Here is a 45,594-nt window from a genome sequence, read left to right as displayed (position 1 = left end):
GTACCAGTCTTTAGACGACAATGGCTTTGCGGTGTTTCAGATCAAATAGATCAGATGAAATAGCTGAGTTGCAATAACGGCTATTGAAATAGAACGAAGCGCCTAAATGAAAAACGCCTGCTAATATCTAGCAGGCGTTTTTTTATGGGCTTTTTTGCTTTGTTATTAACGCTGTTTCGTTTCAAACTCTGGGTGAATCCAAACGGGTGCATCTAGGCTTGGTAACGCTGCTTTGCCAAGAATCATGTCGGCGGCTTTTTCCGCTACCATGATAGTTGGTGCATTCAAGTTGCCGTTGGTGATGGTCGGGAAGATAGACGAATCCACCACGCGTAGGCTTTCGATGCCGCGCACTTGGCATTGCTCGTTCAGCACGGCCATTGGGTCGTTGTCGTCGCCCATCTTACAGGTACAAGAAGGGTGGTAAGCACTTTCCACGTTTTCTTTTACCCATTGGTCGATTTCTTCATCGCTTTGGATGTTCATGCCTGGCTGAATTTCATCGCCACGGTAATCGTCCAGTGCCGACTGTTGCAGTACTTCACGAGTTAGGCGAATCGTATCGCGCCAGTCTTGCTTGTCTTGCTCGGTCGAAATGTAGTTGAACAAGATACGCGGTTTGGCCGCTGGGTCAGCAGACTCGATCCATAACTTACCGCGACTTTCTGGTTTATTAGGGCCAACGTGCACTTGAAAACCATGGCCTTCCACCGCGGCTTGACCATCGTAACGCATCGCTGCTGGTAAGAAGTGGTATTGGATGTTTGGCCATTTAAGACCCGCACGAGAGCGAATAAAACCGCAAGATTCAAAGTGGTTCGTCGCGCCAAGGCCTGTTTTAAACAGCATCCAACGCGTACCGATTAGGCCTTTGCTGATCAAGCCAAGTTTGCTGTTTAGCGTCACAGGCTGTTTACAGTAGTACTGGAAGTAGACTTCCAAATGGTCTTGCAGGTTTTCACCCACCCCAGGTAGTTCGTGAACTAGAGGAACGTCCGCTTTTTCCAAGACGTCTTTTGGACCGACTCCAGACAGTTGTAATAACTGTGGCGACCCCACCGAACCCGCTGACAAGATAACTTCTTTGCTGGCGGTAGCTTGCTGAGTTTGACCGTTTTTGCTGAACTCAATGCCTGTGGCGGTTTTGCCATCGGTCTTTCCATTTTCAAAGAGGACTTTATGGCTTAACACGCCAGTTTTAAGCGTTAGGTTAGGGCGTTGCATGGCACGACGTAAATAGGCGTTAGACGTAGAAGCACGCACGCCATTTTTTACCGTCATGTGCATTGCGCCAAAGCCTTCTTGGCGATGACCGTTATAATCGTCGGTTTTGCTGTAGCCGGCTTCTTCACCCGCATCAATAAAGGCTTGGTAAAGCGGGTTGTAGGTCATGTCGTTGCCGTTATTGGTCGACAATGGGCCATCGCCACCACGGTATAAATCCGCACCACCTTTCCATGTTTCGGCTTTTTTGAAGTAGGGCAGGCAAGTTTGGTAGTTCCAACCTTTGGCGCCGTTTTCTTCCCACTGGTCGAAATCACAGGCGTGACCACGCACATAAACCATGCCGTTGATAGACGATGAACCGCCTAATACTTTGCCACGTGGACAATGCATTTCACGGCCATCAAGACCAGGCTCTTTGTCCGTGTGAAATTGCCACGCGTATTTTTCAGTGTTCATTGGATAAGACAAAGCGGTTGGCATTTGGATAAAGACGCTCTTATCCGAGCCGCCCATTTCCAGTAACAATACCTTGTGTTCGCCGCTTTCTGTCAGTCGGTCTGCCAGCACACACCCTGCGGAGCCAGCACCGACGATGATGTAATCGTACGTTTCGTTTGCCATGACTGTTCTCATCTATTAAGAGTTAAGCGTCCCGCTTAGTAAGGGCTTTGAATGTCGTTTAGGTCGACAAAAACACTCTTGGTTTGTGTGTAGTGGTATAAGGTTTCGATGCCGTTTTCACGACCAATGCCAGATTCTTTGTAACCGCCCACTGGCATTTCAGCAGGAGAAGACCCCCATGCGTTGATCCAGCAAATCCCTGCCTGCATTTGACCAATAACGCGGTGTGCGCGGGCGAAGTCTTTGGTAAATACGCCCGCGGCTAAACCAAGCTTGGTGTCATTAGCGCGCGCAATGACTTCGTCTTCGTCGGTGAAGCTAAGCACAGACATCACAGGGCCGAAGATTTCATCACGCACTTGAGGCATGTCGTCGGTGCAATCAGTGAAGACAGTCGGAGCAACGAATGCGCCTTTGTCTAAGCCGTTTTCAGTGACTTGGTAACCGCCACACAATAAGGTTGCGCCAGCGTCTTTGGCCGCTTGAATGTAGCCCAAGACTTTTTTCATATGGTCTTTTGAAATCAGAGCGCCAACTTGAGTGCTCATGTCCATTGGATCGCCAATGATCATGGCTTCAGTGCGTTCTTTCAATTCTTTAGTGAAGGCGTCCAGCATGTCAGCGTGCACGAATACACGAGTGCCGTTGGTGCACACTTCACCTTGGGTGTAGAAATTGGCGAGCATGGCGGCCGAAACGGCTTGATCCACTGGCATATCAGGGAAGATGATCATGGGCGATTTACCACCCAGTTCCATGGTTACCTGTTTCAAAGATTGCGCTGAAGCGGCCATGACTTTTTTGCCTGTGCCCACTTCGCCAGTGAACGAGACTTTGTCGATCTCTGGGTGTGCGGTGATCATTTGGCCTGTTCTGGCATCGCCTTGGATGACGTTGAATACGCCATCTGGCAAGCCTGCTTGGGTAAAGATTTCGGCCAGTTTAAGGGCGGTAAGCGGTGTTTCTTCCGAAGGCTTGAAGATCATTGCGTTACCAGCGGCTAGGGCTGGGCCAGATTTCCACATGGCGATTTGAATAGGGTAGTTCCATGCGCCGATGCCTGCGCAAATGCCTAGCGGCTCACGACGAGTGTAGAAGAAGTTGCCATTGCCAAGGTCTTGGTAATCACCTTGGATTTTATCGGTTAGACCTGCGTAATATTCGATTACGTCAGCGCCCGTTTGAATGTCTACGCAAATGGCCTCTTGAAGTGGCTTGCCAGTGTCCAGTACTTCGAGACGAGCAAGCTCTTCGTTATTTTCACGTAATAAATCGGCGGCTTTTTTAAGAATGCGCCCGCGTTCAACGGCGCTCATTGCCGCCCATACTTTTTGACCTTGCTTTGCGGATTCAATAGCAGCATCGAGTTCAGCTTGTCCTGCGTGCTCTATTGTTGCAATCACTTCGCCTGTCGCTGGGTTGATTGTTTCAAAATGTTCACCGCTGGTGGATGCATGGTAGCGGCCATGAATGTATTGCTGCTGATGTGCCATGATGTGCCTCTTTAAGTCTGTTTCAATGAGCCGTTTGAGGACATTGAGATAGGTAGATTTTTTATTAAACGCGCGTTTAATAAAAACAATTGTACAGATTTTGACTTTAAATTGCAGCTCGAATCCAAGAATTAGTGATTTTGGGGCAAAAAGATGACGTTATAGAGCCGATAAAATGAGGGCTTATGGGTGGCTAAGATGGGTGAAAAAATGGCAATAAGAATGAGCCGCCTCTACAGGAAAGCAGAGGCGAAATAAGACACTTTAAAACAGAAAATTAAAGGCTAATGACACCGTTGGTGTCGTAACTGATCGGGCTTGGCACGTAATCGTCTGCCATTTCGTCGTTTAGCCATTCTGTGCCGTCAATGACGTATCTGAACTGATAAGCCGTATCGATATCCAGATTAAGCGTTGAAGCATAAACACCGGACTTCTGTTTCTTCATCAGATTAGCGGTGCAATCCCAATTATTGAAGTCGCCCACCAAGGCAACGTTTTTCGCGTCACCTACTGCCTCTACAGGAATCGCGAACTTTACTTTGCATTCTGGCTTGGTTTTCAAATAGGTTTTTTCAATCATTTCCAGCTCCATGGTCTAGCGATAGACAAATAATAGTTAGGCTACTGCAAAAGCCTGAGGGACGATGAAATAGCTTCTTGGTAGAGCATAAGCAAGGCTTACGCCAAACTTTCTAACCGCTTAATTTTCAATCAGAAAAACAATGTGAGAGCGTGTGCTGTCGAATTTATGAGCCAAATTTGCCTTAAAACCGTGTACGGGTGCGCCATTTTTGGGCTTACCAAAGGGTACAATTTAAAGACGTAAATTCACAATTCGCTTGCTCTAAATGTCCTACACTCAAATGACAACAAAAATAATGAGGTGTTTGTATGGACATTCAAATGGGCGTTCTCATTGTGTTAAGTGTGATGCTTGTTATTAAGATCATCTATTTGGCGTTTTTTAAACGACCAGAACAACAAGACCATCACCATGCGCATCATTCAAATCACCATCACGACTCATAGTTGTCAGGCGTCGTGTTATTGGTTGTGACCACGGTAGCGTTTGTTTTTCGCTTCTTTGACTGTATTTAGGTCTACTAGGACTAATCCGTCCACACAGTAGCCAAAGTCGGCATCGACACCAAAGTCTAAGAAGCGAACCCCGCCCGGCTCACACAATTCACTGTATTGCTTGAACAACGTAGGCACACTCGCTCCAAAATGGCTGAGTTGTTCTTTTAGCACTCTAAAATCTTCTTCGTAATCGTCACCGCTGAACATGTTTGCAATAATGTCATTGTGTTCGGCGTTTACCTGATACGGCGTGAAAGAGCGCGCTAGGTGTTCTTTGTCGGCAAAGTAAAGCGTGTAAAAAGACACAATGAAGTCTTTGGCCACTTGAGGGTAGCTGTTGCTTAGGCTGACAGGGCCAAACATGTAACGAATGTCAGGGTGCTTATCTAAGTAAGCCCCAATGCCGTACCACAAATAATCTAAGCTGCGTTTGCCCCAGTATTTTGGTTGGATGAAGCTGCGGCCTAGCTCGATGCCTTGTTCAAAATACGGTTCCATGTCGCAGGAGTATTTGAACAGTTCGGCGCTGTAAATGCGGTTTGGTTTGTCTTCTTTCATGTAGCGAGCGACTTCGCCGATGCGATAAGCGCCCACAATTTCCAGTTCTTCTTCATCCCATAAAATCAAATGGCGGTAATATTGGTCGAACTTATCTAAGTCCGAACGCTCGCCAGTGCCTTCGCCGACTTTGCGGAAGGCAATCTCACGCAAACGCCCGATCTCTTTCATGGTCACGGACATTGGGTCGTAGTCAAATAGGTAAATTTGCTTGTTGTCTTTGGTGCTGCCAAGGTGCTCTGAGACTTTCAGCTCTTGTTTGATCATCTGTCTGTTTTGCGGGTGTTCTACCGTTTTCTCGGTTTTAAGAAGCGGTTTTTTGCCCTTAGCGATCCGGTACAAATGACGTTTTACTAATTTGTTTTTTTCTTTGTCGCTCAATGGCAGTTTGGCTAATTCTTGAATTGGAATCGCTTGACCAACCTGCATGGGGATCTTGCGATTGCGTTGGCGAAACATTTCATTTGCAAGCTGAATCGTCGACAACGGACGGTATAAAATGGAGCTTGTGTAAAACAACATAGAGTTACGGCCACCAATGTGAACCGGCAATAACGGACTGTTGGTCTTTTGTGCCAGCTTCAGATAGTTCTGATTCCACTGCTGGTCTTTTACGCCACTAGGTGACATACGAGACACTTCCCCCGCTGGGAAAATGATAATCGCTTCTTCATTGTGTAAGCAGCTCATGATGGCTTTGAGTTGTTGGCGTCCGGTTTTTCCACCAAGATTATCAACGGGAAGAACCAGCTGTTTTAATCCATCAAAGCCCATCAACAAGTCGTTTGCTACTATCTTAACGTCAGGGCGAATTTCACCGATTAGTCGCAGCAAAGCGAGACCATCCAAGGCGCCAAGAGGGTGGTTGGCGATGATCATTACACGTCCGCTTGCGGGAATATTGCGACGATCAACTTGGCTGACTTGATAGCTGAAATTGAAGTGATCAAGCACTCGATCAATAAATTCGAAGCCGACACAGCCGTGGTTTTTTCCAGGAATTGGTTTACTTCACTTTCGTGGAATAAGCGCTTTAACACGCTTAACGTCGGGCGAGTGATAAGAGGGCTTTTGTCGAAAAACTGAGGAGATTTACTGGCAATCATTTGCTCGACTTGTATCACAGTGGTGCTCCGCTTTAATAATTTTTTAGATGTCTTATTAATCAGAGTAGAGTGTCAATATGACAAAGATGTGACGTTTATGTGGCGGAGATATGATCATTCCAATAGTCAAAATACGACACAAAAAAAAGCCCACCAAACGGTGGGCCAAAAAGCCGCTGACTAGAGAGTTAGACAATAAACAATCTGCGACTGAGCTAGGGTTTTCCCATTACTAGACGGTATATAGGGAAAGAATCTGTTACTTCATCGTTGGCATTGAAAACTCTGCGCCAGCGCGAAGTCCTGTTGGCCAGCGTGCAGTGATGGTTTTCATCCGAGTGTAGAAACGTACGCCGTCTGGACCGTGCATGTGCAATGGACCGAACAAAGAGCGTTTCCAGCCACCAAAGCTGTGAAATGCCATTGGTACAGGGATAGGCACGTTTACACCCACCATGCCCACTTGCACGTCTTCACAGAATTGACGAGCGGTATCACCATCACGAGTGAAAATTGAAGTGCCGTTGCCGTATTCATGTTCGTTGATCATTTGCAGCGCTTCTTGATAGCTATTTGCGCGCACAACACATAATACAGGGCCGAAAATTTCTTCGTTGTAAACACGCATGCCTTGTTTCACATTGTCGAACAAAGTGGGTCCGACGAAGTAACCATTTTCGTTGCCTGGATAGACAAAATCACGCCCATTACGCACCAAGGTTGCGCCTTCTTCCACACCAATGCTGATGTAGTCTTTGATTTTTGCGCAATGTTCTTTGGAAATAACTGGGCCCATATGAGCCTCTTCTGGTAGTCCAACACCTGGGCCGACGCGCATTCCGTCGATTTCGATACTTAAGCTGTCGATGAGGTTATCAGCAACGTCATCGCCCACACAGACCGCAACAGAAATCGCCATGCAACGCTCGCCCGCTGAACCGTATGCTGCTCCCATTAGAGAACCAACCACTTGGCTTGGATCCGCATCTGGCATGACGATCATGTGATTTTTGGCCCCGCCAAGTGCTTGAACGCGTTTACCGTGAGCAGAGGCCGTTGCATAAATGTATTCAGCAATCGGTGTGGAACCGACAAAACTAACCGCTTGAACTCGTTCATCCGCTAGCAATACGTCGACGGCTTCTTTATCACCATTAACGATGTTAAATACGCCATCTGGCAAGCCGGCCTCCGTAAGCAACTCAGCCAAGCGAAGCGGCACAGAAGGGTCTTTTTCTGATGGTTTCATCACAAAAGTGTTACCGCTGGCAATGGCAACAGGGAACATCCACATAGGAACCATAGCTGGGAAGTTGAACGGCGAAATACCCGCGCACACACCAAGAGGTTGCATCAAAGACATGCTGTCTACGCCGCGACCGACATTTAGGCTGTGTTCGCCTTTTTGAAGGTGTGGGATGCCGCAAGCAAACTCAACCACTTCGATGCCGCGAGTTAATTCACCTTTTGCGTCGGAAAATACTTTGCCATGCTCGCTGGTGATCATTTCTGCGATTTCGTCGGCGTGTTGTTCTAGTAGGGCTTTAAATTTAAACATGACACGAGCGCGGTTAAGTGGCGTGACCTTGCTCCATGTTTTGAACGCTTCTTGTGCTGATTCAATCGCAGTGCGAGTTTCGTCTGCGCTCGAAAGCGCAACACTAAGACTTTGTGCGCCAGTGGCTGGGTTATAGACTGGACCTGTGCGACCGCTTTGGCTGGCAATTTGCTGACCGTTAATGTAGTTACCTAAAGTTTTCATGAGAGTACCTAGCGTTTGTATGTGTTTGTTGAGGCGAACACTGTTTATCTAGTGTCTAGCGTTGGCCTCATAGAAAAAGAGCGCTTATTGGACGATGTCTAACCCTGATTCAGCGCAGAGCGCCTTTAAGTTGTTGGCCCCAAGAGTTGCGTAGGTTAACGGGTGCGCAACGGCAGGATCTTGTTCTGCTTCTACCACTAACCAGCCTGAATAGTTACTGGCTTTCAGTTGTTTGAATAAACTGCTGTAATCGATAAAACCGTCACCAGGCACGGTAAACACACCGTTTAACATCGCATTTAAAAAGCTGATGTCGCGGTTCTTGGCGTCTTTTAAAATCTCAGGGCGAAGATCTTTACAGTGAACGTGAATGATACGGTCCGCGTGTTTTGCTTGAACTTCTAATGGATTTCCGCCTGCAAACGTCATATGACCTGTGTCTAGCAATAGTCCGACAGAAGGTCCTGTGTGTTTCATTAGTAAGTCAACTTCGTGTTGGCTTTCAATGACGGTTCCCATGTGATGGTGGTAAGCAATTTGAACACCTTCAGATAAGCAGTAGTCTGCGACTTGAGTCAGCTTCTTACTCATTTCAGCGATCTTTTCTTCGCTGATAATAGGGCGGTGCGACAATGGTGTCTCGATTTGTCCATGGATGCAGCCAGTGACTTCGCAATACACCATGGCTTTTGCGCCAAGGGATTTTAACAAGTGAAGATGAGGTTTAATGGCTTCTATTTCTTCTTCTACACTACGAGTCAATAATTCGCCACTGAACCATCCAGACACCAAATTAAGACCATGGTTTTCTAAAATTGGACCGAGTACTTCAGGTGTACGTGGAAATTTTTGACCCAATTCAAAGCCACTAAATCCAGCCTGCTTACCTTCTGTTAAGCAAGTTTCAAGCGAGGTTTCTGCTCCCAGTGTTGGTAGGTCGTCGTTTGTCCATGTTAATGGGTTAATGCCGATTCTGACGCTCATATTATTATTCTCCGATCAGTAAATGGTAAAAAATGGATAGTTATAAATTTTTAAACTGGCGTTCTTTATGAGCGTCGTAGTTTTTTCTTGCTTGGCGAACTTGTTCGCGCTCAGATACTTCTGGCACCGCCACATCCCACCAATGACCGCCACCTTCAGTGACAATGGCAGGGTCTGTGTCGAGTGTAATTAAGTAGCTGATTGGTGACGCTTTTGCGCGCTCCAATGCGGCTTCTAATTCGGTAATGTTGCTAACTTTTTCAGAGTTTGCTCCGAGCGCTTTAGCGTGAGCAGCAAAGTTGGTTTTTGGTGCGCCTTCTGGTGTAGTGAGGCAGTCGTCCAGCATATTGTTAAAACCAGGGCCACCGCAGAATTGCTGCAAGCGATGGATGCAACCAAAACCTCGGTTATCCAGTACGACCATAATAATTTTTTGGCCGAGCATGACCGACGTGGCAATTTCAGAGTTCAGCATTAAGTAAGAACCGTCACCGACCATGACAAAGACCTCGGACTCTGGGCTGGCCATTTTGGCACCCAAACCGCCCGCTAATTCATAGCCCATGCAGGAATAGCCGTACTCCATGTGATAACCACGGTGATAACGAGTACGCCACAGTTTTTGGAGCTCACCTGGTAACCCGCCAGCAGCACAAACCACCATGTCTTTTTCGCCAGCAGCGCGGTTTACAGCGCCCACGACTTCCGCATCACTGGGCAAATCTGTACCTCGATCCGTGGTCACTTTGTCGACAACTTGTTGCCACTTGACGCGTTCTGTTTCGGCTTTTTTGATCCAAGAAGGTTCTATTTTCCAGCCTTGTAGAGCTTTGCTTAGCAGTGGCAGAGTGAGTTTCGCGTCGCCGACTAATGCTTGGCTCTTGTGCTTGATTGCGTCAAAGGACGCCACGTTTAGACTGACGATTTTTGCGTCAGGGTTTATCAGAGAACGAGAGCCAGAGGCGAAGTCGCCAAGACGTGTGCCAACAGCAATAATAAGGTCTGATTCAGCGCATAAGGTGTTTGTTGATGCTGCGCCTGTCACCCCAATAGTGCCCATATTTTGTTGATGATCCCAAGGGAGTGCGCCTTTGCCAGCTTGCGTTTCGCCCACAGGTAATTGAAATTGACTGACAAAGGCGTCAAATTCTTTTAATGCGCCAGAATAATGAAGACCACCGCCAGCAATGACGACAGGCTTTTTCGCTTGCCTGATAAGTTTAAGTGCATCATTAAGCTCATAAAAGTCCGGCGTTTGACGACGTAGGCGGTGAATTTTTTCATCGAAAAAGCTCACTGGATAATCAAATGCCATGGTTTGCACGTCTTGCGGTAAGGCTAAGGTGGCAGGTCCACATTCGATGGGGTCGGTCAAAATACGCATGGCTTGAGGCAATGCTGTGAGCAGTTGTTCTGGACGCGTAATACGGTCGAAGAATCGACTGACAGGGCGAAAACAATCATTTGATGTGATGGTCATATCTTGAAAGTTTTCTACTTGCTGCAATACCGGGTCGGGCATACGAGTCGCAAAGGTATCACCAGGAAGAAACAAAACAGGGATTCGGTTAACATGTGCGACGGCCGCTGCGGTTACCATATTCACCGCACCTGGACCTGCAGACGCAGTGCAGGCCATCATCTGTTGGCGGTTTTTGGTTTTTGCGTAGGCAATAGCAGCGTGTGCCATGCCTTGTTCATTGTGTGCACGATAAGTCGGAAGTTTGTCTTTTACGTGGTAAAGCGCTTCGCCAAGACCGGCCACGTTACCGTGCCCAAAAATCCCCCAGACACCGGCAAACATAGGTTGAACGCCATTATCTGTTTCTATTTTCTGCGCCATCATGAATCGGACGACGGCTTGCGCCATAGTGAGTTTTATTGTTTTCATCTTGGTTTCCTTTAAGCCTGCTTCTGCTGTGGCTGATGGTTGTGGCGTTCTTTCCAGTAGGATACTAATTCCAAGTAGTTCGATACGATGGCGTCGATCAGCTGCTGGTCATTAAAACGATTTCCTAACCACGCGCGGCTTGGCTCGCTGAAAATGGAGCGACCAACGGCAAAACCTTTACAAATATCGAATCCTGCACTATTGGCAAAACCTTCTTTTAGTTCATTCATCGGCGCATCCAACCCGAGCATCACGACACCGCGGCAGTGCTTATCGTGGTGCTCTACTATGTCGGTAATGGCCTGCCAGTTGGCTTTGGACTGAGGCGGTAACTTCCACCAATCTGGGCGCACATCTAGATGATAGAAGCGTTTGATTGAGTCTGTGAATAGGCTGTCATCAAAGTCCTTGTCGCGTGGTGGAATGATTTCTAGAAGAAGCTCATGCCCTGAGGCGCAACATGCTTTATAAAGCTCGATCACCTGACGTTCTTGTGCTGCTCGCATTTCTATTTCGTCTTTAGAGTGATAGAAAACAAGGCATTTCACGATGTGTTCTTTTGGCCAATTTTTTAGGCGTGAACCGATGCTGCGCCCACCTTCTAGTTCAATAGGACGAGAGCTTGGTAACTCGACAGGGCGGCCAATCCAAAGGCCGCGTCCGGTAACAGCGTTTAGTGCATCTTGACCATATGTGTCGTCGATCAATACACCGTATTGGCTGCCGTTTAATTCGCGAGCACCGACATCTAATGCATCAACCAACAAGCGTTTTAGTCTTTTAATGCGTGAAGGGTCTGCGCCTTCTTCACGAGCCATATCAAAGAGTTGTTTACGATGATCAAAAGCAAAAATACATAGGTCTTGCCAGTCGTACGGCAATCTTTCTGTGGTGACTCGATGTAAATGATTCAGTTCACGATCTAAGTCTGGACGCTTAATTTGTTCAGCACGAGCAATGTAATTATCTAATTCTTCGGCACTTGGAATCGCTGGAGCACAACCATGTCGAGAGACAACCAACGCGCCACATGCATTGGCATAAGTGCAAGATTGTTCTGCTGACTCGCCTCGAATCCAGCCGCGCAAGAAACCACTCATGAAAGCATCGCCAGCACCAAGAACGTTGAGTACATCTACACGAACGCCAACATGTAGCTCAAACGCATCCATAGAGTCAGGGATCGCGCCTTCAAGCACCGTACAGCCCTGAGAGCCAAGTTTCAGAACGATAGTGGCGTTACTGAGTTCACGGATTTTTTTCAGGGCGGTAATCGTGTCTGTGCTGCCACCGGCAATATGCACTTCTTCTTCTGTCCCAACGATAAGATCAAAATCAGCCAAAATACTTTGCATGTGTGCCGATACTTTTTCATTGGAAATAAAACGTGTTTCACCGTCACCAGGGTTTGTTAAACCCCAAAGAACAGGGCGGTAGTCGATGTCCAAAGCGCATTTTGTGCCTGCTTGTTTAGCGTAGGCAATAGCTTGTTTACTGGTTTCGTAAGTGCTTTCTGTAGAGAAGTGAGTGCCAGTAATAACAAGCGCTTTTGCTGAACCAATAAACTCAGCGTCAAAATCGTCTTTACTTACCGCCATGTCGGCGCAATCGTTGCGGTAGAAAATCAGTGGAAAAGTGTCTTGGTCTTTGATGCCGAGAACGACTAAAGCGGTTAGACGTTCTGGGTCTGTGATGACATGGCTGGTATCGACACCAGCACGGGCTAATTCTTCTTTGACGAAACGCCCCATGTGCTCATTACCAACACGCGTCAACATGGCGCTTTTTAGACCAAGTCGTGCAGTGCCAAATGCCATGTTGCCAGAAGAGCCGCCAAGGTATTTAGCAAAACTGCTAACGTCTTCTAAGCGACTACCTATTTGTTCTGAATACATATCGACAGCGGCGCGTCCAAGACAAATGAGATCTAACGTTTTATCTTTGTGCATGGTTCTACATCTCCCGTATCAGCCGATATGACAACAAGGTGAATCCGTACTTTGTCGAAAATGAGATGGCTGTTTTTTTTATTGTTAAATATATCTAAAACGATATTAGAATATATGTTCTACATTTTCAATACTTTGGAATAAAATATTCCATATAGATTTGTAAGTATAAAAATTATTTAAAAACAAATGCTTGGGTGTTTTCTTTGGTGTTTTTCTCGCGTTTTCATGCCAGAAAAATGAAACAAATATTTTAATTTTTCAAAAAACGTTTTTTTATGTTTTAAGCGGAAAATCTATAACTTGTTAGGTGTGTGAGCTCGGTTGCTTCTAATAATATGTATAACGACCAAATGAACGCTGCTGATCATCTATTCATTGGGAAATAATGAAAAAATCCCGCCTTAATCTAAGTTAAGGCGGGATTTGTGTTTTACGTTTAGTCATAAAACGCTGGACGATCTGGTAAGTTGATTGGCTCAATCAAGCCACTTTCTTGTGCTTTCACACAGGCATCGCCAGATACCGCAGCCGCTAGGCCATTCCATGAGGATGGACCTGTCAATTTGCCTGCTTGCACGCCATTGATGAAGTCTTGCAGTTCAACATCATAGGATTCTATAAAACGGTCTTTCCAATCCGTTAGGATAGATTGTCCTAAGTTGGCGTTTTTACGCATGCTAAGAGCTTGAGGCTCAGGCAAGTTCGCGACACCTTCTTCACCCACGACAGAACATTGGATGTCGTAGCCGTATTGGCAGTTTACGAATACTTCTACGTCTATGCGAGTGCCTTTCTTCGTTTCCAGCATGACGATTTGTGGGTCAGCAACTTTACTGTGAGCGTATTTTGATTTGCGTGGGAACACGACTTGGGCAGACACATATTCGTCATCTAGTAGCCAGCGGAATACATCCAATTCGTGGATAAGCGTGTCATGAATGGCCATTGGTGTGATGTACATTTCTGGCACGCTTGGGTTGCGGTGTGCTGCGTGAATCATTAATGGTTCGCCGATAGCTCCAGAGTCAATGGCTTGTTTTAGCATTTTGTAACCAGAGTCGTACGGGCGCATGAAGCCAACTTGCACAAGACGTTTTCCTGCGGCCATTTCGGCGTCTACGATGTTCTGACAGCCTTGGGCTGTGGTTGCTAGTGGTTTTTCGCAGAAGACGTATTTGCCGGCTTTGATGGCTGCTAGAACATATTCTTCATGAGTGCCGCCCCATGATGTAACCAACACGGCATCTACGCGGCCTTTTTCGATAAGTTCATGACCGTCTTTATATATGGTCGCATTTAGTCCTAGAGACTGTTTTACTTTTTCTGCTTGCTCTTGGTTTACGTCTGTCAGAGCAATGACTTCTGCACCGGTTAGTGCATTAGTGATGCGTCGAGTGTGGTCTGCGCCGATGGCGCCCGTGCCAATTACGCCAATTTTAAGTGTCATGCTGTTTTCCTTTATCATTATTTTAATCGCGGTGGTTGTTTATAACGGTTGATTATTTCCAATACTTGTCGACATAACGCTGGATTTCATCGCGCATAAAGCGTGACGATTGCTCCGCTCTTTCATCCCATGCAAAGACACAGCTTGACAGCACACCATCAAAACCAATGTCATGCAGAGTCTTAAAGAAGGTATCCCAATCGACTTCGCCTTCGCCTAGGTCTAGATGCTGGTGGACGCGAGTATTAGAGCCAGGTGGGTTGACGATATAACGTAGCTGTGACGACCCTTTATGGTTGTAGGTATCGGCCACTCGCGCATGTTGCAAGAGGCCTTTTGTTGATCGAATCGTCTCGGCTAAATCCTCCCCATAGTAGAAAGAATGCGGAGCGATATAAGAGCATTGAACCGCAGGAGAATTGATGGTTTTGATGATGTCGACCGCAGGAGCCATCTCTTCTATCCAATCTTCCGGATGAGGCTCCACACACAAGGTTAAGCCTTCTTTTTCTAGCAGAGGGACAAGCACATCCATTGAACGCCAAAAGGCATTTTCACAAGCTTCTGGTGTGTGAATGCCCTGACGGTCTGCATTGGAACGTTCAGGAGAACCGCCTCGACCAAACTCAGAAATCAGCAATGGGTTATCCAACTCAACGGCGATTTCAATGGTACGTTTCCAATTGTCCATGGCCATTTTCCATTCATCTTCGTATGGGCTTGACCAACGATACATAGGCTGGAGAGTGGACAGTGAAACGTCGTGATCTTTCATGGCTTTTTTAAAGCTTTGCAAGCGCTCTGGGTAAACGCGAGGACGAGTCCACCATTGCAAAAAATCAGCCCGAGGGGACAATTCAATGTGGTCGTAGCCCATGTCTTTCGTGGCTCGGCACAGCGCTTCCAAAGAAAGGTGGCGGTGCATGTAAGGATCGAGTGCAATTTTCATAATAATAAAAACCTATTTTATGTATTTTTAAAAAATGAATTCGGTCAGCAATTACTGAGCTAAAGATTGGTTAACAAAATCAATACTGTCTTGAACCGCTTGCTTTGGGTTTGAAAGATCCCACACTTTTTTAGAGAAAGGTTCGAATGACACGGGCCCCGAATATCCTGCCGCCAATAAAGTACGAAGCTGCTCCACATTGTCCAAGCGGTCTTCAGGGCCTACGAGGACGCGATCACCATCTAGCATGTCATTAAAGGTAATGTCGTCTTCTAGACCTGAGATATGTATGAGTCCTGTGCGTTCAGGGAAGAATTCATCTTCGCCAGCGCCCTTATGGTGGAAGGTGTCGTGAACAAGAGAGAATCTATCTTGCTGGCCAACCGCATCTATGGCGTCTAAAGCGACACGTTTGGAGCGAAGTGAAGAAATCGGGAAACCTAATGGTTCTACAAAACCTTTTAAATCGAACTCTTCGAGTATTTTTGCCAGTTCAGAAAGCGCGAATTTGAGGTCTTCGAAACTTACCTCATTGCCATCATTTAAAGGGCAAACAACCAAGCCTTCCGCCTTTGCGGCTTTCGCTAGTGTCGCCATTTCACGAGCTTGTTGGGCACGTTCTTCATTCCATACGTTGAAAGGATATAGGGCATTTATAGACAATACTTTGATGTTTAATTCGTTTGCGAGTTGACCTGCCATTTGAGCAGAAGCCAAATCGGTTAGGCTGTTATCACCAACATCATTACGAAATTCAACGGTTTGCGCACCGAGTTGTGACGAGAGAGTGAGAAATTCTTTGATAGAATAAGAAGGACAGACCATATGGTTCAAACCGAATTTCGGTAACATAGACATGCTTTTATACCTTTCTGTAGAGTCTCGTACTTTCTCTTTAGTAATTCAAAGAGCAGAATGAGAACGTGATTTTTAGAGTTATTTTTAGTGCTTGCATAGTAGCGCTGAGAAAAAAAATCGTCAATCAAGATTGTTGTAAATCACTCATTAACTATCAAAAAACATCATTTATAGGGATAATCGTAAATCCTAATGAAATTAAAACTTTGGACTTGACAAAATAAGCCACATGAATCAAATTGGAACGTATATTCCATATTTAAGTTTTATGGAATATATATATTCGAATTAATTATGCGAACGGAATGCGATGATTGATCCGATAGTTTAGAGGGAAAGAGCTTTGTTGAGTCTGTCGAGCCCCTTGCTTCTAGACGCGCTTTACCGGAAAAAATAAAAACAACTAGAGCGTATAAACGCTTATTTTCGAGGAAATCGCACAATGAAAAAATTACTGCTTACCGCTATAGCTTCTTCAGTTATTGCAACGTCTGTTTCTGCCGCTGATTTAAAAATTGGCGTGTCTATGGCTCTTTTTGATGACAACTTTCTAACCACTTTGCGTAATGGTATTCAATCCGCTGCTAAAGAGCAGGGCGTTGATGTCCAAATCGAAGATGCCAAAAATGGCGTTGGTAATCAGTTGAATCAAGTGCAGAACTTTATTGCTTCTGGGGTGGACGCCATCATCGTTAACCCTGTTGATACTGATGCAACGGTCTCTATTTCTGATGATGCCCAAGCCGCTGGCATCCCACTCATTTATGTTAATCGCCAACCAATTAATGTGGATTTGCTCCCTGATGATCAGGCTTTTGTGGCTTCTGATGAGAAAGTGTCAGGTACGCTTCAAACACAAGAAGTTTGTCGCTTACTAAATGGCAAAGGTAGCGTTGTTGTGATGATGGGCGAACTAACGAATCAGGCCGCATTGCAACGTACTCAAGATATTCATGATGTGATTGCAACGCCTGAGTGTTCAGGGCTGAAAATTGTTCAGCAGCAAACAGCTGAATGGTCTCGTACGAAAGGCAGTGACTTGATGACTAACTGGATCGCTGCTGGTATTCAGTTTGACGCGGTTATTGCCAACAATGACGAAATGGCGATAGGTGCGGTTCAAGCGCTTAAAGCGTCCGGTCGTTCAATGGATGATGTCGTGATCGCTGGGATTGATGCGACGACAGATGCGTTGGCTGCCATGAAAGCGGGTGAGCTTGATGTGACGGTATTCCAAAGCGCTGATGGCCAAGGTCGTGGTGCTGTTAATACGGCAGTCAAATTGATTAATGGTCAGAGCGTCGATCGTAAAGTGTGGGTGCCATTTGAATTGGTGACCCCTAAAAATCTTCATAATTATATGAAGTAAGTGTTTCAAAGCAAAAAGTTAACCCTGTTAAATTAAAATAAAAATTGGAGGGATTGCGTTATGAATAGCGCAGCAGTTGAGGAAGCAGTGCCTGTAAATGGCGCAATTCCCCGAGATCAATCGTTTGAATATGTATTGGAAGTTGTCAATGTTCGTAAGGAGTTTCCTGGCGTGTTGGCATTGGACAATGTGGAGTTAAAAATTCGCCCCGGCACGGTGCATGCACTGATGGGGGAGAATGGAGCGGGTAAATCAACGCTAATGAAAGTGATTGCGGGGATTTACCAGCCCGATAGTGGTGAGGTTAAGCTGAGAGGCGAAACCATTACCTTAGAAAATCCTCTTAAAGCTCAAGAATCTGGTATTGCCATGATCCATCAAGAGTTACTGTTGATGAATCAAATGACAGTGGCTGAGAATATTTGGATTCGCCGTGAGCCTAAAAATACCTTTGGTTTAATCGATCACTCTGAAATGCATAAGATGACAGAGGATCTGTTTGATCGTCTAAATATTCATCTTGATCCAGACGCTGAAATCAGCACATTGTCCGTTGCAAATAGGCAGATGGTGGAAATTGCAAAGGCGGTTTCTTTTAACTCCGATGTTCTGATCATGGACGAACCGACCTCCGCGATTACCGAGACGGAGGTGGCTCACCTTTTTGATATTATCCGCAGCCTCCGTAAACAAGGCATCGGTATCGTTTATATCACCCATAAAATGAATGAATTGTTTGAAATCGCGGATGAATTTTCTGTTTTTCGTGATGGGAAGTACATTGGAACGCACGCGTCCAGTGATGTCACTCGTGATGACATTATTCAAATGATGGTTGGTCGAAGTGTTGACCAAATGTTTCCTAAAGAAGACGTCGAATTGGGTGACGTGTTGCTCTCTGTAAAAAATCTGACTCTAGAAGGTGTTTTTCAAGATGTATCGTTTGACGTGAGAGCGGGTGAAATTTTGGGGTTTGCTGGATTGGTTGGCTCTGGTCGTTCAAATGTGGCTGAAGCCATTTTTGGCGTTACGCCGGCGGATTCTGGCAGCGTTTGGATTGAGGGGGAAGAAGTTCATATCAAGACCCCAAATGACGCGATCATGCAAGGCATGGCATTTTTAACGGAAGACCGCAAAGAGACTGGCTGCTTTTTGTCTTTGGATATTCAAGAAAATATTCAGTCGGCGGTATTGCATGAAAACTTCGTCAATGGTGGTGGCTTTGTTGACCAAGTTAAGCTGAATGAAGAATCCGAAGCACTGTGTCAAAAGCTTCGTGTTAAGACGCCGAATATGGAAGAGGCGATTGAAAATCTTTCTGGGGGCAATCAGCAAAAAGTGCTGATAGCTCGTTGGTTGTTGACTCACCCTCGTATTTTGATCTTGGATGAACCCACTCGAGGAATTGATGTTGGCGCTAAATCCGAGATCCATTCTTTGGTCACGCAGCTCGCTCATAAAGGAGTGGCGGTGATTATGATTTCGTCCGAATTGCCAGAAGTGTTAGGCATGAGTGACAGGGTGTTGGTGATGCATGAAGGGCATGTAACAGGAATATTGGATCGTTCCGAAGCTGACCAAGTATCGGTAATGAATTTGGCCGCTCAATAGAATAAGAATTAGAAAAAAATAAGAGGTTTTTATGACTACGTTAAATGACACCATGAACTTGGAAAAAGAAAGTCAGGGTATTAAGAAAAAAAGAAAGATTCCTTCTGAGATCAGTATATTACTGGTCTTGATTGGTATTTCTATCATGTTCGAAATACTGGGTTGGATTTTTGTTGGCCAAAGCTTTTTGATGAACATGAGTCGCCTTCAGATCATAGTTTTGCAGGTTTCTGTTATTGGCATTATTGCCATCGGGGTCACCATGGTCATTATAACGGGAGGCATCGATTTATCGTCCGGTTCCGTTGTGGCCATGTCAGCCATGATTGCAGCGACGTTTGCTCAATCAAGTAGCTGGCCAAAAGTATTGTTTCCGACTTTGACAGATTTGCCATTTGTGGTGCCATTAATTGTTGGTTTGGCCGTTGGTGCATTGGCGGGTTTTGTGAATGGCTGGTTGATTACTAAAACTAAGATTCCGCCGTTTATCGCCACTTTAGGTATGATGGTGTCAGCGCGTGGTGTGGCTCGTTGGTATACTGATGGTAGCCCTGTGTCAGGTTTCACAAAAGAATTTGCGATGTTGGGTAATGCGTTGGATCGTTGGATGCCTGTGGTTATCTTCATCGTTGTCGCGATCATTTTCCACGTAGTGATGCGCTATACACGCTTTGGTAAATTTACCTATGCCATTGGTGCTAACCCTCAGGCGGCACGCGTTTCTGGCATTAACATTGATCGCCACCTTATCAAGGTCTACACCATTGCCGGTTTACTGGTTGGTTTAGCGGCTATGGTTGCGATTGCTCGTATTAAAACAGCGCAGGCGGGCATGGGGCTCATGTATGAGCTGGACGCGATTGCTGCAGCGGTTATCGGTGGTGTGTCCTTGTCTGGTGGTCGTGGTCGTATTGCTGGTACGGTGATCGGAGCACTGATTTTAGGTGTCATGTTATCTGGTTTTACCTTCCTGCGAATTGATGCTTATTATCAAGACATCATTAAAGGCGCGATTATTGTCGTAGCAGTGGTGATTGATCAGCAGCGTCAGAATAAGCGTAAGAAAACCACTTAAGGTATTTATCGTCTCTGTCGGGTATCTGAACGCCCAGTTGCAGCTCTTTGTTTATTAACATTGGGCTGCTTTTTTATGCGTGGCGTTAATGGGTGTTTAAGTGTTTTTGCTTAAGGGGGAGGTTTAGGATAAGTGCTCAAGTGAATGCGTTAAGCGCGCTAAATGTTCAAGCGGATTGAATAAAGTAATGAATAGATAACCTATAAAGCCCTGTTGTTGGATTTATAGGTTTTCTGCTACATGGAGGTCGACGCTTAATTGAACAGGAGCAAGAGGGTGGCATTTTTTACTGCTAAAGGACTCTGCAAATAACTCAGCTAAACGGGAGGCGAGTTTTTGTACGGGGGTGGCGATGATCATGTCGATCGTACCATCGCTCAAGGCAAGACGAGTATAGGAGGTTAATTCATTGCAAATTAGCGTGGTTTGCTGGTTTTTCCCAGCCTCTTTTAGGGCTTTAATAATGCCTTTCACACCGCCGCCAGCGCTATAAATGGCGGTTAAATCATCAGGGTGGTTATTCAGCAATGTCTTCGTTGCTTGATAAGCCAATGTATCATCATCCAGATTCGTTAGTGGAGAAAGTAGCTCATACGAGTGTTTAATTTCTCGAAAATAAGAGATGAAGCTAATTTCTGCAATGTCTTGATTCAGGTAGCGGTGGCTGCCTAACAGTATGCCCACTTTCCCTGCCTTTTTTGTCAACCTGGAAATGGCCCAAGCTGCCGTTCGTCCAGCTTTTCTGTTGTCCACGCCAATGTGGCCAGTACAGGTATTCGTCGACAGGGGGGATAAAATGGTAAAAACAGGTGTGTTGTTTGCGGTGAGCTGCTCAATATGTCGATTAAGTATATGATCATCAAGCGCGACCAAGGCAATACCGTCGGCGTGTTTGCTCTCTTTGATTATTTGCTCTGTGATGTATTCTGGCGTCACTTCGTCCATGAAAACCACATTCACTTCAAATTGAAATTGAGTCTCTTGAGAGCAAGCAGAGCGAATAGCGGCACCTAACCCTTCGTAAAACTCATCGTTGCTGCGTTGCAATAAAATAGATAAGCGTTTGAATGGCTTAGATTCCCGTACACGCTTTTTCAGTAATCCTGTGGCATGGTAGCCAATGTCTTCCGCCGCGATAAGCACCCGTTGTGAGGTGGATTCACGAACTTTGGAGCGCTTATTCAATACTCTATCCACAGTGGCGATACTGACGCCCGCCGCTTCTGCTAAATCATGAATAGTGGGTCTTTTTGACATAGAAAATAGCCTGATACTCTGGGGTATATTATTGTTATTTGAGTCGGTTGTTTACGATGGCTCTTTATTCTGCTGAGTCATTCTTCTCGTCAAATTGATAGAAAAAATTCCATAAACAGTAGAAACTGATGCCTGCAGCAATGATTCCCCAGAAGGGTTCACCAGATAGCCATTCTACTAATGTCCAAGCAAAACAAAAGAGAGTAGCGGCGACACGACGCCATTTAGGTTGAAAAAACTTGCGGTCTGTCTCGTTCAAGGGAAATATCCTATTTGATAATTTTTTGTATAAAGTTGTGTTCTTAAAGCGTCGGATTACTAGACATGTTAGTAATCACTAAGTTAGAATTTTTATTCCAAAATTGCAATAATTTCTTCTCTCACGATAAACCTACAGACCTTTCGGTATGGTTGATATTCGCTGTTTTAGAGAGAACTTTGATACAGAGAATATGTCATGATTGATACGGCACCAGAATCCCTCTCCGATTTGAAAGAAACCATAAAATTGCATTACCCAAAATTAAGCAAGCGCTTGCGTCAAGTGGCTGAGTTTGTTCTTGATGCTCCGAGTGATGTGGCGTTTGGTACGGTGGCCGTGCTATCTAAAGACGCAGGTGTTCATCCGTCTACTTGGGTACGTTTTGCGAACGCGTTTGGCTTTAGTGGCTTTAGTGAAATGCAAAAACTGTTTCAACAGAAATTGATGGAAGAGGCGCCGAATTACCAAGATCGAATTCGTATGGCACGAGAAGTGTTTGGTGATGAAGGAAGTGATCAGTCACCAGCGCAATTGTTGAGTCGTTTTTCTCACGCTAATGCGATTGCGTTAGGGCATTTGGGGGAGACAACCGCTCCAGAGGATCTGGACAAGGCCATCCAGATTTTATCGCAAGCTCATGCTGCTCATATTGTGGGCGTAAGGCGCGCTTTTGTTGTGGCGAGTTATTTTGCTTATGCGTTACGTCATATTAATCAAAAAGCGTATTTGGTGGATGGCGTGGGTGGCATGTTCAAAGAACAAGGCAGTTCTTTGGATCAGAATGATGTGCTGATCGCTGTAAGTTTTTATCCATACGCAGAAGAAACGCAAAGTGTCGCCAAAGCCGCAGCAGAGAAAAATGTACCTTTAATTGTCATTACAGATAATCAAATCAGCCCGTTAGCATCCATTGCGTCTGTGTGTTTTGTGGTGAAAGAAGCCGAAATCGATTCGTTCCGTTCTTTGTCTTCGTCGTTGTGTTTGGCGCAGGCGCTGTCGATTGGATTGGCTTATGAATTAGAAAGGAAGAACGCTTAGACTGGCTCCGGGCTTAGTTTCAGAAGCCAAGTCTGCGTTATCTGTTGTGTACCTACCGAACTTGGTCCGATAAAAAACGAAGGCTTATTGTGCTTTCGTTTTGCTATTTCCTAGGGAAATATGACGTGATCCTGTTAGCTGTGATTGACCGCTAACCCCTGAATCGATTTTATCTATCTGTCCACCGCGAGCAAGAAACTCTTGCATTTGCTTTTCTATGGATTCCGAAGTTTCCGAAGCTGCCGGCTGTTTCTTCTTAGTTGCCATGATAAATAGTCCTTGTTTTTAGATTGAGCAAGGACTATACCAGAATTTCATAAAATTTGCTTGTTATTGGCTAACGTCTGCAATCGTGTGTCTATCGTTTACGCTGCAGACGGTGGCCATGGGCTTTTTCTCAGTGTGAATGAGGGTGATATCGACGAATGATTGGGTTGAGCAATCGTGCTAACCAGCCAGTAAACTCAATCGGAGCGTCTAGTACGGTTAAGCAAATGCATTCGGCGTCTTTGGTGACAATGGGCTTATGTTTGTGACTCGCATCACGGTTAATAAAATCGCCTTGTCGATACACTCCCGATTCGTCAGAGAACGCACCTTCAAGTACCAAGGTGATTTCGTCACCAGTATGAGTGTGCGTGGGCATGTGTGCTCCCGCTTTAACTCGGGTCAGCGCAACCTGTGCTCCGCCTTCTTCGTTATAAAGCGTGGCAATTTTAAACGACGGTGACAAACGCATCCAATTCAGTTCGTCATAGCCTTGTTTAATAAACTGACGTAGGCTGTTTGGTACGGCGTATTGTTCTTCCCAGCTGGTGTTTTTTGATTCTTTCTGTAACGCCATTTCCATAATTTCCTGAACGGGCTGTTCGGCTAATTGCTCAAAGAATCGGTCTTTTAAACGGTTAAGGCGACGGCTTTCTACTTTTGTTTGGTCAAACAAATGCGATCCGAGCATTTCTAGCTTGCGGATTTGTTGTTGGCATTCGTGACAATGCTCGATGTGCGTAGACACACACAGAGCATGAGTCAGTGGTAAGGAACCGGCTGCGTAGTCGGTTAGTGTTTCAATCGATGGATGGTAGTGAATCATCGATACTACCTCTTAACGTAAATAGTGAGTTTGTGCAAAGCTAAGCGGACTCTTGACTTTATTGTGCCAAGAGGAAGAGAGAGCTCTTCCGCCGCTTCTTTGTGCGTTTTGCCTTCCAAATAGACTTTTGCCAACACCTGCTTTTGGTCCGCGGGCAGTTTGTCTAAACCTTGTTGAATCCGCTCTTGATCGCGCTTTTGTTGAGCGTCTTTAAATGGATCCGCGTTTTCGTCGACCACGTTTTGCCATAGGAATTCCGGATCGATATCCGATTGGTGTCGGCTGTTTTTACGCAAATAATCAATACGAGCATTTCGAGCCAAAGTGAACACCCACGTATTAAGTGACGCTGACTCTGGCTTGTATGTGTGTGCTTTGTTCCAAATGCGGATCATCACTTCTTGGGCAATGTCGTCGGCCATTAAGTTGGCACCCGGCTGAGCCGCTAAGCAAAATGACCTTACCTTGGGGACGTAATAGTCAAATAGGCGAGCAAGAGCCGCTTGGTCTCTCGCTTGAGCGACAGCGAACATGTCTGCTACTCGTGTTTCGTCATAATCTAATGGGGTTGCGCGTTCCATTTAAGGCTCCAGAACTGACGGCTGTGTCGACGCTGTATTGGCGTAATATTTTATTTACGCAGGCAATGTTAGTGTGGATCACTTTAAAGGATTAAAAAAGAATGATCCGAAATACTTTTGTGTGCGTTTAATTCACATAACGAATCGCCTGAAAAGGTAACAGCCAAGGTAAGTGATGAATATGGTGGACGCTACGATGGATCCCAGTTCTTTGTTAATAGAGCGCTTTAAAGCATTCTATCTCGATGTGAAGCATCCTCAGCTGGACAAAATTGACGATGTGTACACGGAGGATGTTTTGTTTAAAGATCCCGTCCATGAGCTGCGTGGCAGTGAAGCGCTGCATGCGTATTTATCAGAAATGTGCGTAAACGTTCACAGCGGTCGTTTTGAATATTTAGATCAGACTGTGTCCGAAAACACGGCGTACATTAAATGGAACATGCACTTTAAACACCCTAAATTAGGCAATGAAACCATCACAGTGCGTGGGATTAGCCAGGTGCAATTCAACGAGCGTATCTACTTCCACGAGGATGTGTATGATTTAGGGCAGCTAATATACGAACATGTTCCTTTGTTGGGGTTCTTCGTAAAGGGATTAAAAAAGCGTCTAGCGAAGTAACGTAAGGAGACTCTGATGAATCGTACAAAGAATCAAGGCGTGGTGTGGATTACGGGAGCCAGCTCAGGCATTGGCTTGGCACTCACCAAGCAATTTTTGGATGCCGGCTGGAAGGTGTTGGCCAGTGCAAGAGGGCAAGGTGGCCTGACGCCTTTGCTCAGTCAACATGAACAACTTCATTTCATTCCTTTTGATATCGCCGATGCAAGCCAAGTCAGCGAAGTGCAAGCGGCGCTGATGGCGCATACTGATGTGTTGGATTGTGCGTTGCTTAACGCTGGAACGTGTGAGTATTTAGACATGTCGGACACGGATCCAGATTGGAAAATGATGGATCGCATCATGTCGGTGAATTTTATTGGTTTGGTAAACAGCGTGGAAACGTGCATGCCTTTGTTGAAAAAAGCGCCGCGTCCGCATTTGGTCGGTGTCAGCTCGCAGGCAGTGCAAGCGGCGTTTCCTCAGGCGGAAGCCTATGGCGCCAGCAAAGCGGCCGTGCGGTATTTCTTATCGTCCTTAAGGATGGATTTAAAACCCTTCAATATTGATGTGACCTGCTTAATGCCGGGTTTTGTGGATACGCCTCTTACTCAGAAAAACACCTTTGATATGCCGTTTCTTATGTCTGCTGATGAGGCCGCAAAGCGGATGTTTTCGGCCCTAGATTCTCGACCATTTGAGTACGCTTTTCCAAAACGCTTGTCCGCCATTTTGTGGGCTGGACGACATTTTCCTAAATGGTGGCTTGCCAAACTTGCCCCTAAGCCAAACGGCCAATAATTATTTTTTAAGGAGTCAGTAAGTGAAGATAGCCATCATAGGGTCTGGGATTTCTGGTTTGACCAGTGCGTATTTATTGCAGAAAGAACATGATGTGACCGTGTTTGAGTCGGCTAAACGAATCGGCGGTCATACGGCGACGGTGGAGGTTCCTGAAGCGGGCAGTGTGAGAGCGATCGACACTGGCTTTATTGTTTTTAATGACTGGACTTACCCGAACTTCATTCGTCTGATGGACGAATTGGGCGTGAAATCCAAAGCGACAGAAATGAGCTTTAGTGTGAGTTGTCAGCGTACAGGGTTGGAATACGGTGGAAATAACCTAAACACCTTGTTTGCACAACGTCGTAATTTGTTAAATGTCTCATTCATAGGAATGTTAAAAGACATTCTACGTTTCAATAAAGAAGCCATCCAAGACCTAGAAAGCGGAGAGTTAAAAGAAGGCGTCACATTGGGCGAATACCTAAAAGAAAAGGGCTATGGAAGCCGTTTCGCCAGCCATTATTTGATCCCGATGGGCAGCGCGATTTGGTCGTCGACACTGGATGAAATGATGGAATTCCCCTTGGTGTTTTTTGTCCGATTCTTTAAAAATCATGGGTTATTGAGTGTGAATGATCGCCCTCAATGGCGAGTCATCGAGGGCGGTTCATCGGCTTATTTATCCCCTTTGGTGGCGAAGTTTAATGACAGAATTCAGCTTGGTGCGGATATAGCGAAAGTGCATCGTTTGGACAGCGAAGTGTTGATTGACTTTGCGGACGGTTCACAGCAAACATTTGATCAGGTGGTCTTTGCTTGCCATAGCGACGAGGCGTTGGCTTTGTTAGCGGACCCTTCAGCTGAAGAACACGCAATTTTGTCCGCCATTCCGTATCGTAATAACGACGTGGTGTTGCACACCGATACTCGACTTTTACCAAAGAAAAAGTTGGCGTGGTCGAGCTGGAATTATCACCTTGGCGAAGACCGAACAAAGCCGGCAACGTTGAGCTACAACATGAATATTCTGCAACACTTCGACAGTGAGACCACTTACGTTGTGACGTTGAATCAAACAGACATGATTGCGGAAGACAAAATAGTTGGGCGCTTTCAGTATGCTCATCCTACTTTTACCTTAGATGGCATAAAGGCTCAGGACCGTTGGGCAGAGATTAATGGCGTCAACAAAACTTGGTTTTGTGGTGCGTACTGGCGCAATGGTTTTCATGAAGATGGTTGTTGGAGTGGTGTACGTGTGGCAAATGGACTTGGTGTCTCATGGTAGGTTTCGAGCCCAAACACAGCGCTGTTTATCATGGCATGGTACGTCATCGTCGGTTTTCACCGCGGTCTCATGCCTTTCGATACCGTGTTTTCATGATGTATTTTGATTTGGATGAATTGGACGACGTGTTGGCAATGAGCCCTTGGTGGTCAATGAAGCCTTGGGCGCTTGCGCGATTTTCCCGTCAGGATTACTTCGGTGATGACGCTTTGCCGATCAAGCAGGCAGTATTGTCCGAGGTGAATGATCGCTTGGGATTAACGCTGTCTGGGTCGGTGCGCATGCTGACCAATTGTCGTTATTTCGGCTTTATCATTAATCCCATCACGATTTATTACTGCTTTGATGACAACGAGCAATTGCAGGCCATGCTTTTGGAAGTCACGAACACACCTTGGAAAGAAAAAGTGGCCTATGTTTTAAAGTGTGATCCAAGCCAAGCAATGCAACGTATCCAATTTAATAAGGACATGCATGTGTCGCCGTTTCATCCTATGACGCACTTTTACGATTGGCGGAGTAATGCTCCGGATCAAAAACTGGCAGTGCACATGCAGAATAGAGAAATTGAGGGTGAGCAATGCGTGTTCGACGCCACCTTGTCACTGACTCGAATGCCATTAACGTCGCGTTCGATGGCGAGCGTGTTGTTTCGTTATCCAGTAATGACAATGAAAGTGGCGTTCGGAATTTATTGGCAAGCTCTTAAACTTTGGATGAAGAAAGTGCCTTTTTATTCTCACCCGAATTCATCAAGCGCGACCACAAAATAAGACGACTTTGTAAATCAGTCATATAACACATTAGGAGACCAACCTTTATGAACTCCGTCAGTATGAGTAATCAAAAAGTGAAAAATCGCACAGCAACTTGGTTTGATAATCTAGCCCGTAAGATGGTGTTTACTATGTTGGGCCGATTGGAAGTTGGTCATCTTACGGTAGAGGAAAACGGCGAAATCCATTCCTTCGGTGAGCCAAAAGACGATACCCAGTACATCGCTCATATCCAAGTTCACGACATTCATACTTACCGAGATGTGTTTTTGAACAGCAGCATTGGGGCGGGTGAAGCCTATATGAAAGGTTGGTGGTCGTCGTCTGATGTGGTGGCTGTGATACGTTTGATGGTGGCCAATCTGAACTTGATCAATAAGATGGACGCCAAAAGGCCGATATGGAGTCGTATCGGTGCCAAGATTATGCACAAGCTGAACGCCAATACGAAGCAAGGTTCAAAGGAAAATATTTCAGCTCATTACGACTTAGGTAACGATTTTTTCTCTTTGTTCTTAGATCCCACCATGATGTATTCCGCGGCAGTATACCCACAACACAATGCGTCGTTAGAAGAAGCGTCCGTGCATAAATTAGATCGTATTTGCCAAAAACTACAACTCAAAGAAAACGACCATTTATTGGAAATTGGAACAGGTTGGGGCGGTATGGCGATTCATGCGGCGAAGCATTATGGCTGCCAAGTGACGACAACGACGATTTCTAAAGAACAGTATGAGTTTGCGAAAGCACGGGTAGAAGCCGAAGGGTTACAAGACAAAATTACCTTGTTGCTTGAGGATTACCGTGATTTACAAGGGCAATACGACAAACTGGTGTCGATCGAAATGATCGAAGCGGTAGGTCATGAATACTACGACAGTTATTTTTCTAAATGCAGTCAGTTACTCAAACCGCATGGTGTCATGGTGATTCAAGCCATAACGATTGCGGATCAACGCTATGATTACGCCCGCCGCTCTGTCGATTTTATTCAGCGTTACATTTTTCCTGGTGGCTGTTTGCCTTCCAATCAAGTGATCGCACATAAGATTGCTTCTAAAACTGACATGCAAATCGTGGGGTTAGAAGACATTACCGAGCATTATGCAAAAACCCTGGCTGATTGGCGAACGCGCTTTCATGCCGCCCGTCGTGAAGTCACCGACATGGGCTTTGACGATGTTTTTTGTCGTATGTGGGATTTCTACCTAGCGTATTGCGAAGGTGGTTTTAAAGAACGCGCTATCAGCACAGGGCAGTTTGTTTTCGCCAAGCCAGACCATCGTTTGACGATCGAGCAACGCTAATGGGAGCGGATGGTATGAAACGTTTGGCGAATGCCATCTTGTTTCAAATCATTTGGTTTGTGTGCGTGTTGGCCGGCAACATTTGGGCTGTGGTCGCAACCGCAGTGTATCTGTTTGTGCATGACCGCTATTTTATGAACAGTCGCCGAGAGTGGCGGTTGTTGGCGGTATTTTTAGGGTTAGGTGTGCTGGTCGATGGCGCATTGTTTCAGATAGGTTTGTTTTCAATAAACCATGCATCGACGCTTGCTCAACCTTCTCTGACGGCCAACTTGCCCCCGATTTGGTTGTTGTGCCTTTGGGTAAGTGTGGGTAGTTTGTTTGCTCACAGTTTGGCGATGTTGCGTTCTCGATATGCGTTGAGCGCACTTTTGGGCGCCATAGGCCCTACATTCAGTTATCTTGCGGGGGCAAATTTATCTGGCATTACCCTTGCTGAGCCAACCTTACTGAGCGCGTTGGTGGTGGCCTTAATATGGTCGTTGATCTTGCCCCTGGGCGTTTGGTTGAGTGAACAATGGACTTTATTTTCTACTTCGGGAGAGAGTTGAAATGGCGTGTTTTCGAGTGTGTTTGTTGCGAATCGGCTTGTTGACTGTGACCGTACTGCTTGGCTTTGCTAACACTGCCATGGCGCAAATTGTTGGCAGTGCTTACAGTGTGAAAACGGGTGAGTTGTTGTATCGAGAAACACATCAGCAAATCAATGACAGCGCATACAGCGTCGAATATTCCGAACCCAATGGCGAGGTATTTGCGCACAAAACCCTGGATTTTTCTCAGTCAAAAATCACGCCGAGTTTTTTGCAGCTGAATGAACGTAATGGTGAACGCATTGATGTTAAACAATCTGGGCCGTCAGTTGACCGTCAATTACCTAGAAAACCGAGACGCAAAAGAAGAAACCGAATCGGTCGCGTTAGAAGGCGGGATGATCGTTGACGCGGGTTTTGACGAGTTTGTGAAGCAATATTGGCAAGCATTGGTAACGGGAAAAGAATTGGATGTGGACTATCTGGTACCCAGCAAACAAACGACGTTTGGTTTTCGTGTTAGCAAAGCCACATGTTTGGATGACACACAAAACGGAGCGCTGTGTTTTTCTCTGACGCCGACGTCTTGGTTGGTGAAAATGGCTGTCGATCCGATTGTCGTGGCGTACGACTCACAAGATAAACGGTTACTGCGTTTTACGGGACGAGCCAATATTTGCGATACGAAAGGCAAATACGAACAAGTCGACATTCAATATCAGTACCTGTAATTCTTTTATTTAGGCACTTAGGATCATGACTATGAATCGCATATACCGAGCTTTTAAAACCAAGTTAACCTTATTACTGTGTGCTGTATTACTTACGGCCTGTTCCACCCCAGACGTGTCTTTGTATGCGAAGAACGATCCTAAATTTGAGCTGCAAGAGTTTTTTTCCGGGTCATTGACGGCGCACGGCATTTTGAAAAACCGCAGTGGCGAAGTGATTCGTTACTTTAACGCCACGTTAGAAGGCAGCTGGAAAGGCGGTGTGGGAGTACTGGCGGAGCGGTTTGTTTTTGATGACGGTGAAGTCCAAGAGAGAACGTGGATTATGACTCCCAATGAGCGTGGTGAATACTCGGCCACTGCGAACGATGTTGTCGGATCTGGTGCGATTAACATGGCGGGAAATGCCTTGTTTATGAAGTATGTTTTGAAAGTGCCTTACGATGGCGATCTGTTAGAGGTGAATGTGGATGACCGCATGTATATGGTAAAAGAGGGTGTGGTGATTAATGAGTCGGTGATGACTAAGTTTGGTGTCGAGGTTGGTTATTTATCGATTGTGATACAAAAAAACTAGTTGAAGATTATTAATAAATATAGAAGTAGTGATGAATTATTTTTGTATTAATGCTCAATTTCGTCACTACTATAATTTTGACTAATAGCACGTAAAAATTATCGTGAGTCATTCTCAATAGGTCGAGAAAACACCATATAGTTTATGTTATATATGAAAGACTGCTGCTTGGCGGTCTTTTTTTATGCGCGTTTTAAGTGTTGGTCTAGACGTACTGACCGCCGCGAAGCAAGTAGGGGAAATGGCATCGGTTGCCGTTTGCTTACATGAATCAGTACGGAGGAAAGCCACGACATGTTAAACAGTATTACGGCATTACTACCTGCTAAAAACAAGGTTGTGCTTTGGTACGCGTGCCTGTCTTTAGCTTTGAGTATAGCGCTGTTTGTTGTGGGCCTTTATGTTTATTTGTCCACTGATTTAGAGCGTAAAACACGCTTAGCAAAAACATTACTTACCGATCAAATGGCCGACATTTTTGAAGAGCTCAAACACATTACGGATGACGCAAGTGGAGCCTGTTACAACGACGATATAACGCAGTTAAGGCGTGCGACGTTTAACTCACCAACGTTCAAAGAACTTGGTTTATTTGGTGATAATTTTAGAGTGTACTGTTCTAACTTTGGGATGGTGAATATCCCAATTTATTCAACGATTGTGGCTCGTATAGAAAGTAGCAACGATCGAAAAACTGTTTCGCTTATGCGTTCTAATACATTGGGTGATTCTACTTTTTTTGCCTTTTATCAAGGTGAAAATGGCATCGGGGTGAATGGCTTGGCGCCGCCAGAACGTTTTTCTAGGCTGGTGGATTCGGTGCTGTTACCTGAATACTTTTATGAGCTCACCATCGGTAGGCAGGTACTGTCATCGAATCGAGACGGCATTGACTCTGATGTATGGAAAAGAACCACCGTGTCATTAGACGATTGGGCGATGACATTGGATGTGTTTTTTCCTTCGAATTTATATTGGCAACGCTTACCAACCTTAGTGCCGTTTATGGTCATCGCGTGGGCGGTTTTGTTCTTTGTATTTTACGCAGGGCATTTGGTCAGTGTGTACTATCGCCGCTCATTGCGCCATTGTGTCCGACGAGCCATAAAGAGCGGAACACTGGACGTGTATTTTCAACCGATTGTGTCATTAAGCACCAGCAAAGCCCCTGAAATGGAAGCTCTGTTGCGCTGGCGTTCGGCACATCATGGACAAGTGTCGCCCTTGATGATTGTGAACATCGCAGAGCAACTGGGCATGATGGACGAACTTACGTGGCTGGTAATACGCAAAGTGGGGGCGTTTTATCGTGAATATCCAGAAGTGCTCAGTGGAATAAACACCGCGGTAAACGTGGATCGCTTTAGTCTATTGAAGGAAAACTTTGCGCCTACGTTGGCTGGGATTTTAGAAGAGTATCCAGAACTGAAGGGCAAGTTGGGTCTTGAGGTGACTGAGAACAGCGCACTAAATGCTCAGGAGTTGCCTCTGATGGTCAGTCGCTTTGAACATCTTAAAGCACTTGGCGTTGGTTTATCTGTGGATGACTTTGGTACAGGGTATTCAGGATTGGATTTCTTAAGGCGTTTCCCTTACGACACGTTAAAACTGGACCAAATTTTTATTGCCAATATAGACGACCCATTTACACGACAAGTGCTTACTTCGGTGACTCAACTTGCCAAAGAATTAGGGATGGATTTGGTTGCCGAAGGCGTGGAGCGTCAAGACCAATTGGATGCGGTCAAAGCGTTAGGTGTAGACAAAGTTCAAGGCTATTACTTTAGTCAACCGCTTCCCAAGGACCAAGTGATTGCGTGGGTGGAACGACATTGTCGAAACGTGAGCCCGGCTTAATCTAGGCGATAGAGCAATCCACGATTGTATTATTAGATGGCTTCTCTTACTCTTGGGCGCTTAATTTTTCGGTTAAAGGTTGTGTGCGCATGGCGACTCTGGTTTTTCGGCTTAAGTATGTTCCAGATGAAGAAGCGGATGAGATCCGTCAATTACTCACGGATCATGATATTGCCTTTTATGAAACGAGCGCAGGGCGTTGGCAAATCTCCATGGCAGGACTGTGGGTCAGAGACAAGGAGCAGGCCGTCAAAGCGCAGGCCCTTATTCGAGAAGACCAAATCGCCCGAGCACAAGCCATGCGACCAATCAGTGCTGGGCAGTGGGTGCTGGGTTATCTGCAGCACGCCCGTCAGAACCCAGCCGAAGCCCTCTTTACCCTGATAGCCGTGTTGCTCATCTTGGGTATCTCTATCTTACCTTTCGCCCTTTGGGTGTGATGCATTACGGGTTGGTTACACGGCTTCGGTTAAGGGCTTAGCCAGCAGAGCGGCTTTGCGTTGAACGCGGGCGCTGATCAATTGCACGTTAATGGCGCTTGCGACCACGATTAACATACCAAACAAACTCAAGATATCCGCATGGGATGAGCTGATGCTGTCCGTCCACCACCCGAAAGCCACGCAAAGCTCGGTAAGAATGAAGGCCATGACTGGCGTCAAAGCGACCGAAGCACTGACTTGCACGGTTTGCCAATAGCGCATAGCTTGAGCAAATGCCCCGTACGCAATCACAGTGTTAATACAACAGAATGCGGCAATCCATATATCGTCCGCTGACATCGACAGCAGCGCGCTGGGTGTTGAAAATGGCAGCATTACCACCAAAGCATAAACATAGATGGCCAATAAAATATTGGAAGGTGCTAAACGCTTAAATAACGATTTTTGCAGTAACGCGTACATAGACCATGCGGCCGCAGACAATTGTACGATACCAAAGCCAAACCAAATAGAACCCTGACCACCTTGCGCAAAAATAGGGTGGAAGAACACCAGCATGCCCACGCCGATACCCACAAAGCACAACCACTGCTGCCAGTTGATAACCTCTTTAAGAAAAAACAAACCACCTAATGCAAGAAACAAAGGTGCGACTTGGAAGCTTAGCTGAGCGGAACCGGGCAGTAAAAAGTTTAAACTCCAAGCAAAACTGGTGTAATTGACGATCAAAAAGGTACCGGCAGCAAACAAGCGTAGCCAGTCTTTGCGCGCCAGTGCTTTGAATTCACCCAATACACCTCGCTGCCATTGCCATAAGCCTAAAATGACGGCGGCGACTGAAAATCTCAGCCAAGTTAACGTAATGGGGTCAGAAAATCCGCCAGATAATTTGAGCGCGATCGGCAACATTCCCCAAAATAAGACGGTAATAGAGCTGAAAAATAGGCCGTATAAAAAAGTCTGTTTGGCGGTTGGCATGGCGGTTCCCTTTCATAAAGAGGAGGATAATGAGATTTTTCATAATGGCTTTCATTGTGAGCGAAAGCCAATGCATAATAGGTCTAATCATTATGCATAAAGCGGAATTTAGTCATGATCCCATCTTCGCTCCAACATTTAGACCTGAAATCTCTAACGGGACTGTTGTATTTACTAGAAGAGCGAAATGTTGGGCGTGCGGCGGATCGCTTGTATTTGAGTCAATCCGCCATGAGTCGGCTGCTTAATCGGTTGCGGGATGCGTTTGATGATCCTTTGTTTATTCGCACCTCAAAGGGCATGGTTCCGACCTCCAAGGCGTTGGCACTAGAAGCCCCATTAAAGCTGATGTTGGAGCAAATGGCGGGATTGTGGACGGAGTCTGAGTTCCAACCACAGAGCAGTTACCGCACATTTCGTGTGCAAACGACGCATTATCAAGCACAAGCCTATATGCCTGCGATCGCCGAACACTTCTATCGAGAAGCGCCGTTTGCCTCGCTTGAAACCAGCACGCTGACCGAAACCAGTTTGCTCAGCCAAGAAGAGCACTCTCTGGATTTGGCGTTATGCAGCGATTATATTCAGTTGCCAAACCGCTTTGAAAAGAACCTATTGGGCCGTGAAAAATTTCGCTGTGTGATGTCGGCCAATCATGAGCTCGCCAGCAAGGACCGCCTAACGTTGGATGACTATTTGGCTTATTCACATGTGCTAGTGAATTTAGGTGGCTCCAACCCGGTGATCAGTGACGCTTTATTAGGAGAGCGTGCTCGCGAACGACATTTTGCGTTTCGCACGCCTTATATGTTGGCGGCACTTGAAACGGTCGGGCGCACCTCGTTATTGATGAGCAACAGTGGTCTGTTACCAGAACGCTTTCGTCAACAGTTCGGTTTGGTTATCAAAGATTTACCGATGGATTTTCCTTTTATTCAGTATTATTCCTGCTGGCCGAAGTCGATTGGCAACGATCCTGGTGTGATTTGGTTTAGAGGGATTTGCGAACAAGTGATTCGACGATTAATTCCTTATCCTGAGTATTGAGAGCGGTACAGGCTTTAGTCCAAATTCATTTATTCGGTTATACTCGTCTTTTGGTTTGAAACAATGGCATGGCAGTGGTCTTAAAAAGCAAGAATACGAAAAGCAAACGTCCGAACAAACTAGAGCTTCACCCTCGTAACCCGCATCGTGCGCGTTATGACTTTGCTCTGTTGGCGGATTCTTGCCCTGAACTCTCAGGTTTTATTCAACTGAATCAATACGGTAACGAATCGGTCGATTTTGCGAATCCCGAGGCTGTGAAAACGTTAAACCGAGCTTTATTAAGTCACTTCTATGGCGTTGCTTTTTGGGATATTCCGCCGGGCTATCTTTGTCCGCCGATTCCCGGTAGAGCGGATTACATTCATTATCTTGCTGATTTATTAGCCGACAGTAACCAAGGCATCATTCCTCGTGGAAAAGGGGTAAAGGTGTTGGATGTGGGTGTGGGTGCGAACTGCGTCTACCCGATTATTGGCCATCAAGAATATGGCTGGCAGTTTGTTGGCTCGGACGTGAATCCGGTGGCGGTAGCAACGTGCGATACCATAGTGAAATCCAACGCTTGCTTAAAAGGTGCCATCAGTGTGCGCCTGCAAACACAAGCAGCGAAGCTGTTTGACGGCGTATGGAAAGAAAAAGACCGCTTTGACTTGACGCTGTGTAACCCTCCGTTCCATACCAGTGAATCCGCAATGATCGACGAATCTCAGCGAAAATGGCGTGGTGTGAAAGGTAAATCAGTGCAAACGGCTAAGCCCGTATTAAATTTTGGTGGCACCGCGGCAGAGTTGTGGTGTGATGGCGGCGAAGCGGGTTTTGTGTCTCGTATGGTCAAAGAAAGCGTGCAATACGCTGATCGTTGTTTCTGGTTTACCTCATTGGTAGCGCGTCAGGGCAATGTAGACGCCATCTATCGCACCTTAAAAGAAGTTGGTGTATGCCAAGTAAAGACCATTGAAATGGCGCAAGGTCAGAAAATCAGTCGCTTTATTGCGTGGAGCTTTCTTGGTGACGATCAAATTGATTACTGGAAAGACAATTATTGGCAAAGTTAGCCGCGCACCCTGTTCGCATTGAATACCCATTTATAGCTCAGATCACGACTCCCTTTCCCATTTCACCCCAGTAAAACAGACCAAATTCACCAAGGATGGCTTTTTGCCATCCGTTTTGTTCGCCTTCTATTGGAAACAAAATTATTGGCATATTGTCGTGCTAAATTTTAATAGAACAAGAAGTACATTAGGTTCGATGGCATAAAAGTGTTATAAGCCCTATTATTCTTAAACATTATTTGCGTTTTTGGGATTTATGCTGCGTCGCCTATGTTATTAGCATTTAAGAGGTTTTAAGGTGTTAAAAAGCTTTCAAGCACGATTGATTATGTTTGTTTTGGTGTTGCTTGCGCTGGTTCAGTTAGGAACGGCGTTGGCCGTGTTGACGTCACTAAAAGAAGACAATTATAAACAAGGCGTGCATTCCATCGACGTATCTCGCAATGTCTTTGATTTGTTTCTTGAAGCGCGTGCTGAGCAATTAACCAAAGGGGTTGAAATTTTGACCTCAGATTTTGGTTTCAAACAAGCCGTGGCGACCCGGGAAACAGGGACGATTCAATCGGTTCTGCAGAATCATGGCGCTCGGATTAACGCCGACGTTTCTCTGTTAGTGTCACCGCGTGGCGAGTTGATTACCGCGACGCAACCATTGAATATCAGCGAGACGGTCTCTGAGTTAGTGTTTGCCGCTCGTCGTTCGGGTGGCTCGTCGATCAGCACGATGATAGCCTTGGACAACCGTGCGTATCAGTTGGTGTTGGTGCCGATTAAAGCACCGAATGTGGTGGCTTGGGTCGGCATGGCTTTCTTGCTGGATCAGGCGTTAGCAGAGCAAATTAAGAACGTAACCGGGCTGGACATCAGTTTTGTTTTTGAAACCAGTGACACTCATATGTTATCGGGCGCATCAACTTTACCTACGGCTGAAAAAGACGTGTTATTCAAAGACATCCTCAGCATCCAAAATATCTTAAAATCCCCAGTGTTTTCGAACGATGAAAAGTACCTGTCTTTAGGCGTTGATCTAGGCATGAAAGATCAGTGGGGGATAATTCACCTGCCTTATGGGCCTTGGTTGATGAGCTACAACTATACGCGCAATCAGTTGATCTTAATTTTTACTGGTGCGTTGGCGTTGGCGCTGTTGTTTGGTATTGCTTTGGCTCGAAACATGACGCGTCCGATTGGTCGATTGGTGGACTACGCAACTCAGATTGGTTTGGGTGTGAACAAAGAAAAAGTCAAAGCGCCAGAGATTGACGGTGAATTTGGTGTGTTATCGAATACCATGCAAACCATGCAAGACTCCATTATTAATCGTGAAGAGGAACTGACGTACAGGGCATCGCACGATCAATTAACGGGGCTGTTTAATAACAGCTCGGTCGAGCTGTATTTGAATGACGTGTTGCCCAAAGAGCAAGGTGCGCTGGTGAGTGTCAATGTTAGACATTTCAAACGCATCAACAATATGCTCGGCTTTGACGTGGGGAACGCCATGTTATCGAAAGTGGCCGAACGTCTTCAATTATGGGGACACGATGCACACATGTTGGCGAGATTGTCGGGTGATAAATTTTTGGTGATATTTGATCGCCAAATCACGGGGCAGGATTGCCGAGATTTAAAGCAGTTATTCAGTGTCGAATTTGAAGTAGAAAAAGGCTCCAATATTCGCCTTGATATCAGTATCGGCATACTTCCTTTCGAGCACGCTACCGCGAGCGCAAACAGTGCTATGCGTCGTTTAGAGATTGTGGCCGATAAGGCTCGTGAAGAAAGCAATGTGTGTGTGTTTTATGAAGTCGGCCAAGATGAAAGCCATCGTCGTCAGCTGACCATCATTCGTGATTTGCCATCGGCTCTGGAAAAGAATCAACTGTTCGTGGTGTATCAGCCAAAAGTAGGTGTTGCGTCGGATGACTGTCATGAGGCCGAAGCGCTGATTCGGTGGATTCACCCGGAATTGGGCTTTTTGCCACCGGACGAGTTTATTGCCATTTTAGAGCACGCGGGTAGCATTCAGCAGTTGACCAAATGGGTGCTCAATACCGTGTTGTCGCAACTTAGCCAATGGTGGAAGAAAGGTCATGAGATACGAGTGGCCGTGAATTTGTCTGCGCTCGATTTGTTGGATGAAAGATTGCCTTCAATTGTGGCCAAAGCGCTAAAAGTAAATGGCCTACCGGTACGAGCGTTGGCGTTAGAAGTGACCGAAAGCGCGGTGATGAAGGACAGAAGCAAGGTTATCAAGGTGCTAAACGCACTCCAAGAAATGGGCGTGCATTTGGCGATTGATGATTTTGGTACGGGACAATCGTCACTCTCTTATTTGCGTGAATTGCCGGTTAATGAAGTCAAAATCGACCGTGCGTTTATTCAGTATATTGATACCAACAAAGGCGATGAATTTATCACCAACGCAACGATTGGCTTGTCTCACAGTCTTGGTTTTCAAGTCACGGCTGAAGGTGCCGAGAATGCCGAAGGGGTGGCGCTTTTAAGGCAATATCATTGTGATAAGATACAGGGATATTTCTTCTCTAAGCCCTTGGTGGCAGAAGAGTTTTTTCAATGGCGTGAAACATTTCATAACCGTTAAACGAATGCGTCACCACGAATCTTACACGCTATCTATGTGAGGTTTTTCTATATGTTGTTTTTGCTGCGCATGGCGCTGCTTGCTTTATTAATTATCAGTGTCACTGTGTTTGGTATCGTATTTTGTTTGTTTACCTTACGATCTAAAAATCGCGTCTACCATTTGGGGCGAGTGTTCGCACACGTTGCGTCGCTTTTCGGATTGTCGGTAGAAGGTCGAGTCTCTGAAGCGGCAAAACAGGTACCTCAGGCGGTGTATGTCGCCAACCATCAAAATAATTTCGATTTGTTCACGTTAGCATCGGTTGTGCCAGAAGGCGTTGTGACCGTTGGTAAGAAGAGCCTGCGCTGGATTCCGTTTTTTGGTGTGTTGTATTGGCTCAGTGGTAATTTTTTGATTGATCGAGAAAACCGTAAACAAGCGATTGCGACGATTGAGCAGATTGTGACGAAAATGAAAACAACCGGCCTGTCTATTTGGATGTTTCCTGAAGGGACTCGCAGCCGTGGGCGTGGTTGGTTGCCCTTTAAACGGGGGGCTTTTCATGCGGCGGTGCAAGCGGGCGTCCCCATCATTCCTGTGGTCTGTAGTAATACTCACAATCAAGTCGGATTAAACCGTTGGCGCAATGGCAAGGTGATTGTTGAAATGCTGCCACCCATCGACACAACGGGGCTGCAGGAAACCGATGTGGTTGAACTGCTCGAATCATGCGAAGCGCTGATGCATCAAACAAAGCAGCGCTTAGATCAAGAACTAGCAAGGGCTTAAAGACGGGGCTCTGGTGTGGCTAGTTTAGGTCGTCGCCAAATCCAATACGTCTTCGAACTGGCGCTTTATTCCGAGTTTGCTTGGATGTTCATCGGGCAAAGCGTGCGTTGACCATTCGGGGTGTTGTTGTGCTTGTTTCCAATAAGGTTTAATACGGTCGACTAGCCCCGAGTCAGAAGGCAAATTCGACAGCTGAAACGCGTCTTGAGCCGCGTGACCTCGTTGATGAAAGTGCTGGATTGCACTCAATCCTCGCACGCTCAAAAGCGTGAGTGTGGCGCTATCCAAACACAGATGATGGCGCTTGGTAATTTTGCTTTTTAGCGTGTCTTTGTAATGCTGTCCGGTTTTCCAAGTGGCACCCAGAAACGCTCCAATAGTGGTGGCGGTTCCCAGCGTCAGTCCCGCGGACATCACATCTATTCCTGCGCCGATGGCCGCACCTGTTAGCGCGCTAGTGCCCGTGTCTATTCCCCATTCTTTTAATGTGTCTGTGGCAAAGATGTCCTGCTGCCAGCGGTCATTTTTTATGGCTAATGGGGTGGCGATTAGGTCTTCTTGCCGAAATTCGTAAAGACGTAACAGTTGCTCCATGAAGTGATTTTCCAGCGTGCGTATGCTGTTTTCAAAACGATTTGAGTCTTCGGCTTCTGGCGGATAATGGGAGCATTCAAGGCGCGTGCTGGCGGCTTTGATGATCAATTCGGCCAACAGGTTACAGGCCATGCTGCGGCGCAGTTTAGCGGCGTCTTCACGTGATTGAATCAATTGTTTGATGGCGTCGTATTTGTCTGGCATGAGGCTTTGAATGCTCTGATATAAGCGTTTTTCGTCTTCAAAATAAAATGCCACAGTGTCGTATTTTATGACCGCGTGGAGGTGGCGCTCGGCTAAGACTTTACGCCATGCGTCTGCATGTGGGCTTGTGGTTGCGCTAAAATTGAGGATTGGGACGATCGGCTTGTTGGCACTTGCTAAGAGATCGAGTTCGTCTAAGTATTTCCCCAAAGGGGCTTGCCGCAAGTCGATGACATACAAAATAATGTCTGTGTGGGTCAGCTGTTTGAGGATTTTAGCTTCTTGTTCGAAGTCGCTTTGTGCCAGTGGGCTGTCACAAAAAGGCAGCAGCCAATCTGCGCCTTGATGATCGCTAAACGGAGCCGAATGTCTGGCTTGCCACAGTCCTACTGAGTCTTCAAAGCCTGGGGTGTCCGTGAGGGTGATGATCGAATGTTGGCCGATTTTTATCTTCACACTTTCCACATGACGAGTTGTGCCCGCTTGGTTGCTGACTTGTCCGAAGTCATGTTTGCGCAACAAGGTCCGAACCAATGAGGTTTTTCCTGTATTCGCATGACCAACGACTAAAAGGGCAATAGACACGGCTTACTCCTCTTTGGGCAGTGTGTTAGATGGTATGTTTGTCTCTCGCGCAAGACGATACCAGTCGTCGTGAAATTGGCTGTTAGTGTCTTGGTAAATGACCAAGGTGAGTGCGGAATGCACCGCACGAGCTTGGTTCAAAAATCGCCTAGTACCGCGGTCAGGGCTTTGGTTGGCATCGACCAACAAAAACATCGCCTCGTGACTGGGTGAGGCCAAAAAGCGGGCTTGTTCTTCTCTGCTATTGAGCATTACCGCAGAACCAACAGGCTGTAATTGACTCGGCTTTTCTCCGCTCCACTCAAACAATGCCCATTGTTGTGAAAAAGCCTGATCGGATAAAACATCATTTTTTGCGTTGGTGTTATGTGTTCCTAGCGTTTTAGGATAAGCATCAGCGTCAAGCACAAGTCGACTTTGTTGTTCTGGTTGACGATAACGATTCTGGATAATCTGTTCTTGCGTGCTTAACGGGTGCGTTTTGCGTGTTATTTGATATAGCGCCACGCAGATTAGGGTGAATATCAGTCGAGGTAAAACACCGTAGATCAATATGCTGGCGAGTAAAAAATTCGCCCAATGCTGTCTGGTGGACGCTGATTGTTGAATAAGGTCGACACGGCTGGCTAAAATATCCAATTGATTTGGTAGCGCGATTCCAAACCACTGCGGAATGACACTCAAGGTCTGTGTAAGCTGAATAAATGCCGCATCACTCAATAGTGTAGTTTCCCACGCAAAATTGACCTGATTGGTGAGTAGCAAGAGCAATGTCATCACCCATCCTGCCAGCAGATAACAGCCCCACGCGCCATGAGACAAACTGCTGATGAGCCATTTATTCGAATGGGGAGGGCATTGCCAATGAAGATAAGCCGCGCTAACGGCGTCATTGAAATGTGAATACTTACTTATTTTTTTGTTTAGGAAAATCAACAATATCAGCAAAACGCCTTTGCTATCAGAGGGACGTTTTGACGTTGCCACCATGGTGATCAACCACACGATGACATTCAACCCATGAAACCCCAACAGGACAAGAAACAACCAAAAAATATTGACCTGATTGGCTTGGTTCATGGCGAAGGCCGAAGGCACGGCCATGAAGCCTAATAATGCACAGCACACCATCAACACCAAGACAGCGCGATTGAAGTAGCGTTTTAGCGTTGCAAACTGTGCCGAATAACTGACAGGGCTGGGCGATGTATCAAGCGTCATTAACGCGGTTTTTACATCACTGGCATGGGCAGGCAGCCGAAAATCGGAATGTGTTTCTAGCCATGCTGCCAGAGTAAGTTTGGCACCTTGTGTCGGGAAGGTCATGGTATTGCGTTACTCTTTTAGTGAATGGGCTTTGATGAGCGAATGGGTGCTGTTACAAAGCGCTATAATTTTTAATCATGTTAAGACAATAAGTTAGCAGAAAAACGATAGATCTTTATGATTTGTAACAATGCAAAGGTTTTAATAGGTTATCAAACTTTGCATATATGTAGGTAATTGTTAAACCCAATTGATTACTTACCACAACTAACTCTAATATACCCAAATCAATCATAAATTGGGTCGTTCGTAGTAGGAGACAAAGCCATGCGTTTAAATTCCATTAGGGTAAAAAGTTCTTTGCCCGTTTTAGTCATGAGCGTCACGTTTATCGTTGCTTTGCTCTCGATGGGACACATTATTAATCAGTTGACCGCCGCACTGAATGTGCAGGCAGATTCTTATGCTAAGGCAACATCCGTCATACTGAATGCTGACCGTGACTTGTATCAAGCAAAATTGGCTGAACAACGTATTGTGGATGGCTTTGGCGATCCTAAATCCGAAGACGCTGATCGCCTTGAAAATGCTCAACAAGTTAAAGACCGTTTTAATTTGTTCAGACAGTATTTATCGAAAGAGCCTAAGGTGTACCAGTCATTGGGCGATTTTGATAAAGCCTTTACAACGTGGCTGAACGCATCGAATGCGTTTGTGGCGCTGGATAAAAACGCCCCAAATTTTGCCGCGGCTGAGCAAAAGTCCAATGCCGATTTTTCTGCCTTGAGAGGCATTTTAGACAAAGCCGGTGAAGCCGTGAATAAGCATGCAGCATCAACAAAAACAGTAATTGAAGAAAAGGTCGCAAGCTTCGAAAAATTTGCATTTATTATTGTGATTGTGGGTTTATTGATTGCCGTTTGGTTCAGCTACAAAACACCGAAAACATTGTCTCATCAAGTGCGTTATTTAGGGCAGCGTATTCGTGAAATCTCCGAAGGCGATGGTGACCTAACGCAACAAATCGAATTCTCAACAAAAGATGAGCTTGGCGATCTTGCGGATGAGTTTAACGAATTCGTCAACCGTCTACGTGGCATCATCGGCAGCATACACAAGCAATCGGATGCGTTGGGCAAAATGACGGTTCAGCTTAACAACGCAGCAACACAAACATCTGGTATCACTACAGGGTTAGCAAACGCATCGGCGTCTATTGTCAGTGCCGGACATGAAATGGATATGTCGAATCAGCAAATGGCGACAGTGGCGCGAGATACGGCGGATGAAGCCAAAAACTCCAACACGTTAACGCAAAGCGGTATGGCTGCGGTGAATAAATCTCAGCACGCGGTGACGGAATTGGTATCTGATATTGAGCTTGCCCTAAGCCGTTCTGATGAACTACAAAAAGCTCTGAAAATATTGCGTCTGTGTTGGAAGTGATTCGTAACATTGCCGAGCAAACCAACCTGTTGGCCTTGAACGCAGCCATCGAAGCGGCTCGTGCGGGTGAACAAGGTCGAGGTTTTGCGGTTGTCGCCGACGAAGTTCGTACATTGGCAACACGTACCCAAGACAGTACAAATGAAATTGAATCGATGATTGAAAAGCTAAAAGTCAACGTTGCAGAGTCGTCTAAAGCGATTCAAAACAGCCGTGACAATGCTGAGTTTACCGTCAATAACTTTGGCGAAGTAACGACCATCTTTACCAGCTTGCAGACCTCATTTGGTAAGGTTCAAGAAATGGCGGCTCACACGGCGCAAGCCACACAGGAACAATCCATTGTGGCCAATGACATTAATCAAAATATGGTGTCTCTAAAAGAACAAAGCGATTCGGTGCAGTCTGTGTCCGACTTGATCCAGCAACAAGCGCAAGACATCACTAAACTGTACAAATCGCTTGATCAGCAAGTAGGTAGTTTTAAAGTCTAATTCGCTCAGATCACAGCCTGTAATAACCAGCCGCTTATCGCAAGATAAGCGGCTTTTTTGCATCATGCTCGTGGCTTTTTCAGCGGCAGCGGTGCGGACGTCTTTACTGAACGAATGGCAAAATGGCTCTGAATGTCTTTCACATGGGGCAAAGATTGCAAGGCTTTGAGAATACGTTCGTAGTCTTGTAAATTCACCGCGACCACTTCCAGACGGTAATCGGCGATGCCAGAAACAAGGTGTGCGCTGATGATGTCTTCCATCTCCAGAATCGCATTTTCAAACACAATATGTTTGTCCCCAGCGTGGCTTTTTAAGCGTACTTCCACAAACACCGTCATGGAAAAACCGGCTTTTTGACGGTCAATGCGAGCGTGATAACCCTCGATCACCCCAGAGTCCTCTAGTTGTTTAACACGGCGCAAACAAGGTGAGGGCGATAAGTGAATTTCTTCTGCCAATGCCACATTGGTAAGGCGGCCATCAGATTGCAGATGAGAAAGAATGTCTAAGTCGATTTTATCCATATTGGCACACTTGGTATCATATTTAATTTTTAGGGGCGTTATGTGCTAAATACTCGCCTTTTTTAAGGGTAAATAGCAAGGACATGCTCGCGCTTCAGGGTTGATAATTAGCTTGATGATTTCCTTCGAGGTAGCTATGTCCCAAGTTTATTCACACGACTCTCAATCCACGTTGACGCAAACGCCACCACAATACAAACAATACGCCACTGGTTGGGGTTTTCGTTTGGGCTTGCTGGCTGCGTTTGTCAGTATCCTTATTTGGGCTTCGTGGTTGGTGAGTATGCGCGCTGGCGTAACGAACACCTTGACGGCTTTTGATCTGGGTGTGCTGCGTTATTCGCCACCGGCATTGCTGTTGTTTCCTTTCTTGTGGCGCGCGCGCGCGACAGTTCGAGCGGTGTCGCCGATTTTGCTGTTGGGTATTGTGTGTGGTGCTGGACTGCCGTTTTTCTATTTGAGCGCGACCGGTTTGAAATACGCTCCAGCATCTCATGCTGGTCTGTTAATTTTGGGCGCGTTTCCTTTTTTTGTGACGTTGTTAGCCGTTCTTTTCTATCAAGAGAAAGTCAGTCGGGAACGAAAAATTGGCTTGAGTTTGGTGTGTTTTGGCGTTGTGGTATTGCTCAGTTTGTCGCTATTAACCGCACCTGAAGGCACATGGAAAGGCGATCTGTTGTTATTGGCTGCTAGCTTCTTTTGGGCTGTTTACACCGTCAGTTTACGAATCGCAGGATTGCCGCCGCTGGTATCAACCGCTCTAATGGGGTTGGTCTCGCTGCTTGCACTGATAGTTCTTGGGGCAACGGGGCTGGTATCCAGCGGTCTAGCGCAAGCCTCATGGGAAATGATCGCCGGACAAGTATTAGTACAAAGCCTACTGGTTGGCTTAATGAC

General features: G+C 46.0%; 42 protein-coding genes and 1 pseudogene. 23 read left to right on the top strand and 20 right to left on the bottom strand.

What is annotated here, in order from left to right; translation table 11 throughout:
* Nucleotides 1-165: 165 nt before the first annotated feature.
* The 3 genes from betA to N5P32_RS02665 all read right to left on the bottom strand — a co-directional run bounded on the left by betA (nt 166) and on the right by N5P32_RS02665 (nt 3,924).
* Complete coding sequence (betA, locus tag N5P32_RS02675; protein ID WP_265727646.1) at nt 166-1,848, bottom strand: choline dehydrogenase; 1,683 nt, start codon at nt 1,846-1,848, stop codon at nt 166-168.
* 35 nt (nt 1,849-1,883) lie between these two features.
* Entirely contained in the window at nt 1,884-3,341 is a 1,458-nt protein-coding gene (betB, locus tag N5P32_RS02670) for a betaine-aldehyde dehydrogenase (RefSeq protein ID WP_265727645.1), read from the bottom strand.
* A 277-nt stretch (nt 3,342-3,618) separates the two neighbouring features.
* Nucleotides 3,619-3,924: an isoamylase early set domain-containing protein gene (locus tag N5P32_RS02665; RefSeq protein ID WP_265727644.1), complete on the bottom strand. Its 306-nt coding sequence runs from the start codon at nt 3,922-3,924 to the stop codon at nt 3,619-3,621.
* 311 nt (nt 3,925-4,235) lie between these two features.
* Here N5P32_RS02665 and N5P32_RS02660 point away from each other — a divergent pair, with 311 nt between their 5' ends.
* Nucleotides 4,236-4,373 (top strand): hypothetical protein, encoded by a 138-nt coding sequence (locus N5P32_RS02660; RefSeq protein WP_187424830.1) that lies wholly within the window; start codon nt 4,236-4,238, stop codon nt 4,371-4,373.
* Between the two features lie 15 nt (nt 4,374-4,388).
* Here the strand turns inward: N5P32_RS02660 and N5P32_RS02655 are convergent.
* The 8 genes and pseudogenes from N5P32_RS02655 to N5P32_RS02620 all read right to left on the bottom strand — a co-directional run bounded on the left by N5P32_RS02655 (nt 4,389) and on the right by N5P32_RS02620 (nt 15,931).
* A pseudogene (locus N5P32_RS02655) lies at nt 4,389-6,106 on the bottom strand (GNAT family N-acyltransferase).
* A 241-nt stretch (nt 6,107-6,347) separates the two neighbouring features.
* Nucleotides 6,348-7,850, bottom strand: coding sequence for a CoA-acylating methylmalonate-semialdehyde dehydrogenase (locus N5P32_RS02650; RefSeq protein WP_265727643.1), 1,503 nt, complete (start codon nt 7,848-7,850; stop codon nt 6,348-6,350).
* Between the two features lie 84 nt (nt 7,851-7,934).
* Nucleotides 7,935-8,834 carry a myo-inosose-2 dehydratase gene (iolE, locus tag N5P32_RS02645; protein WP_265727642.1) on the bottom strand — a complete coding sequence of 300 codons (900 nt, stop codon included), beginning with the start codon at nt 8,832-8,834 and terminating at the stop codon, nt 7,935-7,937.
* 40 nt (nt 8,835-8,874) lie between these two features.
* Nucleotides 8,875-10,725: a 3D-(3,5/4)-trihydroxycyclohexane-1,2-dione acylhydrolase (decyclizing) gene (gene iolD, locus N5P32_RS02640; RefSeq protein ID WP_265727641.1), complete on the bottom strand. Its 1,851-nt coding sequence runs from the start codon at nt 10,723-10,725 to the stop codon at nt 8,875-8,877.
* 11 nt (nt 10,726-10,736) lie between these two features.
* The gene (locus tag N5P32_RS02635; RefSeq protein WP_265727640.1) at nt 10,737-12,674 is read right to left on the bottom strand and encodes a bifunctional 5-dehydro-2-deoxygluconokinase/5-dehydro-2-deoxyphosphogluconate aldolase; all 1,938 of its coding nucleotides are present in this window, start codon (nt 12,672-12,674) and stop codon (nt 10,737-10,739) included.
* 439 nt (nt 12,675-13,113) lie between these two features.
* Nucleotides 13,114-14,124 carry a Gfo/Idh/MocA family protein gene (locus N5P32_RS02630; protein WP_265727639.1) on the bottom strand — a complete coding sequence of 337 codons (1,011 nt, stop codon included), beginning with the start codon at nt 14,122-14,124 and terminating at the stop codon, nt 13,114-13,116.
* 52 nt (nt 14,125-14,176) lie between these two features.
* Nucleotides 14,177-15,073, bottom strand: coding sequence for a sugar phosphate isomerase/epimerase family protein (locus N5P32_RS02625; RefSeq protein ID WP_265727638.1), 897 nt, complete (start codon nt 15,071-15,073; stop codon nt 14,177-14,179).
* 51 nt (nt 15,074-15,124) lie between these two features.
* The gene (locus N5P32_RS02620; RefSeq protein WP_187424832.1) at nt 15,125-15,931 is read right to left on the bottom strand and encodes a TIM barrel protein; all 807 of its coding nucleotides are present in this window, start codon (nt 15,929-15,931) and stop codon (nt 15,125-15,127) included.
* Between the two features lie 442 nt (nt 15,932-16,373).
* Between N5P32_RS02620 and N5P32_RS02615 the strand changes: the two genes are divergently transcribed.
* From N5P32_RS02615 to N5P32_RS02605, 3 genes are read left to right on the top strand one after another with little or no spacing between them, the layout of a single operon-like run.
* The gene (locus tag N5P32_RS02615) at nt 16,374-17,300 is read left to right on the top strand and encodes a sugar ABC transporter substrate-binding protein (RefSeq protein ID WP_265727637.1); all 927 of its coding nucleotides are present in this window, start codon (nt 16,374-16,376) and stop codon (nt 17,298-17,300) included.
* Nucleotides 17,301-17,360: 60 nt separating this feature from the next.
* Entirely contained in the window at nt 17,361-18,911 is a 1,551-nt protein-coding gene (locus tag N5P32_RS02610) for a sugar ABC transporter ATP-binding protein (protein ID WP_265727636.1), read from the top strand.
* 52 nt (nt 18,912-18,963) lie between these two features.
* Nucleotides 18,964-19,986, top strand: coding sequence for an ABC transporter permease (locus N5P32_RS02605; protein ID WP_409371070.1), 1,023 nt, complete (start codon nt 18,964-18,966; stop codon nt 19,984-19,986).
* A 222-nt stretch (nt 19,987-20,208) separates the two neighbouring features.
* Here N5P32_RS02605 and N5P32_RS02600 read toward each other — a convergent pair whose 3' ends face one another.
* Both N5P32_RS02600 and N5P32_RS02595 read right to left on the bottom strand, forming a co-directional pair.
* Entirely contained in the window at nt 20,209-21,243 is a 1,035-nt protein-coding gene (locus N5P32_RS02600) for a LacI family DNA-binding transcriptional regulator (protein ID WP_265727634.1), read from the bottom strand.
* A 64-nt stretch (nt 21,244-21,307) separates the two neighbouring features.
* Entirely contained in the window at nt 21,308-21,502 is a 195-nt protein-coding gene (locus N5P32_RS02595) for a hypothetical protein (RefSeq protein WP_148830835.1), read from the bottom strand.
* A gap of 198 nt (nt 21,503-21,700) precedes the next feature.
* Between N5P32_RS02595 and N5P32_RS02590 the strand changes: the two genes are divergently transcribed.
* Nucleotides 21,701-22,543 (top strand): MurR/RpiR family transcriptional regulator, encoded by an 843-nt coding sequence (locus tag N5P32_RS02590; RefSeq protein WP_148830836.1) that lies wholly within the window; start codon nt 21,701-21,703, stop codon nt 22,541-22,543.
* An 84-nt stretch (nt 22,544-22,627) separates the two neighbouring features.
* Here N5P32_RS02590 and N5P32_RS02585 read toward each other — a convergent pair whose 3' ends face one another.
* From N5P32_RS02585 to N5P32_RS02575, 3 genes are all read right to left on the bottom strand, one after another.
* Entirely contained in the window at nt 22,628-22,810 is a 183-nt protein-coding gene (locus N5P32_RS02585) for a hypothetical protein (RefSeq protein WP_024025667.1), read from the bottom strand.
* 130 nt (nt 22,811-22,940) lie between these two features.
* Entirely contained in the window at nt 22,941-23,636 is a 696-nt protein-coding gene (locus tag N5P32_RS02580) for a ChrR family anti-sigma-E factor (protein ID WP_265727633.1), read from the bottom strand.
* 5 nt (nt 23,637-23,641) lie between these two features.
* The gene (locus tag N5P32_RS02575) at nt 23,642-24,217 is read right to left on the bottom strand and encodes a sigma-70 family RNA polymerase sigma factor (protein ID WP_265727632.1); all 576 of its coding nucleotides are present in this window, start codon (nt 24,215-24,217) and stop codon (nt 23,642-23,644) included.
* A 181-nt stretch (nt 24,218-24,398) separates the two neighbouring features.
* Here N5P32_RS02575 and N5P32_RS02570 point away from each other — a divergent pair, with 181 nt between their 5' ends.
* From N5P32_RS02570 to N5P32_RS02520, 11 genes are all read left to right on the top strand, one after another.
* Nucleotides 24,399-24,842: a nuclear transport factor 2 family protein gene (locus N5P32_RS02570; RefSeq protein WP_265727631.1), complete on the top strand. Its 444-nt coding sequence runs from the start codon at nt 24,399-24,401 to the stop codon at nt 24,840-24,842.
* A 15-nt stretch (nt 24,843-24,857) separates the two neighbouring features.
* Entirely contained in the window at nt 24,858-25,622 is a 765-nt protein-coding gene (locus N5P32_RS02565; protein ID WP_265727630.1) for an SDR family NAD(P)-dependent oxidoreductase, read from the top strand.
* 22 nt (nt 25,623-25,644) lie between these two features.
* Nucleotides 25,645-26,895 (top strand): NAD(P)/FAD-dependent oxidoreductase, encoded by a 1,251-nt coding sequence (locus N5P32_RS02560; protein ID WP_265727629.1) that lies wholly within the window; start codon nt 25,645-25,647, stop codon nt 26,893-26,895.
* Nucleotides 26,889-27,668, top strand: coding sequence for a DUF1365 domain-containing protein (locus tag N5P32_RS02555; RefSeq protein WP_265727628.1), 780 nt, complete (start codon nt 26,889-26,891; stop codon nt 27,666-27,668). Before N5P32_RS02560 ends, N5P32_RS02555 begins: the two co-directional genes overlap by 7 nt.
* A gap of 47 nt (nt 27,669-27,715) precedes the next feature.
* Complete coding sequence (locus N5P32_RS02550) at nt 27,716-28,981, top strand: SAM-dependent methyltransferase (RefSeq protein WP_265727627.1); 1,266 nt, start codon at nt 27,716-27,718, stop codon at nt 28,979-28,981.
* Nucleotides 28,982-28,995: 14 nt separating this feature from the next.
* Nucleotides 28,996-29,532 (top strand): DUF2878 domain-containing protein, encoded by a 537-nt coding sequence (locus N5P32_RS02545; protein ID WP_265727626.1) that lies wholly within the window; start codon nt 28,996-28,998, stop codon nt 29,530-29,532.
* Between the two features lies 1 nt (nt 29,533).
* A complete protein-coding gene (locus tag N5P32_RS02540) occupies nt 29,534-29,923 on the top strand; it encodes a hypothetical protein (RefSeq protein WP_265727625.1) in 390 nt (129 codons plus the stop codon).
* The gene (locus N5P32_RS02535; RefSeq protein WP_265727624.1) at nt 29,913-30,245 is read left to right on the top strand and encodes a hypothetical protein; all 333 of its coding nucleotides are present in this window, start codon (nt 29,913-29,915) and stop codon (nt 30,243-30,245) included. Before N5P32_RS02540 ends, N5P32_RS02535 begins: the two co-directional genes overlap by 11 nt.
* Before the next feature lie 31 nt (nt 30,246-30,276).
* Nucleotides 30,277-30,822, top strand: a complete 546-nt coding sequence (locus N5P32_RS02530) for a DUF3833 domain-containing protein (RefSeq protein WP_265727623.1) — start codon at nt 30,277-30,279, stop codon at nt 30,820-30,822.
* A 294-nt stretch (nt 30,823-31,116) separates the two neighbouring features.
* Entirely contained in the window at nt 31,117-32,679 is a 1,563-nt protein-coding gene (locus N5P32_RS02525; RefSeq protein WP_265727622.1) for an EAL domain-containing protein, read from the top strand.
* An 89-nt stretch (nt 32,680-32,768) separates the two neighbouring features.
* Entirely contained in the window at nt 32,769-33,119 is a 351-nt protein-coding gene (locus N5P32_RS02520; RefSeq protein ID WP_265727621.1) for a DUF6164 family protein, read from the top strand.
* Nucleotides 33,120-33,134: 15 nt separating this feature from the next.
* Here N5P32_RS02520 and N5P32_RS02515 read toward each other — a convergent pair whose 3' ends face one another.
* Nucleotides 33,135-34,100, bottom strand: coding sequence for a DMT family transporter (locus N5P32_RS02515; RefSeq protein ID WP_265727620.1), 966 nt, complete (start codon nt 34,098-34,100; stop codon nt 33,135-33,137).
* Between the two features lie 114 nt (nt 34,101-34,214).
* Between N5P32_RS02515 and N5P32_RS02510 the strand changes: the two genes are divergently transcribed.
* The 4 genes from N5P32_RS02510 (at nt 34,215) to N5P32_RS02495 (ending at nt 39,581) form a co-directional block, all read left to right on the top strand.
* On the top strand, nt 34,215-35,147 hold the full coding sequence (locus N5P32_RS02510) for a LysR family transcriptional regulator (RefSeq protein WP_265727619.1): 933 nt from the start codon (nt 34,215-34,217) through the stop codon (nt 35,145-35,147).
* A gap of 74 nt (nt 35,148-35,221) precedes the next feature.
* The gene (gene rlmF, locus N5P32_RS02505; protein ID WP_265727647.1) at nt 35,222-36,205 is read left to right on the top strand and encodes a 23S rRNA (adenine(1618)-N(6))-methyltransferase RlmF; all 984 of its coding nucleotides are present in this window, start codon (nt 35,222-35,224) and stop codon (nt 36,203-36,205) included.
* A gap of 298 nt (nt 36,206-36,503) precedes the next feature.
* Nucleotides 36,504-38,810: a putative bifunctional diguanylate cyclase/phosphodiesterase gene (locus tag N5P32_RS02500; RefSeq protein ID WP_265727618.1), complete on the top strand. Its 2,307-nt coding sequence runs from the start codon at nt 36,504-36,506 to the stop codon at nt 38,808-38,810.
* Between the two features lie 51 nt (nt 38,811-38,861).
* The gene (locus N5P32_RS02495) at nt 38,862-39,581 is read left to right on the top strand and encodes a 1-acylglycerol-3-phosphate O-acyltransferase (protein ID WP_265727617.1); all 720 of its coding nucleotides are present in this window, start codon (nt 38,862-38,864) and stop codon (nt 39,579-39,581) included.
* Between the two features lie 24 nt (nt 39,582-39,605).
* Here N5P32_RS02495 and N5P32_RS02490 read toward each other — a convergent pair whose 3' ends face one another.
* Nucleotides 39,606-40,964 carry a DUF3482 domain-containing protein gene (locus N5P32_RS02490; protein ID WP_265727616.1) on the bottom strand — a complete coding sequence of 453 codons (1,359 nt, stop codon included), beginning with the start codon at nt 40,962-40,964 and terminating at the stop codon, nt 39,606-39,608.
* A gap of 3 nt (nt 40,965-40,967) precedes the next feature.
* Complete coding sequence (locus tag N5P32_RS02485; RefSeq protein ID WP_265727615.1) at nt 40,968-42,290, bottom strand: DUF2868 domain-containing protein; 1,323 nt, start codon at nt 42,288-42,290, stop codon at nt 40,968-40,970.
* A gap of 267 nt (nt 42,291-42,557) precedes the next feature.
* Here N5P32_RS02485 and N5P32_RS02480 point away from each other — a divergent pair, with 267 nt between their 5' ends.
* Together N5P32_RS02480 and N5P32_RS02475 are read left to right on the top strand one after the other, a co-directional pair.
* The gene (locus tag N5P32_RS02480) at nt 42,558-43,676 is read left to right on the top strand and encodes a methyl-accepting chemotaxis protein (RefSeq protein WP_265727614.1); all 1,119 of its coding nucleotides are present in this window, start codon (nt 42,558-42,560) and stop codon (nt 43,674-43,676) included.
* Nucleotides 43,673-44,170, top strand: a complete 498-nt coding sequence (locus tag N5P32_RS02475; protein ID WP_265727613.1) for a methyl-accepting chemotaxis protein — start codon at nt 43,673-43,675, stop codon at nt 44,168-44,170. Before N5P32_RS02480 ends, N5P32_RS02475 begins: the two co-directional genes overlap by 4 nt.
* Nucleotides 44,171-44,232: 62 nt before the next feature.
* Here N5P32_RS02475 and N5P32_RS02470 read toward each other — a convergent pair whose 3' ends face one another.
* Complete coding sequence (locus N5P32_RS02470; protein ID WP_265727612.1) at nt 44,233-44,697, bottom strand: Lrp/AsnC family transcriptional regulator; 465 nt, start codon at nt 44,695-44,697, stop codon at nt 44,233-44,235.
* Between the two features lie 136 nt (nt 44,698-44,833).
* On the opposite strand from N5P32_RS02470, the gene N5P32_RS02465 reads away from it, so the two are divergent.
* On the top strand, nt 44,834-45,594 hold a 761-nt coding region (locus tag N5P32_RS02465; protein WP_265727611.1), incomplete at its 3' end, for a DMT family transporter.

It is taken from the genome of Marinomonas pontica, from assembly GCF_026191375.1.
In the GTDB taxonomy this organism is placed as follows: domain Bacteria; phylum Pseudomonadota; class Gammaproteobacteria; order Pseudomonadales; family Marinomonadaceae; genus Marinomonas; species Marinomonas pontica.
The sequence above is the reverse complement of the archived record's forward strand: the minus strand, read 5'-3'. Positions and strand labels throughout refer to the sequence as shown.

What these genes read in the sequence shown, in the direction of transcription:
- betA (WP_265727646.1), bottom strand. Translation starts at nt 1,848, where the DNA reads ATGGCAAACGAAACGTACGATTACATCATCGTCGGTGCTGGCTCCGCA.
- betB (WP_265727645.1), bottom strand. Translation starts at nt 3,341, where the DNA reads ATGGCACATCAGCAGCAATACATTCATGGCCGCTACCATGCATCCACC.
- N5P32_RS02665 (WP_265727644.1), bottom strand. Translation starts at nt 3,924, where the DNA reads ATGATTGAAAAAACCTATTTGAAAACCAAGCCAGAATGCAAAGTAAAG.
- N5P32_RS02660 (WP_187424830.1), top strand. Translation starts at nt 4,236, where the DNA reads ATGGACATTCAAATGGGCGTTCTCATTGTGTTAAGTGTGATGCTTGTT.
- N5P32_RS02650 (WP_265727643.1), bottom strand. Translation starts at nt 7,850, where the DNA reads ATGAAAACTTTAGGTAACTACATTAACGGTCAGCAAATTGCCAGCCAA.
- iolE (WP_265727642.1), bottom strand. Translation starts at nt 8,834, where the DNA reads ATGAGCGTCAGAATCGGCATTAACCCATTAACATGGACAAACGACGAC.
- iolD (WP_265727641.1), bottom strand. Translation starts at nt 10,725, where the DNA reads ATGAAAACAATAAAACTCACTATGGCGCAAGCCGTCGTCCGATTCATG.
- N5P32_RS02635 (WP_265727640.1), bottom strand. Translation starts at nt 12,674, where the DNA reads ATGCACAAAGATAAAACGTTAGATCTCATTTGTCTTGGACGCGCCGCT.
- N5P32_RS02630 (WP_265727639.1), bottom strand. Translation starts at nt 14,124, where the DNA reads ATGACACTTAAAATTGGCGTAATTGGCACGGGCGCCATCGGCGCAGAC.
- N5P32_RS02625 (WP_265727638.1), bottom strand. Translation starts at nt 15,073, where the DNA reads ATGAAAATTGCACTCGATCCTTACATGCACCGCCACCTTTCTTTGGAA.
- N5P32_RS02620 (WP_187424832.1), bottom strand. Translation starts at nt 15,931, where the DNA reads ATGTCTATGTTACCGAAATTCGGTTTGAACCATATGGTCTGTCCTTCT.
- N5P32_RS02615 (WP_265727637.1), top strand. Translation starts at nt 16,374, where the DNA reads ATGAAAAAATTACTGCTTACCGCTATAGCTTCTTCAGTTATTGCAACG.
- N5P32_RS02610 (WP_265727636.1), top strand. Translation starts at nt 17,361, where the DNA reads ATGAATAGCGCAGCAGTTGAGGAAGCAGTGCCTGTAAATGGCGCAATT.
- N5P32_RS02605 (WP_409371070.1), top strand. Translation starts at nt 18,964, where the DNA reads ATGAACTTGGAAAAAGAAAGTCAGGGTATTAAGAAAAAAAGAAAGATT.
- N5P32_RS02600 (WP_265727634.1), bottom strand. Translation starts at nt 21,243, where the DNA reads ATGTCAAAAAGACCCACTATTCATGATTTAGCAGAAGCGGCGGGCGTC.
- N5P32_RS02590 (WP_148830836.1), top strand. Translation starts at nt 21,701, where the DNA reads ATGATTGATACGGCACCAGAATCCCTCTCCGATTTGAAAGAAACCATA.
- N5P32_RS02585 (WP_024025667.1), bottom strand. Translation starts at nt 22,810, where the DNA reads ATGGCAACTAAGAAGAAACAGCCGGCAGCTTCGGAAACTTCGGAATCC.
- N5P32_RS02580 (WP_265727633.1), bottom strand. Translation starts at nt 23,636, where the DNA reads ATGATTCACTACCATCCATCGATTGAAACACTAACCGACTACGCAGCC.
- N5P32_RS02575 (WP_265727632.1), bottom strand. Translation starts at nt 24,217, where the DNA reads ATGGAACGCGCAACCCCATTAGATTATGACGAAACACGAGTAGCAGAC.
- N5P32_RS02570 (WP_265727631.1), top strand. Translation starts at nt 24,399, where the DNA reads ATGGTGGACGCTACGATGGATCCCAGTTCTTTGTTAATAGAGCGCTTT.
- N5P32_RS02565 (WP_265727630.1), top strand. Translation starts at nt 24,858, where the DNA reads ATGAATCGTACAAAGAATCAAGGCGTGGTGTGGATTACGGGAGCCAGC.
- N5P32_RS02555 (WP_265727628.1), top strand. Translation starts at nt 26,889, where the DNA reads ATGGTAGGTTTCGAGCCCAAACACAGCGCTGTTTATCATGGCATGGTA.
- N5P32_RS02550 (WP_265727627.1), top strand. Translation starts at nt 27,716, where the DNA reads ATGAACTCCGTCAGTATGAGTAATCAAAAAGTGAAAAATCGCACAGCA.
- N5P32_RS02545 (WP_265727626.1), top strand. Translation starts at nt 28,996, where the DNA reads ATGAAACGTTTGGCGAATGCCATCTTGTTTCAAATCATTTGGTTTGTG.
- N5P32_RS02540 (WP_265727625.1), top strand. Translation starts at nt 29,534, where the DNA reads ATGGCGTGTTTTCGAGTGTGTTTGTTGCGAATCGGCTTGTTGACTGTG.
- N5P32_RS02535 (WP_265727624.1), top strand. Translation starts at nt 29,913, where the DNA reads ATGATCGTTGACGCGGGTTTTGACGAGTTTGTGAAGCAATATTGGCAA.
- N5P32_RS02530 (WP_265727623.1), top strand. Translation starts at nt 30,277, where the DNA reads ATGAATCGCATATACCGAGCTTTTAAAACCAAGTTAACCTTATTACTG.
- N5P32_RS02525 (WP_265727622.1), top strand. Translation starts at nt 31,117, where the DNA reads ATGTTAAACAGTATTACGGCATTACTACCTGCTAAAAACAAGGTTGTG.
- N5P32_RS02520 (WP_265727621.1), top strand. Translation starts at nt 32,769, where the DNA reads ATGGCGACTCTGGTTTTTCGGCTTAAGTATGTTCCAGATGAAGAAGCG.
- N5P32_RS02515 (WP_265727620.1), bottom strand. Translation starts at nt 34,100, where the DNA reads ATGCCAACCGCCAAACAGACTTTTTTATACGGCCTATTTTTCAGCTCT.
- N5P32_RS02510 (WP_265727619.1), top strand. Translation starts at nt 34,215, where the DNA reads ATGATCCCATCTTCGCTCCAACATTTAGACCTGAAATCTCTAACGGGA.
- N5P32_RS02495 (WP_265727617.1), top strand. Translation starts at nt 38,862, where the DNA reads ATGTTGTTTTTGCTGCGCATGGCGCTGCTTGCTTTATTAATTATCAGT.
- N5P32_RS02485 (WP_265727615.1), bottom strand. Translation starts at nt 42,290, where the DNA reads ATGACCTTCCCGACACAAGGTGCCAAACTTACTCTGGCAGCATGGCTA.
- N5P32_RS02480 (WP_265727614.1), top strand. Translation starts at nt 42,558, where the DNA reads ATGCGTTTAAATTCCATTAGGGTAAAAAGTTCTTTGCCCGTTTTAGTC.
- N5P32_RS02470 (WP_265727612.1), bottom strand. Translation starts at nt 44,697, where the DNA reads ATGGATAAAATCGACTTAGACATTCTTTCTCATCTGCAATCTGATGGC.